The following is a 57,490-nucleotide window of genomic DNA, read 5'->3' as shown; positions in this document are numbered from 1 at the left end:
GGGCTTTTTCAGCCTGAGCAACGGCAAGCTGCCGACCTACATTCTGCCTTGCCTGTTGCCATTGGCACTGCTGCTGGGCAATGCGCTGGCTGATCGTCTGCGTCTGGAACAAGGTCGGGCTCTGGGTATCAACGGCTTGCTGAACCTGCTGCTGGGTGTGGTCACGCTGATCGCACTGGTTTACCTGCAATTGAACAAACCGGTGTACGACCACGAACTGCACAGCATGGTGCTGGTGTTCATCGCCCTGATCGGCTGGATCATCGCCAACCTGGCGCAAGCGTTCCTGCCGTTGCAGTGCTGGGCGGCACCGGCGCTGGGCAGTCTGTTGCTGGCCGGGATCCTACCGGCGGCATTGCCCAAGTCGGTGGTGGCCAACAAAACCCCGGATCAGTTCATCCGGCACCACGTCACCGAACTGTCCGGCGCCACGCATCTGCTGAGCAATGATCTGGGTGCGGCGGCAGCGCTGGCCTGGCGCATGAAACAACCAGAGGTCGCGCTGTACAACACGGTCGGCGAACTCAAGTACGGTCTGTCGTACCCGGAAGGCGCTGAACGCCGACTCACCAAGGACAACGTTCAACAATGGGTACGTGAAGCGCGCCGCAGCGGCTCGGTCGGCGTGCTGATGCGCGTCAAGGGTCAGGACGAGCTCGAAGAGCTGGACCTGCTGCCCAAGGACGGTACCCGTTATGAATCAGGCAATCTGGTGATCATGGTGCTGCCCAAGGATCCGTCATGAGCTGGTTGCTGTTACTGACGGCATGTCTGTTGACCTGCCTGGGGCAAGTCGCACAGAAATTCGCCGTGGAGAGCTGGCGCGGCGTTGATTCGTCGTGGGCCGACAAACTGCGTTCGCCGTGGTTGTGGCTGGCGCTGTTTTCACTCTGCAGCGGGCTGCTGGTCTGGCTGCTGGTGTTGCAACGCCTTGAAGTGGGCATCGCTTACCCGATGCTCAGCCTCAACTTCGTGCTGATCACCCTGATTGCCCGCTTCGTCTTTCGCGAGCCCATCGACCGTCAGCATTGGCTGGGCGTGGCGCTGGTGATCGGCGGCGTGGTTTTGCTGGGGCAACAGTCATGAACCAGGCGCGTGGAATCGGTTTTGCTCTGGGCAGCGTAATGCTGGTCAGTGGCGCCCAACTGGGCATGCGCTGGAGCATGACGCGCCTGCCACAACCGGAACAATGGCTGACGGCGCTGAGCGCCGGCAGTGTCGACCTGTCGGCAATGGCCGTGGTGGTGGCGGCGATTTTCGCCTACGCCCTGTCGATGCTCTGCTGGCTCGCGGCATTGCGCGATCTGCCGTTGGGCCGGGCTTATTCACTATTGAGCATCAGCTACGCGCTGGTGTACCTGCTGGCGGCCAGTCTGCCGCTGTTCAACGAATCGTTCAGTTTCACTAAATCGCTGGGCGTGGCAATGGTCATGCTCGGGGTCATCACTATTAACACTCGTCCGTCTCGTGCGCCCGAATTCAGGAGTGCTCCATGAAAATCACAGTATTTGGTAGCGGTTATGTCGGCCTGGTACAGGCCGCCGTGTTGGCCGAAGTCGGTCACGACGTCGTGTGCATGGACATCGATCAGAAGAAAGTCGAACTGCTGCGCCAGGGGCACGTCAGCATCTTCGAACCGGGCCTGTCGAGCCTGGTGCGCGAAGGCCTGGACTCCGGCCGCCTGCATTTCACCTCGGATGAAAAGCTCGCCGTACAACACGGTCGCGTGGCGTTCATCGCCGTGGGTACACCCTCCAGCGAAGACGGCTCGGCCGATCTGAAATACGTGTTGTCGGTGGGTGACGCCGTGGCGCGCCATCGTGAGCAGCCGCTGATCCTGGTGGAAAAATCCACCGTACCGGTTGGCACCGGCGACACCTTGCGTGCGCACATTCAGGCCGCGCTGGACAAGGCCGGTCGTGAGTTGCAGTTCGATATCGTCTCCAACCCGGAATTCCTCAAGGAAGGTTCGGCGGTGTCCGACTGCCGTCGTCCGGACCGCATCGTCATCGGCTGCGAAGGTGACGAAGTGCAAGATGTGATGCGCGACCTGTACTCGCCGTTCAACCGCAACCATGACCGCATCATGTTCATGGACCTGCGCAGCGCCGAGCTGACCAAATACGCCGCCAACTGCATGCTGGCGACCAAGATCAGCTTCATCAACCAGATCGCCGAACTGGCCGAACACCTGGGCGCCGATATCGAGTCGGTGCGTCAGGGCATCGGCGCCGACACGCGCATCGGTTACCACTTCATCTACCCGGGCTGCGGTTATGGCGGCTCGTGCTTCCCGAAAGACATGCGCGCGCTGATCCACAGCGCCGAGCAGGCACACTGTTCCAGTGACCTGCTGCAAGCGGTCGAGGCGATCAACGAGCGGCAGAAGCACAAGCTATTCGACCGCATCAATGCGTTCTACAAGGGTGACCTGCGCGGCAAGACCTTTGCCCTGTGGGGCCTGGCGTTCAAGCCAAACACCGACGACATGCGCGACGCACCGAGCCGCGTGCTGCTCGATTCGCTGTTCGCCGCCGGCGCCAGCGTGCGCGCGTTCGACCCGGAAGCCATGCAGGAAACCCAGCATCTGTACCCGAACGAAGAAAAACTGATGCTGATGGGCACTCCGGAATCGGTGCTGGCCGGTTCCGATGCGCTGATCATCTGCACCGAATGGCAGCAGTTCAAGGCGCCGGACTTCGACCTGATCGAGCAACGCCTGAAAGCCCCGGTGATCTTCGACGGCCGCAACCTGTACGACGCCGAGCGTCTGGCACGCAACGGCTTCAAGTACTTCCCGATCGGCCGTGGCGACTCGCGCAAACTGCCGATGCCGCTGCAGCAATGGTCTGACAAAGCGGACGTCGCTTGATCACGTTGTCGCCTGTCATCCGCCGGCAGTCCCTGATCGCAGGGCTGCTGGCACTGTTGCTGTTCATCGCCGGGGTTTACGGACAGGCTCCCATTGGCTTCGATTCACGGTTCGTACTGTTTGCCCAGGAAATGTTGCGACACGGGCCAACGGTATTCCCGACCACTTACGGTCAACCTTACGCGGACTATTCGGCGCTCTCGACGCTGTTCATCTGGTTGTTGTCGTTGCCCTTCGGCGCGATCAACACCCTGACGGCATGGCTGCCGAGCGCCATTGCCGGCGGCGTGATCGTGACGTTGATGTATCGCTTGCTGGCGGTGCATTCGCAACGCTGGGCCCTGATCAGCATCGCGCTGTTGATGCTCACCAGCACCTTTGTCACCGAAGTGCGCGCGGTGTCGCAAGACCTGATGCTCGCCGCCGTGGCGCTGTCGGTGTTTTATCTGGGCTATGCGCACGACCACTTCCGCTCACGCCGGCGCTGGCCGCTGATCTTTGTCCTGTTGTTGCTGGGCTTCGGGATTCGCGGGCCTATCGGCCTGGTGGTACCGACCGGCATGCTCTGCAGTTACTACCTGCTCAACCGTGAGTGGAAACGCCTGCTGGTGTTCGGTGTACTGGCGTCGATCCTGCTGGCCGTATGCGTCGGTTTGCTGTTGTGGCTGGCGAAACTCAGCGGTGGCGAAGCCTTCCTGCAGGACGTGATCCGCATGCAGTTCATGGGGCGCATGGACGGCAGTGAAGGCGTCAGCGGCTCGCTGTATTACTTCACCAGCTCCATCGGCAACTACGCACTGGCGTATCCGCTGGCGATCCTGGCGTTGGCCGCGACCTGGCTGAGCAAACCGCATCAGCGCGGGCCGGCCTTGCGTCTGGTGCAATATTGCGCCGCCGCCGGGCTGATCGTCATGGTCGGCCTGTCGATTCCACAGGCGAAGAAGGCGCGTTACCTGCTGCCGATGTTGCCGATGGCGGCGATCATCGCCGCGTACCCGTTTCAGGTGCTGCACGGTCGGGTGTTCCGCGTATTGCGTGGGGTGATTCAAGGTATCTGGCTGGTGACGCCGGGACTGTTGATGGTGGCCCTGCTGGTTGCCAAGCGCCGTTTTCCCGAGCAGCTCGACGGCATCACCCTGGTGCTGGTCGTGCTCGGCGTTCTGCAATTACTCGCGTTGTCGCGTCTGATGATCCCGCGCTGGCGGGCCGAAGTGTTGGCGCTGTGCTCGGTGTTAGCCTTGTGGACGGTGTATGCCGCGGTGTTCGAACCGGTGGAGCGACGTCTGTACGACACGCAGGCGTTCAGTCGTGCTGCCTTCGCGCAGGTGCAGCAGAACCCGGCCCCGCTGGTGCTGCACGGCATGGGCAAAGACGCCAAGGCGATCAAGTTCATGGTCAACGTCGAGCAGGATCTGCAACCGCAGTTCACCGAAACGGTGCAGCAACTCGAAGCCCTCAAAGCCCCGGCCTGGTTGATGATGGACAGCAAGGACCTGCAATCGCTGCAAGGCACCTCGCTGGCCAGCCTGCAACCGGTGCTGACCGGGCGTTTCGACAAGAACGATTACGTGCTGTTGTATCTGAAGCCCTTGTAGGAACTGATTGAGGCTGCGATCTTTTGTGCTTTCAGGAAAAAGATCGCAGCCTGCGGCAGCTTCTACAGGGACTGTTTACCATGAGTTTTGTTGTACGCCGGGCGCGGCAGAATGATGCCGCCGCCCTCCCCGCCATCGAACGCTCGGCCGCCGAGCTGTTTCGCACAGATCCTACCCTCGCCTGGCTTGCCGACACCGACGTGGCAAGCGCCGCGCAACACCGCCAAGCCATCGACAATGCCTACGTCTGGGTCGCCGAAAACACCTCGGCGCAACTGGCAGGGTTTATTCGCGCGCTGGATTTCGACAACCAACTGCACATTGAAGAACTGTCCGTCAGCCTGGCGTTTCAGGGGCAAGGCGTGGGTCGTCGACTGGTGTTGACTGCGATCGAACATGCCCGCCATGAGCAATTGCGCGCGGTGACCCTGACCACGTTTCGCGACCTGCCGTGGAATGCGCCGTTTTATCAGCGGATGGGGTTTGTGGAAGTCGCACCCGGTGAGCACGCAGCGCATTTGCTCGATGCTCTGCAGAAAGAAATCGAGCATGGCTTTGCCGCCGAGCGACGCTGCGCCATGCACCTGAAATTGCCCTGACAGGACAAATCCCTTGTAGGAGCGAGCCTGCTCGCGATAGCGTCCGGTCAGTCAACTGCGTTGGTGCCTGACACTCGGTATTCGCGAGCAGGCTCGCTCCCACACGGTTTCTCATCATGAAAATAAGGACATTTGCACTGCCGTGGCCACCTACTCCCGCCTGATCCGCCGACTGATGATCACTTCGCTGAGCATCGTCATCAGCCGTGCCCTGATCAGTCCGCTGCTGACCCTGTTCCTCAGCAACAAACTGGGTCTCAACCCGCAGGACGTCGGCCTGCTGTTGGGCATCGCGGTGTTCAGTGCCACGCTGTTGTCGCTGTACGGCGGCTACATCATTGATCGCCTCGACAAGCGTCAACTGTTGATCCTTACCATGCTCTCCAGCGGTGTCGGCCTGATGTTGCTGACCTTCGCGCAGAATCTGTACCTGGTCACACTGGTGCTGATCATCAGTGAAACGGCGTCGGCGCTGTTCCTGATCTGTTCCAAAGCGATGCTCAGTGAAAACCTGCCGGTCGGCCAGCGGGTCAAGGCGTTTTCGCTGAACTACACGCTGACGAATATCGGCTACGCCGTCGGCCCGATGATCGGCGTGGTGATTGCCGGGGTTCAGCCTTCAGCGCCATTTATCGTCGCGGGGCTGATTGCCGCTGGCAGCGTTTTTCTGCTGCTGGGCGTGTCCCGTGAGGCCAGTCCGGAGTCGCAGGCCAGCCCCCCACAGAGTTTCCTGAACACCCTGATCATCCTGAAAAACGACCGCACGATGATCCTGTTCACCCTCGGCTGCCTGCTCAGCACCCTGGTTCACGGGCGCTTCACCCTGTACCTGTCGCAGTATCTGCTGGTGACCCACACGCAAGAGCAGACCCTCGACACCATGGCCGCCCTGCTCGCCTGCAACGCGATCACGGTGATCCTGCTGCAATACCAGATCGGGCGCTTTCTCAAGCGTGAGCACCTGCGGTTCTGGATTGCCGGCGGCACCGCGTTGTTCATCGTTGGCCTGATCGGTTTCAGCATGGCCGACAGTCTGGTCGGCTGGTGCGTGGCGATGTTCATCTTCACCCTCGGCGAGATGATCATTTACCCGGCGGATTTCCTCTTCGTCGACACCCTCGCTCCCGAAGAGCTGCGCGGCAGTTACTACGGCGCGCAGAACCTCGCGGCACTGGGCGGTGCGCTGAGTCCGGTGATGTGCGGGTTCCTGCTGATGCACACGCCGGCGCCGAGCATGTTCTACGCCCTGAGCGCTCTGGCGGGGCTGGGTGGGTATCTGTGTTTTGTCAGTGGACGCCGCGTGGCGACAATTCAAAAATAATGCACTGAAGCAGCATTTATATGAATTTGTCAGCATCGACTTTGCACGGCACACTGTGCGCGTTCCTCCCCCAATAGTTGGAACGCTTCGAGGACTTTCCGAAACGGACAAGTCCTTTTTTTTGCCCCGAATTTACTGCAAGGACCCGATTCACATGCTCGCTCGCTGGTTGCCCGCCGCCATCAACACCCGCCCCACCGAATGGAGCCGCGCCGCCATCGGCATGGCGCTGGGCACCTTGTTCAGCGTCTGGGCGTGCAGTCAGGTGTTCGGCATTGAGGTCGCGTATCACCTGATCGGGCCGTTGGGCGCTTCAGCGGTGTTGCTGTTTGCCGTCTCATCGGGCGCCCTCGCGCAACCCTGGTCGATCATCGGCGGCTACCTGTGCGCCAGCGTGGTCGCGCTGCTGGTGGCCCACGTCCTCGGCCGAACCCTCGGCAGCGCCTGCCTGGCGGCGGGCATGGCACTGATCCTGATGTGTTGGCTGCGTTGCCTGCATCCACCGGCCGGCGCCTTGGCGCTGACGCTGGTGCTGGCCGATCCGGCCACCATCGCCATGGACTGGAAAGCCATGGAACCGGTGATGCTCGCCGCCGCCTGCATGCTGCTCAGCGCGCTGGCCTACAACAACCTGACGCGCATCCGCTATCCGAAACGCCCGGCCGAGCCAGCGCCGCCGCAGGCTCCCGTCGACAGCCAATCAATTACCGCCGAGGACTTGAAACTGGCATTGGCCGACATGGAAGCGTTTATCGACGTCACTCCCGAAGACCTCGAACAACTGATCCACGCCAGCGAGCTGCACGCCAAACGCCGCAGCATCGGTGAAGTTTTCACCCGTTAAGCACCTGAATCTCTGTGGCGAGGGAGCTTGCTCCCGCTCGGCTGCGCAGCAGTCGTAAACTCGCCGTGTCGGGCCGCTTCGCAGCCCGGCGGGAGCAAGCTCCCTCGCCACGAAAGCAATCCTCAACCTGCTGCAAAAACGCAAACTCCCCCTGCACATATCCCGGTTGTACACGGCAAATTTGCACTGTTACGATCCGTCAACGCTCGCGCGCGAGCTTCTCGAATAAAGACAATAAAAGCAGGGAGTTAGTGATGACTGCTCAGGCTTCATCCCCGCGGACGCCGTCCATGGATGCCACGCCAGACGAAGTGCTGGCCGAGGTTCGCAATCACATCGGTCACCTGACCCTCAACCGCCCCGCCGGTCTCAACGCCATCACCCTCGACATGGTTCGTCAGTTGCAGCAGCAACTCGATGCCTGGGCGACTGACGCCAGCGTGCACGCCGTAGTGCTGCGCGGTGCCGGTGAAAAGGCGTTCTGTGCCGGTGGCGATATCCGTTCGCTGTACGACAGCTTCAAAAGCGGCGACACGCTGCACGAAGATTTCTTCGTCGAGGAATACGCCCTCGACCTGACGCTACATCACTACCGCAAACCGGTGCTGGCCTTGATGGACGGTTTTGTCCTCGGCGGCGGCATGGGCCTGGTCCAAGGTGCCGATCTGCGGGTGGTCACCGAAAAGAGCCGGCTGGCGATGCCCGAAGTGGCGATCGGTTATTTCCCCGATGTCGGCGGCAGCTATTTCCTCTCACGGATTCCCGGTGAACTGGGGATCTATCTGGGCGTTAGCGGCGTGCAGATTCGCGCGGCCGATGCGCTGTACTGCGGGCTGGCCGACTGGTTTGTCGACAGCAGCAAATTGCCGAGCCTCGACGAACAACTCGATCATCTGGAATGGCGCGACACGCCGCTCAAGGATCTGCAGGGCCTGCTGGCGAAAAACGGCGTGCAAACCCTGGCCGATGCACCGCTGGAGAAACTGCGCCCGGCCATCGACCACTTCTTCGCCCTGCCCGACGTACCGAGCATCGTCGAGCAACTGCGCGCGGTCACCGTCGCCGACAGCCATGAGTGGGCGACGACCACCGCTGACCTGCTGGAGACCCGCTCGCCACTGGCGATGGCCGTGACCCTGGAAATGCTCCGTCGCGGTCGTCAGTTGAGCCTGGAACACTGTTTCGCCCTCGAACTGCATCTGGATCGCCAGTGGTTCGAACGCGGCGACCTGATCGAGGGCGTGCGCGCCCTGCTGATCGACAAAGACAAGACACCACGCTGGAACCCGCCGACCCTTGCTGCGCTGGACGCCGGGCATGTCGCGAGTTTCTTTCACGGTTTTACTGAGAGCGGGAGCTGAGTCATGCACGATCTCGAACTGACTGAAGAACAAGTGATGATCCGCGACATGGCCCGAGACTTCGCCCGTGGCGAAATCGCACCGCATGCGCAAGCCTGGGAAAAGGCCGGCTGGATCGACGACGCGCTGGTGGCAAAGATGGGCGAACTCGGTCTGCTCGGCATGGTGGTGCCCGAGGAATGGGGCGGCACTTACGTCGATTACGTGGCCTACGCCTTGGCGGTGGAAGAAATCTCTGCCGGCGATGGCGCGACCGGCGCGTTCATGAGCATCCACAACTCGGTGGGCTGCGGCCCGGTCATGAACTACGGCAGCGAAGAACAGAAAAAGACCTGGCTGGCGGATCTCGCCAGTGGCCAGACGATTGGCTGCTTCTGCCTCACCGAACCGCAGGCCGGCTCCGAAGCGCACAACCTGCGCACCCGCGCCGAACTGCGCGACGGCCAGTGGGTGATCAACGGCGCCAAGCAATTCGTCAGCAATGGCAAACGGGCGAAACTGGCGATCGTGTTTGCGGTGACCGATCCGGATCTGGGCAAGAAAGGTATTTCCGCGTTCCTCGTACCGACCGATACCCCGGGTTTCATCGTCGATCGCACCGAACACAAGATGGGCATCCGCGCCTCCGACACCTGCGCGGTGACCCTGAACAACTGCAGCATTCCCGAGGCCAACCTGCTCGGTGAGCGCGGCAAGGGTCTGGCGATTGCCCTGTCCAACCTCGAAGGCGGCCGCATCGGCATTGCTGCGCAAGCCTTGGGCATCGCTCGGGCAGCGTTTGAAGCGGCGCTGGTGTATTCCCGCGATCGCATCCAGTTCGGCAAGCCGATCAACGAACACCAGAGCATCGCCAACCTGCTGGCCGACATGCACATGCAAATCAACGCGGCGCGCTTGATGATCCTGCACGCGGCGCGCCTGCGCACGGCGGGCAAACCGTGCCTGTCGGAGGCATCGCAGGCCAAACTGTTCGCCTCGGAAATGGCCGAAAAGGTCTGCTCCTCGGCGATTCAGATTCATGGCGGGTATGGGTATCTGGAGGACTATCCGGTCGAGAAGTACTACCGCGATGCGCGGATTACCCAGATCTACGAGGGATCGAGCGAGATTCAGCGGATGGTAATTGCGCGGGAGCTGAAGAACTACCAACTGTAAAAGCAAAAGATCGCAGCCTTCGGCAGCTCCTACAGGAAACCGGTGTAGGAGCTGCCGAAGGCTGCGATCTTTTGATGTTGCCTCAAAAGCTTCGCGAGCAAGCCCGCTCCCACATGGGATCTGCGTCGTACACAAATCCCATGTGGGAGCGGGCTTGCTCGCGAAGGCGTCAGTCAGCTCAGCGCATTATTTGCCCTGAAACTCCGGCGTCCGCTTGGCCACAAACGCCGCCATGCCTTCCTTCTGATCCTGCGTGGCAAACGCCGCATGGAACACCCGGCGCTCGAAGCGCACGCCTTCGGTCAGGTTGACCTCAAAGGCGCGGTTGACGCTTTCCTTGATCATCATCGCAATCGGCAACGACTTGCTGGCGATCACTGCGGCGACTTTCAGCGCCTCGTCGAGCAGTTCATCACTCGGCACGATCCGCGCAACGATGCCGCAGCGTTCGGCTTCCACCGCATCGATCATCCGCCCGCTGAGGCACATTTCCATGGCCTTGGCTTTGCCCACGGCGCGGGTCAGGCGCTGGGTGCCGCCCATGCCCGGGAGCACGCCGAGGTTGATTTCCGGCTGACCGAATTTGGCGTTGTCACCGGCGAGGATGAAGTCGCACATCAGCGCCAGTTCGCAGCCGCCACCGAGGGCAAAGCCGTTGACCGCAGCAATGATCGGCTTACGGCGGTTGGCCACACGGTCGCTGTCGCTGAACAGATCATCCATGTAGATCTGCGGATAGGTCAGTTCGGCCATTTCCTTGATGTCGGCGCCGGCGGCGAAGGCTTTCTTCGAACCGGTGATGACGATGCAACCGATGTTCGCATCCGCTTCCAGACCATCGAGGGCATGGTTCACTTCGCTGACCAGCTGCGCGTTCAAGGCGTTCAGCGCCTGTGGGCGGTTGAGGGTGATCAGGCCGACGCGGCCGTGGTTTTCCAGCAGAATCGTTTCGTAAGTCATGGGCAAGATTCCTTGTCAGAGATTGCGCGAAATAACCATGCGCTGAATGTCGCTGGTGCCTTCGTAGATCTGGCAGACGCGCACGTCGCGGTAGATGCGTTCCAGCGGGAAGTCGTTGAGATAACCGTAACCGCCCAGCGTCTGCAACGCCATTGAGCAAACCTTCTCGGCCATTTCCGAGGCGAACAGTTTCGCCATCGAAGCCTCGACCAGCGCGGGCTGACCGCTATCGCGCAGGGCCGCGGCGTAATGCACCATTTGCCGGGCGACGGCGATCTGCGTGGCCATGTCGGCGAGACGGAAGGCCACGGCCTGGTGCTCGATGATCGGCTTGCCGAAAGTATCGCGCTCACGTGCATAGTCGCGGGCCGCTTCGAACGCAGCGCGGGCCATGCCCACCGCTTGCGACGCGATACCGACCCGCCCGCCTTCAAGGTTGGCCAGGGCGATCTTGTAGCCTTCGCCCTCCTCACCCAAGCGATTGGCGACCGGCACTTTGACGTCTTCGAAGAGAATCTGGCAGGTGTCGGAGGCGTGCTGGCCGAGCTTGTCTTCGACCCGGGCGACTTTGTAGCCGGGCGAATCGGTGGGCACGATGAACGCCGTGATCCCGCGTTTGCCGGCACTCGGATCGGTCACCGCAAACACGATCACGATCCCGGCGTTCTGCCCGGAAGTGATGAACTGTTTGCAGCCGTTGAGTACGTAGTGATCGCCTTCGAGGCGCGCGCGGGTTTTCAGGCTACTGGCGTCGGAACCTGCCTGCGGTTCGGTCAAGGCGAAGGCGCCGAGCATGGCGCCGCTGGCCAGCGGTTTGAGGAAGCGCTCGCGCTGGTCGTCGTTGCCGAACTTGAGGATCGGCACGCAGCCCACCGAGTTGTGCACGCTCATGATGGTCGAGCAGGCGCCGTCGCCGGCGGCGATTTCTTCCAGGGCCATGGCGTACGCCAGGTAGCCGGTGTCACAGCCGCCCCACTGCTCCGGCACAAGCATGCCGAAGAAGCCCAGTTCGGCCATTTCGCCGATGGCTTCCTTGGGGAAACGATGCTCGCGATCCCACTCGGCGGCGAACGGTTTCAGCCGTTCCTCGGCGAATTGCCGGGCCATGTCGCGGATCTGGGTTTGGTCTTCGTTGGGAATCATGGTGAATCCTTAAATCCGGGTTACCACACAGAACCCCTGTGGGAGCGAGCCTGCTCGCGAAAGCGGTGTGTCAGTTAAGCAAACATTGACTGACACGACGCCTTCGCGAGCAGGCTCGCTCCCACACGGATTGGCGTTTGTTTCAATAAACGCATTCCACGGCCATCGCCGTGGCTTCACCGCCGCCGATGCAGATCGCCGCGATCCCGCGTTTCAGGTTTTTCTGGCGCAGAGCTGAGAGCAAGGTCACCAGAATCCGCGCACCCGAGGCACCGATCGGATGGCCCAGCGCGCAGGCACCGCCGTGCACGTTGAGCTTGTCGTGGGGGATTTCCAGGTGGGTCATCGCCGCCATCGCCACCACGGCGAACGCTTCGTTGATTTCGAACAGATCGACCTCGTTCAACGCCCAACCAGTCTTCTTCACCAGCTTCTTGATCGCGCCAATCGGTGCCACCGGGAACAGGCCCGGTGTGTCGGCAAACGCCGCGTGACCATGAATCACCGCCAGCGGTTTAAGCCCGAGTTTCTGCGCTTGCGACTGGCGCATCAGCACCAGTGCCGCCGCGCCGTCGGAGATCGAGCTGGAGTTGGCCGCCGTCACCGTGCCGCCTTCGCGGAACGCCGGTTTCAGCGAGGCGACTTTGTCCAGTTTGGCTTTCGGCGGCTGCTCGTCGTTGCTGATCAGCACCTGCTCTTTGCCGACGGTCACGGTCAGCGGCACGATCTCGGCCTTGAAGCTGCCGTCCTTGATCGCCTGTTGGGCCCGAGTGGTCGAAGCGATGGCAAACGCATCCTGGGCTTCGCGGCTGAAGTCATTGGTTTCGGCGCAGTCTTCGGCGAAGGTGCCCATCAGCCGGCCCTTGTCGTAGGCGTCTTCGAGGCCGTCGAGGAACATCGAGTCGAGCACCCGGCCATGGCCCATGCGGTAACCGGCGCGGGCACGATCCAGCAGATACGGGGAGTTGGACATGCTTTCCATGCCGCCGGCGATCACCACGTCGGCGCTGCCGGCCAGCAGCATGTCGTGGGCGAGAATGGTGGTCTCCATGCCCGAGCCGCACATCTTATTGACCGTGGTGCAGCGCGTCGACTTATCCAGCCCGGCACCCAAAGCTGCCTGCCGCGCCGGCGCCTGACCGAGGCCGGCCGGCAATACGCAACCGAACAACACTTCGTCGACCGCATCGCTGGCAACCCCGGCGCGCTCAACCGCGGCCTTGATCGCAGCAGCACCGAGTTGCGGCGCGGTGAGGCTTTTCAGTTCGCCCTGAAAACCGCCCATCGGGGTGCGGACGGCGCTGACGATAACAATCGGATCGTTGGCAATAGTCATGACAAATCCTCCTTACTTGGCGGCCATGCGCAAGGCGCCGTCGAGACGGATCACCTCACCGTTGAGCATGCTGTTTTCGATGATATGCCGAACCAGCGCGGCGTACTCGGCAGGTTTGCCAAGACGCGGCGGGAACGGCACGCCAGCGGCCAGCGACTCGCGCACTTCCGGGGTCATGCCGGCCATCATCGGGGTTTCGAAAATGCCCGGGGCGATGGTCATCACGCGGATGCCGAAGCGCGCCAGTTCGCGGGCGGCCGGCAGGGTCAGGCTGGCGATCGCGCCTTTGGAGGCGGAATACGCGGCCTGGCCGATCTGGCCGTCGAACGCAGCGACCGAAGCGGTGTTGATGATTACCCCGCGCTCGCCATCGGCATTCGCCTCGCTCTCGGCGATGGCCGCCGCGGCCAGACGCAGCATGTTGAAACTGCCGATCAGGTTGACGTTGATCACCTGGGCAAAACTCGACAGCGCATGCGGGCCGTTCTTGCCGAGGATCTTTTCGCCACGGACGATACCGGCGCAGTTGACCAGACCGTTGAGGCTGCCAAAGGCTTTCACCGTCGCCTGCACCGCAGCTTCGGCAGCGGCTTCGTTGCTGATGTCGGCCACCACGCTGTGCGCGCCGAGGCGCTGGGCCTGAGCGGCAACGGCTTCGGCGTTCATGTCCACCAGCATCACTTTGGCGCCGGCACTCACCAGCAATTCAGCGCTGGCCGCACCCAGGCCGGAGGCGCCGCCGGTGACGATAAAAACCTTGTTCTCGATCTGCATGACTGACTTCCTGATTCAAGCTGAAACGTTGTGCGCCGCGGCCTCTTGAGCCTTGGCGATTTCCTGGTTGCGCAAGATAAAGCGCTGCAATTTGCCGCTTGGGGTTTTCGGCAATTCGCTGACAAATTCGATTTCACGCGGGTACGAATGCGCGGCCAAGCGTTTGCGCACGTGTTGCCGCAGCTCTTCGGCCAGCGCCGGTTCGGCGCGGTATTGCGGGTTGAGCACGACGAAGGCCTTGACCAGTTCGGTGCGCTCCGGATCCGGCTTGCCGACCACCGCGGCTTCGACCACCGCCGGGTGTTCGATCAGCGCGCTTTCGACGTCGAACGGGCCGACGCGGTAGCCAGAGGTGGTGATCACGTCATCACTACGGCCGACGAAGCTGATGCTGCCGTCCGGGTTCCATTCCACCGTGTCGCCGCTGAGGTAGTAATTGCCGACGAAGGCTTTGGTCGGCACGCCCTCGTAGCCGCCGAACCAGCACATCGGCGACTGGGTGCGGTCGATGGCGAGAATGCCCGGCTGGCCGACACCGAGTTCGTTGTAGTGCTCGTCGAGCACCACGATGCGATGGCCCGGCGAGGCGAAACCAGCGGCGCCGAGGTGGATCGGGTGCTGCAGACCGTGGTGGTTGCACAGGACCATGCCCAGTTCGGTCTGGCCGTAATGATCGTGAATCACCACGTCGAGATTGTCGGCGAACCAGCGGATCACTTCCGGGTTGAGCGGCTCGCCGGCGCTGCTGACGATGCGCAACTTGCCCTTGATCGATTTGGCGAACTCGTTGCCACCGGCAATCAGCAAGCGGTACGCGGTCGGCGAGCCAGTGAGGTTGGTGATGGCGTATTTGTTGATCACCCGGCAGGTGCTTTCGAGGGTGAACGGGCCATCGTAAAAGGTGATCGGATGTCCCATCGCCATCGGCCCGGTGACGCCGAAATAGATGCCGTAGGCCCAGCCCGGATCGGCGACGTTCCAGAACGAATCTTCGGGGCGCAGATCCACCGCGTCGCGGGTGTAACTCAGGAACGCGACGATCGCCTTGAGCGGCACCGACAGTGCTTTCGACGGACCGGTGGTGCCCGAGGTGAACATCAGCAGGAACGGGTCTTCGCCCGTCAGCAATACCGGTTCGCAGACATTGGAATAGTTGGCCAGTTCGGCCCAGAAACTGAAGTCGCCACGCACGATGCCCTGACCTTTGGCGCCGCCGACGGTGACGATGGTCGGGCAATCCGTGACTTCAGCGAGTTTTGGCCGGTTGACCGCGTCGGTGACCACTACTTTGGCGCCGGAGCTGTTCAGGCGATGTTCGATGGCCTTGGGGCCGAATGCGGTGAACAGCGGCTGATACACCGCACCAATGCGCCAGGTGGCGAACACGGTGATGAGCAATTCGATGTTGCGTGGCAGCAGACCGGCGACCTTGTCGCCCTTTTGCACGCCTTGTTCGAGAAGGAAATTGGCGAAACGCGCGGCTTGGTCTTGCAGCTCGCTGAAGGTGTACGTGGCACTCGCACCGTCGCGGCCCTCCCAGAACAACGCAATGCGCCCCGGCAAGGCGTGGCGGTCGCAACATTCGACGCAGGCGTTGAGCGCCTCCAGCGTGCCGCTGAGCGCAGCGTCCACGGTGTGCTGATAGTTGAACTGTTCGGTGGCAGACAAGTAATCGCGCATTGCCAGAATCCCTCGGTGTTTTTATTAGGCTGGGAACCGTAAACAACACAGGGATAGTCGCGCTGCGGCGCTGAAGCGGCAATGGTCAAAGCCATCAAAGTGGCTGACTGGTTTGGCCAAGGTTCGAGAGATGTACAGGCTGGACTGACGCCTTCGGGAGCAAGCCCCCTCCCACAGGGAATTGCATTTCACAATGAGGGATCAGCCACAAAAGCAAGGGAGGCTGCAATCACAGAAGGAATGCATTTCAAATGGAAGGCCACCTGGGTAAGCCAGGCAGGCTGCACATCACAGGAACAATGCATTTCAAATGATGGCCACCTGAGCAATCCAGGCAGGCTGCAAATACCAGGAAAAATGCATTTCAAATGTGGGAGGGGGCTTGCTCCCGAAGAGGCCTGATCAGGCTACAAACAATCCGGATCAGACCGCTTCATTAAGGATCAGCGTGCGGTAATGCCCAGGATTGGACCCCGACCACTTGCGAAACGCCTTGTAGAACGAGCTCGCATCGGCAAACCCCAGCCGCGTCGCGATTTCGACGAAACTGATCGACGGCTCCGCCAGCCAGCTGATTGCCAGTTCCTTGCGCACGCTGTCCTTGAGCCCCTGATAGGTCTGCCCTTCCTCGGACAAACGTCGGCGCAGGGTCGAGGCGGACATGCACAGCTGTTGCGCCAGCGCCTCGGTCTCCGGCCACTGTTCGGCGGGTAGCTGCCGCAGGTCCTGTTTGATCCGGCTGGCGAGGCTTTCCGGGTCGCGGTATTTCACCAGAATGTTCGCCGGCGCATGGGCCAGAAAGCGTTTCAGTTCTTCGGCCGTACGCTTGATCGGCAGGTCGAGGCAGTCAGCAGCAAAGATCATCCGCGTGCGCGGACGCTCGAAGCGCAGGTTTTCCGAGAACATTACCCGGTAGTCGTCGCAGAAATCCGGCTCGGCGCAGCGCAGTTCGATCGCCAGAATCGGAATCCGCCGCCCCGCCAGCCAACAGGCCACGCCGTGGACGATCATCCAGTAGGTGAAATAGGTAAACGCCCGACGCGGCTCGGGATCGTCTTCGAGCAGGACGATTTCCGCCAGGCTCTGCTGATGCGCCAATTGCGCGGGCATTTTTTCCAGCATCAAGGAGAGGAAATTCAGGCCCATGCCCAGGCCGGCGGCCAGCGTCGGTTGCGCCATGGCGCTGCGGCAAAGGAACTCAAGGCTGCCGGACTTTAGCCGACGCGGATCCATGCCGAAGAACTCGTCATCGCCGCGCCGGGCCAGCAAGCGCCAGAGTCTGGCGTATTGCGAGGCAGGCACCCGACCTTGCTCGCTGTGCAGCAGCGCCGGAGCAATCCCGACCTTGTTCAAGACTTCATCCGTGGCCACGCCCGGGGCACAACTTTGCAGCAGCGCTTCACGCACCAGTTGCACGGCGATGGTGTCTTTTTCCGACATGGAGCGAGGCAGACCTTGTTGTTTTCGGGTGAGTGGCATCTTAACGCAGGATGCGAATTCAGCACGAATCCCCTGTGGGAGCGAGCAAGCCCGCTCCCACAGGGATTTGTGCGTGGCAAAAAACAGGTTGTTCAGCTTGCGTTCAGGTTTATGTCAATCATTGTCATGTGAGAATGGTTGTCATTATGTTACAACTTGTAACTTCTTCGAATGACTTAGTGGACACCGAATGCTCGTTCCCTTTCTGATCATGCTGCGCGAAGGCATTGAAGCCGCGCTGATCGTTGGCATCATCGCCAGCTACCTGCAACAGACCGGTCGTGGCCAGTGGATGCCGGCAGTGTGGATCGGCGTCTTCCTCGCCGCCGCGCTGGCGCTGCTGGTCGGCGGTGGCCTGGAACTGGTCAGCGCCGAATTCCCACAGAAACAGCAGGAGTTGTTCGAAGGCATTGTCGGTCTGGTCGCGGTGGGCATTCTCAGTTCGATGGTGTTCTGGATGCGCAAGGTCGCGCGTTCGATCAAGCATTCGCTGCAAGCCTCGCTCGATCACGCCCTGACCTCGTCAAAGCATCAGGTGATCGCGCTGATCGCCATGGTGTTCTTCGCCGTGGCTCGCGAAGGCCTGGAAACCGTGTTCTTCCTGCTCGCCGTGTTCCAGCAGAGCGAAGGCCCGGGCGCGCCGATCGGTGCCCTGCTCGGCCTGGTGCTGGCGATTGTTGTCGGCTTCCTGATCTACAGCGGCAGCATGCGCCTGAACCTGTCGGCGTTCTTCAAGTGGACCGGGTTGTTCATTCTGGTGGTCGCCGCCGGGATCCTCGCCAATTCGGTGCAAGCCCTGCATGAAGCCGGCGTGTGGAATCACCTGCAAACCGTGCTGTTCGACTTCAGCGCGACGCTGCCGATGGACGGCCCGCTGGGTTCGGTGCTGGCCGGCATGTTCGGGTATCAGGATGCGCCGACCGTCAGCACTCTCGGTGCGTACCTGATCTATCTGGTGCTGGCGCTGGTGATGTTTTTCTACCCCGCCGCGCCGGCCTCGAGCGCTGACGCCGCCGGCAAATCGTCTTCCGTTTCCAGCCAATAAGGGCCTCCATGTCAAAGCCTAATACTCCTCAGGCCTCGCCTCCCCGCGCCTTGCGCTGGGCGGTGGCCGGTTCGGTGGTCGTGATGATCGCCGCCGGTGGCCTGTTCTACTACGCCTCGAAAATGGCCGCTGCCAAGCGTCAGCACAACCATGACGAAGTGGTGGTCAACATCAACGCGCACAGCTGTGATCCGAATGAGCTGACGGTTCCTGCTGGCCGCGCCAGTTTCCGCATCGTCAACCGTTCTGACCGGGCGGTGGAGTGGGAAATCCTCGACGGCGTGCTGGTGATCGAAGAGCGCGAAAACATCGCGCCGGGCCTGAGCCAGGTGATCAACGCCAATCTGCAGCCCGGCGACTACGCGATCACTTGCGGTCTGCTGAGCAATCCGCGTGGCGTACTGCACGTGACGCCAACTGCAGCCTCCGATGCTGCCGCCAAGGCCAAGCCATCGATGGTCGCTTTCGTCGGGCCGCTGTCGGAGTTCCGTGTGTATCTGGCGACGCAGGGCAGCGCGCTGATCAAAGCCGTGACCGCACTGAATCAAGCGATTGCCGGTGGCGACCTGGCCCAGGCGCAAGCGCTGTACCTGCCGGCGCGTGCCGCTTACCAGCGTCTGGCGCCTGCCGCGCAACGGCTGGCCGAACTGGACAACAGCATCAATGCCCGCGCCGATTACTTCGAAAAACGCGAACAGGATCCGGCCTTCGTCGGTTTCCACCGGGTCGAATACGCGCTGTTCCAGCAACGCAGCCTCGATGGCTTGAACCCGGTTGCCGAGCGTCTGCTAGCCGACGTCACCACCCTAAAACAGCAACTGCTGGCCCAATCGCTGCCACCGGAGCAACTGGTAAGCATCGTGGTGCGCAATCTCAACACCCTGGCCGACGTGCGTGCTGCCAGCGGTGAAGAGGAACGCTACAGCCACGGCGACCTCAATGGCTTCGCCAGCAACCTGGAAACCGCACACAAAGTGGTCGAGCTGCTGCGGCCGATGCTGACCAGGTCGGCGCCGGATCTGCTGCCGAAAATCGACGCGGCGCTGAGTGATTTCGACAGCGTACTGAACAACTTCAAGGTCAAGGACGGCTACGCCACTTACGACACGGTCAGTGGCGAACAACGCAAACAGATCGCCGACAAGGCTCAGGCTCTGGCTGACGCTCTGGATGGCATCGATCCCGCCCTCGGCCTTTCCGGCCTGTAAGCAGAAGACGAATACCGATGAAAGAATTGCAAAACCTCGATCTGCAACGTCGCCGCCTGCTGATGGGCATGGGTGTCGCCGGCGTCGCCCTGGCCGGTTCGGCCCTGAGCTGCCCGGCCATGGCTGCAGCGCCGGCGCAAGTCACCGAAGCGCCGAGCAGCGACAAGACCGAAGACCGCCACGATTTCCATGGGGTGCACCAGACCGGGATCGTCACCCCGCGGCCGGCGGCCGGCATGTTCGTGTCGTTCGACGTACTGGCTAGCGATCGCGAAGACCTTGAGCGGCTGTTCCGTACCCTCAACGAGCGCATCGCGTTCCTGATGAAGGGCGGCCCGGTGGCGCAGATCGACCCGAAACTGCCGCCGCCGGATTCCGGCATTCTCGGCCCGGTGGTGACTCCGGACAACCTGACCATCACCGTCTCGGTGGGCGAGTCGCTGTTCGACGAGCGCTTCGGCCTGGCCGACGCCAAACCGAAGCGCCTGCAACGCATGGTCGGCTTCCCCAACGATGCGCTGGAGGCCGATTGCTGCCACGGCGACTTGAGCCTGCAGTTCTGCTCGAACACCGCCGACACCAACATTCACGCCCTGCGCGACATCGTCAAGAACCTGCCGGACCTGCTGCTGGTGCGCTGGAAACAGGAAGGCAGCGTGCCGCCGCAAGCTCCGGCGAAACCGGGTGTGCCGGCGCAATCGGCGCGTAACTTTCTCGGTTTCCGCGACGGCTCGGCCAACCCCGATTCCAACGATGCCAAGGCCATGGACAAGATTGTCTGGGTGCAACCGGGCAGCGATGAGCCGGCGTGGGCGGTCCACGGCAGCTATCAAGCGGTGCGGATCATCCGCAATTTTGTCGAGCGCTGGGATCGTACGCCGTTGCAGGAACAGGAAAGCATCATCGGCAGGGTCAAGACCACGGGTGCGCCGATGGGCGCGCAGCATGAGACCGAAGTCCCGGATTACAGCAAAGACCCGGAAGGCAAACTGACCAAGCTCGATGCGCACATTCGCCTGGCCAACCCGCGCACCGCCGCGAGCCAGGCCAACCTGATCCTGCGCCGGCCGTTCAACTACTCCAACGGCGTGAACAAGAACGGCCAGCTCGACATGGGCCTGCTGTTCATCTGCTACCAGGCCGATCTGGAAAAAGGCTTCATCACCGTGCAGACCCGGCTCAACGGCGAGCCGCTTGAGGAATACCTCAAACCGGTCGGCGGCGGTTACTTCTTCACCCTTCCGGGTGTCACCGGCGACAAGGATTTCATCGGTCGCTCGCTGCTCAACGCCACCCAACCCAAAACAGCTGCCTAACCATAAAAAACCTCGGAGCCGCTCCATGAAAAAGTCGCCACTCGCGTTACTGCTGACCCTCGGTTTGCTCAACACCCCGCTGTCGGCGTTCGCCGCGACGGCGCCACTGGATCTGGTCGGCCCGGTGTCGGACTACAAGATCTACGTCACCGAGCAACTGGATGAACTGGGCAGCCACACTAAACAATTCACCGATGCGGTGAAGAAAGGCGATCTGGCCACCGCGCAAAAGCTCTACGCGCCGACCCGCGTCTACTACGAGTCGATCGAGCCGATTGCCGAGCTGTTCAGTGACCTTGATGCGTCCATCGACTCGCGCGTCGACGACCACGAAAAAGGCGTGAAGGCTGAAGACTTCACCGGTTTTCACCGCATTGAATATTCGCTGTTCTCGGAGAAAACCACTGAAGGCCTGACCGCTCTGGCTGACAAGCTGGACAGCGACGTGAAAGACCTGCAGACCCGCGTCGCCGGCCTGACCTTCCCGCCGGAGAAAGTTGTCGGTGGTGCGGCTGCTCTGCTGGAAGAGGTTGCCGCGACCAAGATCTCCGGTGAAGAAGACCGTTACAGCCACACCGACCTGTACGACTTCCAGGGCAACATCGACGGCGCGAAGAAAATCGTCGACCTGTTCCGTCCGCAGATCGAAAAACAGGACAAGGCGTTTGTTGCCAAAGTCGACAAGAACTTCGCCACCGTGGACAAGATCCTTGCCAAGTACAAGACCAAGGACGGTGGTTTCGAGACTTATGACAAGGTGAAGGACAACGATCGCAAGGCGCTGGTTGGCCCGGTCAATACCCTGGCGGAAGACCTGTCCACGTTGCGTGGCAAGCTCGGTCTGAACTGATTGATGTAGAGGCCTTAAGTGCCCCATCGCGAGCAGGCTCACTCCTACAGTTGGAATGCATTCCCCTGTAGGAGTGAGCCTGCTAGCGATAGCGGTTTTAACCGCACCGAATAATCTGAAAGTTTACAAAATCCGGTAGAGCAACCGCTCGATCCGCACCCGGCTCACGCGCTTGAGAAACTTCGCCACCCCCGCCGGGTACTCCGGCAAGGTTTCCAGGTTCTGGAAGCTGGCAATCCGCGTGGTGTTGCGGAAGATCTCTTGCTGCTCCTTCGCCCGTGGCTCAAGCCACTCGCCTTGCGGATCATCGATCAGCAGCGCGTTTTCCAGGTCGAGACGAAATGCCCGTGGATTGAGGTTGTTGCCGGTCAGCAGCGTATAGCGCTGGTCGACCCACATGCCCTTGAGGTGATAGCTGTTGTCGCCGTCACGCCACAGATGCAGGTTCAACTGGCCGCTGTCGATGTTGCGCTGATGCCGCTTGGCAAAACGCCGCAGGCTGATTTCGTACAGATACGGCAGCGCCGCAATCACCTTGAACGGCTCGCTCGGCGGAATGTAGAAATCGTTGGCCGTCTTGTCGCCGACCACGATGTCGATCTTCACCCCACGGGCCAGCGCACGGTTGACCTCGCGGATGATCGGCAGCGGCAGGTTGAAGTACGGCGTGCAGATGGTCAGCTGCTGTTGCGCACTGGCGATCAGCTCGACAATCACCCGGTTCAACGGGTTGTTCTTGCCCACGCCCAGCAGCGGACTTACCGACAGGCCGGTATGCGCGGTGCTGCCGGCGCTGGTGTCGTACGCCGCATATTTGAGACGGCTGCGCAGGTCGCCGATGTCGTTGCGCAGGCTGCGGGTGGTCGGCAGGTTCGGCAGGTCGAGGCGATGCACAGCCTTGGATTCGATCAGACCGTGCTTGACCAGATGATGCATCGAATCCGCCAGTTCGCGGCTGTGCAGCACGTGGTAGCGGTCGAAACGGTACTTGTCGAACTTGTGCAGGTAGACGTTGTTCAGGCTCGCACCGCTGTAAACCACGCAATCGTCGATCACGAAGCCTTTCAGATGCAGGACGCCAAACAGTTCGCGGGTCTGCACCGGCACGCCGTAGACCGGCACTTCACTCTGATGGGTGCGGGTCATTTCCTGGTACCACGCCGAGTTGCCCGGCTGTTTGCCGGCACCGATCAACCCGCGCTGGGCGCGCAGCCAGTCAACCACCACGACGATCTCCAGCTCCGGGCGCTTGAGCTTGGCGGCGTGCAAGGCATCGAGGATTTCCTGACCGGCCTCGTCGTGCTGCAGATACAGCGCAACGATGTAGATGCGCCGGGTCGCCTCAGCGATTTTCTCCAGCAGGCAACGACGGAACTCGGCGGCGCCGGACAGAATGGTCACGGCCTCGGCAGTCAGCGGAAAGCTGCGCAGTTTGGGCAGCAAAGAGCGTTTGAAAAGCAACGGCATAGGGCTCGCAATGGGTCGAATCCGAAGAACCCGAGAGCTTACACCATCAACCGGTTCGGGTCTTGTTACTGTCTGTAATGCCCCCTTCGCGAGCAGGCTCGCTCCCACAATGGATCGCATTTCAAATGTGGGAGCGAGCCTGCTCGCGAAAGCGGTATGGCAGACACAAAAATAACTGCTTGACCAAGGAGAACGATCGTTCTACTGTTGGCCGCATGAACGAAATCACTGACACCTCGACCCGCGACATCATTCTGGATGTCACCGAAAAGTTGATCTACAAAAGTGGCATCGCGGCCACCGGCATGGATCTTCTGGTGAAAACCGCCGGCGTCTCCAGAAAAAGCATCTACCGCTACTTCGCCAACAAGGAGGAGCTGACCGTCGCCGCCCTGCAACGCCGCGATGTGCGCTGGATGCACTGGTACCGCAGCGCCGTCGATCAGGCCGAAACCCCGGCCGACCGCCTGCTCAACCTGTTTACCGTGCTCAAAAGCTGGTTCGCCTCGGAAGGCTTCCGTGGCTGTGCTTTCATCAATACCAGTGGCGAGACCGGTGATCCCGAAGACCCGGTGCGCCAGGTCGCCAAAGACCACAAACAGAAGCTGCTCGACTACCTGTGCGAGCTGTGTACCGAACATGGCGTCGAAGATCCGCAACGTCTGGCCAGACAATTGCTGATCCTGATTGACGGCGCCATTACCGTAGCGCTTGTGATGGGTGATCACAGTGCCGCTGATAATGCGCAATGCATGGCGCGTAAGTTATTGGACCTGTAACGCCTTAAATAAGCCTCAACCGTTGTTTAATCGTTAATTAGATCGGGAGACTGAAAATGTCGACTGCTGCCCAAGTGCGTCCGCCTTTACCGCCGTTCAATCGTGAATCGGCTATCGAAAAAGTACGTCTGGCCGAAGATGGCTGGAACTCCCGCGATCCCGAGAAGGTTTCGCTGGCCTACACCCTCGACACAAAATGGCGCAACCGCGCCGAGTTCGCCAACAACCGCGAAGAAGCCAAGGCCTTCCTGACCCGTAAATGGGCCAAGGAACTCGACTACCGCCTGATCAAGGAACTCTGGGCCTACTCTGACACGCGGATTGCCGTGCGCTACGCCTATGAATGGCGCGACGATTCGGGCAACTGGTTTCGTTCCTACGGCAATGAAAACTGGGAGTTCGATGAGCACGGCCTGATGTTCCAGCGCTATGCCTGCATCAACGACATGCCGATCAAGGAAAGCGAGCGCAAGTTCCATTGGCCGCTGGGTCGGCGTCCGGATGATCATCCGGGGCTGTCGGAACTGGGTCTCTAGTTCACATAGATCGAAAATGTGGGAGCGGGCTTGCTCGCGAAAGCGGTTTGTCAGTTACATGAATATTGACTGACACGACGCCTTCGCGAGCAAGCCCGCTCCCACATTGGTTTTGTGGTGGTCAGGCTACTGCGGCAGTCTTTTCAGCCTCCAGCTCTCGCACCAACGGCAACACCCGCTTGCCGAAATACTCCACCTCCTCCTGAAAGTGCAGAAACCCCGCCAACACCAGATCCACCCCCACCGCTTTCAGCGCCACAATCCGCTCGGCAATCTGCTGTGGCGTGCCGATCAGGTTGGTCTTGAAGCCATCGTTGTATTGCACCAGATCCTCGAACGTCGATTTCGCCCAGTTGCCCTCACCCTCCGGCGACGCCCTGCCCGCCTGCTTCGCTGCGTCACCAAAGGCGTTAACCGCTTCCGGGTCAGCCTGATCGATGATCTGCGCCAGTACAGCACGCGCCTCTTCTTCAGTGTCGCGAGCAATCACGAAGGCGTTGACGCCGATCTTCACCGAATGATTGTTGGCTGCCGCTTTGGCCCGGATGTCATCGACCTGCGCCTTGATCCCTTCGACACTGTTGCCGTTGGTGAAATACCAGTCCGAGACCCGCGCCGCCATGTCTCGTGCCGCACGGGAACTGCCGCCCTGAAAGATTTCCGGGCGGCCCAGCGGTTTCGGTTTGAGGCTGTAATTGTCGAAGCGGTAGAAGTCGCCGCGAAAGCTGAAGTTATCCTGGCTCCAGATCCCGCGCAGCGAGCGGATGAATTCCTCGGAACGCCGGTAGCGCTCGTCGTGTTCCAGCCAATGTTCGCCGATGGCCTGGAATTCGCCCTTGAACCAACCGCTGACGATATTGACCGCAATCCGGCCGTTGGTGAGTTGATCGATGGTCGCCAACTGCTTGGCTGCCAGCGCCGGTTGCCAAGGCCCCGGCAGAATCGCCGCTATCACCTTGAGTTTGCTGGTGGCGGCCAGCAGCGCATGACTGAACGCCACCGACTCATGCTGGAACTCGGCACCGTAACCGGCGGTAAAGCGGATCTGCGTCAGGGCGTACTCGAACCCGGCCGCTTCGGCGAGTTGCGCCAGTTTGCGGTTGTAGTCGATGCCCCAGTCGGTGCGCTGCTCGATCTTGCTGACCACCAGGCCGCCACTGACGTTCGGCACCCAGTAGGCGAATTTCACGGCTTGCTTGCTCATTGGCGTGTCCTCGGGACATTGGGAAGGTCAATGGGACAGAGCAGCAAGCGTGCCAGGCTAGGAATGCCTGGTTTTGTTGGGTTTCGGGGTGGAGTTGATGTTTTGTGGAAGGGAGATTTGTTGCCGGGTTGTTGTGTGGGCAACAGTTGGATTGGTGGCGGCATGAAGAATGTCTTCGCGAGCAGGCTCGCTCCCACAGGGTGGAATGCGTTTCAAAATGTGGGAGCGAGCCTGCTCGCGAAGTCGTCAGACGGGTCGCCGCAACAGTTGGATACAGGTAACATGACCGCCTTCCCCGCAGCCCTTCTGCGCCCTGCCGAATAAGCCGATTCCATGCCTTTCGAACTCAGCGTTGACCTCACCACCCTGGCCGTTCTGGCCCTTGTCGCTTTCATTGCCGGTTTCATCGACGCCATTGCTGGCGGCGGCGGTCTGTTGACCACCCCGGCGCTGCTCACTGCCGGCCTGCCACCGCATCTGGTGCTGGGCACCAACAAACTCAGTTCGACGTTCGGCTCGGCCACCGCCAGTTTCACCTTCTACCGACGCAAACTGTTCCACCCCCGGCAGTGGATGCACGCGATCGTCGGCACCCTGGTCGGCGCGCTCACCGGTGCCATCGTCGCGCACTACCTGCCGGCGGAATGGCTGAACAAGATGCTGCCGGTGATCGTCTTCGCCTGTGGCCTGTATCTGTTGTTCGGCGGCACGCCCAAAGCGCCGCTGGACAGCGACGCGCCGATCAAGAAGAAATGGCAATCGACCCAAGGCTTCAGCCTCGGTTTCTACGACGGCGTGGCCGGCCCCGGCACGGGTGCGTTCTGGACCGTCAGCAGCCTGCTGCTCTACCCGATCGACCTGGTCAAGGCCAGCGGGGTGGCGCGCAGCATGAACTTCGTCAGCAACATCGCGGCGCTGTCGGTGTTCGTGTTTTCCGGGCAAGTGGACTGGATCATCGGCCTGAGCATGGGCCTGTCGGTGATGGTCGGCGCGTTCTTCGGGGCGCGCACCGCGATCAGCGGCGGCGCCAAGTTCATTCGTCCGGTGTTCATCACCGTGGTATTGGGTTTGACCGTGCGCCTAGCCTGGCAACACTGGTTCAGCGTGACCTAAGCGGCGCGCCACGTAGACGTCGATCAGGTACCGGGCAATCGATTTTGACGCCGGCAACGGCGGCAGATCGTGCACGTTGAACCACTGTGCGTCCTCGATCTCGTCCTCCTGACAGACGATCTCGCCCCCGGCGTATTCGGCATGGAAGCCGAGCATCATCGAATGCGGGAACGGCCAGCACTGGCTGCCCATGTACTGGATGTTCTTCACTTCGATGCTGACTTCCTCGCGTACTTCGCGAATCAGGCAATCCTCCGCCGACTCGCCCGGCTCGGCGAACCCGGCCAGCGTGCTGTAGACCCCGGTGACGAAACGCGGTGAACGCGCCAGCAGGATCTCGTCGCCACGGGTCACCAGCACGATCATGCTCGGCGAAATCCGCGGGTAACTGCGCAGGTCGCACGGCTGGCAATACATCGCTCGCTCGCGCGGCACCTGGGTCATCGCCTGCCCACAGTTGCCGCAGAAGCGATGTTCACGCGCCCAGGTGCCGATCTGCGCGGCATAGCCCAGCACCTTATAGACGGTGTGATCGCCTTCGAGCATGAACGCCCGCAGACCTTTCCAGTTGCAGCCCGGCATGTCGCTGGAGCTGTGCAATTCCAGCAGATACACCGGCTCGCCATCGAGATGGCCGATGCCGTGTTCGGTGAGGACTGACAGGTCTTGACGCTTGAGCCATTCCCGCGGAAACAGTGCGCCGTTGTCATCGAACAGAAAGCCTTCGGGGCTGCGCGCCACGGCCCAGCCGCCGGGTTGATCGGTGTCCAGTACTGCAGTGGTCCAGCGAGCTGTCATGGTTTCTCAATCCAGAAATTCGGGTTTCTGTTTACTCATATGGGCGGCCATGGCCACGCGCAAGTCGGTGGATTGCAACATGGCGGCGTTCCAGGTGGCAACGTATTCGAGGCCGTCGTCGATGCGATGATCGCGCATGTAGCTGATCATTTCCTTGGTGCCGGTGACCGCAATTGGCGATTTGCTGGCGATCTCGCGAGCAATGTCCATCACGCCTTCGAGCAACAGCTCCTTGTCAGCGTAAACGCGATTGACCAGACCGATGCTGCGCGCTTCATCTGCGCCGAAAGTGCGCCCGGTGTAAGCCAGTTCACGCAGCATGCCGTCCCCGATGATCCGTGGCAACCGTTGCAAAGTGCCAACATCGGCGGCCATGCCGATATCGATTTCCTTGATCGAGAATTGCGCGTCTTCGGCGGCGTAGCGCATGTCGCACGCGGCGATCAGGTCGATCGCACCGCCGAGGCAGTAGCCCTGAATCGCCGCCAGTACCGGTTTGCGGCAGTTGTCGACGGCGTTGAACGAGGCTTGCAGGGTGAGGATCTTGCGCCGCAGCAGGCGTGCGTTACGGCCGACGTCCTTGCCCAGTTCATTGGCGACGCCGGCGAGCATCATCAGGTCGATGCCGGAGGAAAAGTGTTTGCCGTTGCCGCTCAACACCACCACCCGCACTTCATCGGTGTCATCGATCCACTGGAAAATCTCGACGATCTCGCTCCAGAACGCGGCGTTCATCGAGTTGATCTTTTCCGGGCGATTGATCTGCACATGCGCGATGTTGTCGGCCAGTTCGACGCTGAAGGCGGTGTATTGAGTCATGGCAGTGATCCTTTACCGGGCTGAAAATGAGGCCCGAACTATAACAAGGCATCACGATGGCGGTTCGGCCAAATGCGGGACTGGGTCGAGAGATGCAGTGTCAGGGCTGGCCTCTTCGCGAGCAGGCTCGCTCCCACATTGATATTCGGTGAACGCAGTTCTGCATTCACCACCGATCCTTGTGGGAGCGAGCCTGCTCGCGAAGGGCTGCACCGCCGATCTAACCGCCCTTCACCGCCACATAAGCCGCCGTCTCATAAGGCACCGTCAGCACATGCCGCCCACGCAACGCCGGCTCCGAGGCAATCAACGCGCGAATCTGCTCATCAACCCTGTCGCGCTGCGCCTGCGGCAAGGCCGCAATGAAACTGGTGGAGCGCACCCGATTGAAGATCACGTCCTCGGGCGAGCCGGTGTGTCCATGATGAAACTGCTGCAACTGCAACGGCCCGAACGCCGGATGCGGAAACACCTCGCGCCATAGACCGGTGTAATAACGTGGCGTATCACCTTCCAGAGCATTGACGATCGCGTCGAGTTTCGGCACCCAGCTGACTTGCGTATCGCGCAGGTTCCAGATCAACCCAAGCTTGCCGCCAGGCTTGAGCACGCGGGCGATTTCCGTCAGGGCTTCCGGGGTCGCGAACCAATGGAACGCCTGCGCGCAGACCACTGCATCCACCGACGCGTCAGGCAGTGGCAGATCGGTCGCGGTACCGCTCACCGCCAACGCCTGCGGCCAGGCCGCGGAAAGTTTTTCCAGCATCTGCGCCACCGGTTCCACGGCGATCACCTGCGCGTCGGTGGCCGCCAGCCGTCCGGTGAACTTGCCGGTGCCGGCGCCCAGATCGATGACGGTCTTGTGACTGTCCAGACCCAACGTCTGGGTCAGCCACTGACTGACCTGCGGCGGGTAGTCCGGGCGGCCCTTGATGTAGGTGTCAGCGGCAGTCTTGTAGCCGGCAGCAGCGGAGTGATGGACCTGATCTTTCATGGCAGTTCCTCGTGTGTCAGCGCCGGGGCATGGCAAAGCGCTGGATGGACGGCGGGCGTAGCCGAGCATAACGCCGCGATTTGCGCGTACCTTGAACAGAGCCTGACAAAGCAATGAATAAAATGCCGGGCTGTGGTGTTCAAAGTGAAACATAACCCTCTGTGGAGCCTTGCCCATGACTATCCGTTCCGTTATGTTCGCCGCCCCGCTGCTGCTGGTCACCGTGTTGTCCGCATCGATGGCGTTTGCCAACGGTGATGAAAGCGCGCCCGTGCAGAAGCCCAACTGCCCCAAAGGCCAGGTCTGGGACAGCAAATCACAGAAATGTGTGCTGCAGACCAGCAGCGCCGTACGGGATGTCGATCGCACCGACTATGCCTACCGATTGGCCAAGGACGGTCGCTACGAAGAGGCCCTGGCCCTGCTCGACACCCTGCAACAACCGAACACCGCCAAAGCCCTCAACTATCGCGGTTACGCCACGCGAAAACTGGGGCGTACCGATGAAGGCATCGGCTATTACCTGCAATCGGTGAAACTCGATCCGCAGTACGCGCAAGTGCGTGAATACCTCGGCGAAGCCTATGTGATCAAAGGTCGCGTCGACCTGGCGCAGGAGCAATTGCAGCAGATCAAATCGATTTGCGGCACCGCCTGCGAGGAATACCAGGACCTGGCTGAAGCCATCAACGATTCATCGAAAACCTGACATAGATAAAGGAACGCCATCATCGTCAGCGATCAGGCATTCAGAGCGGAACTCGGACAGCATCTGGCGCGTTTATGGCGCTACGGCCTGTTGCTGTCGCGTAATCGGCACGTGGCCGAGGATCTGGTGCAGGCCACGTGTGTGCGGGCGCTGGAACGTGTCGGCCAATATGTGGCCGGCACGCGCATGGATCGCTGGCTGCTGAGCATCTTGCATTCAATCTGGCTCAACGAAGTGCGCGCCCGCCGGGTGCGTCAGGGCGCCGGTCAGGTCGATGCCGACGCGCAACTGGCCTTCGATGGCGAATACGCCGCGCAGACTCATGTGATGGCGGCGCAGGTGATCCGCCGGGTCGATGCGTTGCCGGAGACCCAACGCGAAACCGTGTACCTGGCCTATGTCGAAGGCCTGTCCTACCGCGAAGTCGCCGAGATCCTGCAAGTGCCGATCGGCACGGTGATGAGCCGTCTGGCCACCGCGCGACTGAAACTGGCTGAATATCCGCCCCTGCAAGCCGTGCCGAAAACCACCGGAGGTGACCACCCATGAACAGGCCCTCCGACGAACAACTGGTGGCCTACCTCGATGACGAGCTGGACCCCGCGTATCGCAGCCAGCTCGACAGCGCGATTGCCGACGACCCGTTGCTCAGCCTGCGCGTGCAATGGTTCGAACGCAGCAGCCTGCCGTACAAGGATGCCTATGACGAACTGGCGCAACAGGCACCGCTGGAACGTTTGCAGGCGCGCCTCGATGCCATCCCCGCCCCTCAGCAGCCAGGCCTGAGCAGACGCTGGTTCATCGGTGCGGCCGCCGCGAGTCTGCTGGCGGGCGGCGTGTTGGCCGATCGCCTGTTTCTCGCCTGGCAAACGCAGCAAACGCATAACTGGCGCGCCCTGGTGGGCGACTACATGGCACTGTATGTGCCGCAAACCCTCGATCACCTGCCCAGTGACGAAGCCAGCCAGCGATCGCAACTGCGTGCGGTAGATGCACGCTTGGGGCTGAGTCTGTCGCCGGCACTGGTGAAGTTGCCGGGCGCCGAACTCAAGCGTGCACAAATGCTCGAGTACGACGGTGTGCCGATTGCGCAACTGACCTATCTCGATGCGAAACACGGGCCGCTGGCCTTGTGCGTGACTCGCTCCAACAGTGGCAGCCAGCCTTTGGCGCACGAACGGCGCCACGAAATGAACGTGGTGTACTGGACCGAAGGTGAGCATGCGTGGATGTTGATCGGGCACAACCCGGCGCCGGCGCTGGAAGACCTGGCAAAACACCTGGTCGACAAGCTGGGCGCGTGAGTGCCGCTCCACTATGCTGAGCGGGTGATTATCCAAGGAGGAAGCCCCGATGCAGATTTCACCCCGCACCGCCCTGCTGGTCATTGACGTGCAGAACGACTTCATCCCCGGCGGCCAGTTGGCCGTGCCCGAAGGCGATCAGATCGTGCCGCTGATCAATCGCCTCGGTGGCCTGTTCAAACAGGTGGTGATTGCCCAGGACTGGCACCCAAGCGGCCACGCGTCCTTTGCCTCAAGCCACCCCGGATACCAGCCTTACGAGGTAATTCAGTTGCCCTACGGCGAGCAGGTACTCTGGCCGGAGCATTGTGTGCAAGGCACTGCCGGCGCCGAGTTTCACCCCGAGCTGAACCTGCCGCACGCGCAACTGATCATCCGCAAGGGCTGTAATCCGGACATCGACAGCTATTCGGCGTTTCTCGAAGCGGACCGGCGCACCACCACCGGTCTGGCCGGTTATCTGAAGGAGCGCGGTATCGACACGGTGTACATGGTCGGTCTGGCGTTGGATTTCTGCGTGATGTTTTCTGCGCTGGATGCACGGGCGGCGGGGTTCAACGCGTTCGTGGTGCTGGATGCCTGTCGTGCCATTGACAGGGATGGGTCACTGGCAGCGGCGATGGAGCGGATGCAGACGGCCGGGGTTGGCTTGATTCAGTCGAACCAACTGATCTGACCAACACAACCCCCCTGTGGGAGCGGGCTTGCTCGCGAAAGCGGTGTGTCAGATTAATTTATGTCGACTGACACTCCGCCTTCGCGAGCAAGCCCGCTCCCACGGGTTTCGGGTCAAGTCATGTCAGGCAACCACAACCTGAACCGCGCCCCCCCCAGCGGCGAACTTTCAACCGTCAAGGTCCCGCCCTGCGCCTCCAGCGCCCGACGGCTGATGGCCAGGCCCAGACCAAAGCCGCCGGTAGCCCGATCACGACTGCGATCAAGGCGATAGAACGGTTCGAAAATCCGCTCACGCTCATCATCCGGGATGCCAATGCCATCGTCGTCGACCCAGATCTCGCAACCATCGGGGCTGACCTGCACGCCAATCTGAATGCGTTTTTCGCAATAGCGCATGGCATTGCGCAGCAGGTTCTGGATCGCTCGGGCGGTCAGGCGCGGATCCAGCGTGAAGCGTTCGAGCTGACCGTGCAGCAGCACGTCGATAACGATGTCCGGTGAGTCCAGCTCTTCATCGACACTGCCCAGAATGCTGTCGATGAACTCATCCAGCGAAACCTCGACCTGCTCGGGCAACTGCGCCGGGTTCTGCAGGCGGCTGTAAGACAGCAGTTCCAGCACCAGCTCATCCAGTTCCCGAATGTGTGCGACCAGTCCTTGCAGGCGCTCGCGACTGGTCGCCGGCAAATCATCGGACAGCGCCAGGGCCAGACCGAAGTCCAGACGGGTCAGCGGCGTGCGCAATTCGTGGGACACCGCATTCAGCAGGTCGCGCTGCTGGTTGAGCAGATTTTCGATATCGCCGGCCATGGTGTCGAACACGTTGGCCAGGCTGCCGATGTTGGAACTGGCGGGGATCTGCGTGCGCTCGTTCAGGTGGCCCTTGCCGAAGCGTTCCGCAGCACCCTTGAGGCGTTCCAGATCGCGCCAGTGCGGGCGAATCCACAGCAGCAGGCAGGCGAGCATGCTCGCACCGATCAGCACGTTGATGCTCCAGTACAACAGATTGACGTCCAGCGGATCCGGCGGTACCACCATTTGCACGGCGACGTCATCGTTCAGCGGCGTGACCGCCAAGGTGCGCCATCCCCAATCGCCGATACGCACCACGTTTTCCCCGGCGCGCAAGCGCACTTGCTCGGGGGCGGTGAACCCGGCGTCGTCGATGCGCGCCAGTGCGATGTGCAGCGGCTGGAAGTCCTTGTCCATCGATTGCGCCAGTGCCGGCCACTGATCCTGCGGCACCGCGTGGAACTGCCGGGTGATCAGCGATTGCAAGCCGCGCGAGTAGTCGAGGTTGTAGGTGATGAAGCGCTCGCGGAACGCCATGATCACCAGATCCGGCACCAGATAGATCGCCGCGCTGTAGGAGACGATCGTCACCAGATACAGGCGAAACAGGATTCTGAACATCAGCTCAGCATTCCCACTCGGAGCGGCTGAACAGGTAGCCCTTGCCCCATACCGTCTTGATCTTGCGCGCCTCGCCGGCGTGGTCGTCGAACTTGCGCCGCAGCTTGGAAATCGCCACGTCTACCGAACGGTCGGTGCCGTTGAACTCGATGCCGCGCAGGCGTTGCAGGATTTGATCGCGGCTCAGCACTTCCCCGGCATGCCGGGCCAGCACCACCAGCAAATTGTATTCGCCGCTGGACAGTTCCACCGGTTGCTCGCGCCAGGTCACGGTGCGCTCGGACAGGTCGATGCACAGATTGCCCATGACGATGCGGTCATTGACCGTCATCGGCTCACCAAGGCTGCTGCGCCGCAGCAACGTACGCACCCGGGCCAGCAAAACCCGGGGCTCGCAGGGTTTGGTGACGTAATCGTCGGCGCCCATTTCCAGGCCCAGCACCTGATCGTGACTGTCGTCGCGAGCGGTCAACATCAGGATCGGCAGCGTCGCCGAATCGGCCCGCAGCAAGCGGCAGACCTGCAGGCCGTCGAGACCGGGCAGCATCAGGTCGAGGATCACCAGATCCGGCGGATTGATCCGTGCCCGCTCGCGCACGTGGTCACCACGGCCGATCACGCTGACGGAATAGCCGTTGCGCTCCAGGTAGCTGGAAATCAGTTCGGCGAGGGCGGTGTCGTCTTCGACCAGGAGGATGTTGGGCATGGGGTGTTCCAGGAAAGTGCAGTGGCGACTGTTTGGGCCTCATCGCGAGCAGGCTCACTCCTACAAGGTTCGTGTCTGGCACAGTTCCAATGTAGGAGTGAGCCTGCTCGAGATGACGGTTTATCTGTCGCAATAAATTTCAAGGCGTAAAGGATATACGCCCTCACCCGTCCCTGAGTAAAACCCTTACACAATTTCACACAGCGCCTACAAAGCTTCACCGCTACCCTCGGCGTCTGGCCTTAGGATGCGGGCTTCAATATTGGGGGTGGTACATGTCGAAAAATCTGCTGGCCGGGCTCGGCCTGATCGCCGCTGCGCTGTTGCTGAGCGCCTGTGATTCGTCCTCGAAGGCCGAAGAAGAAGCGCCGCCAGCCACCGTGCGCATCGAGACCATCGAGGCCCGCCCCCTGTCGATCAGCAGTGAACTGAGCGGGCGTATCGCCGCCCCGCGCATCGCTGAAGTGCGTGCCCGAGTGGCCGGGGTGGTGCTGCAACGGACCTTCCGTGAAGGCAGCGACGTGAAAAAGGGTGACGTGCTGTTTCGCATCGACCCGGCACCGTTCAAGGCTGATCTCGATAGCGCCGAAGCCGCGTTGCGCAAGGCCGAGGCCAATGCCTTCCAGGCCAGGCTGCAGGAACAACGCTACGCGCAGTTGATCGACGACAAGGCCATCAGCGCTCAGGATTACGACAACGCCCGCGCCAATGCCCGGCAAACCGCCGCCGATGTGGCGGCCAATAAAGCTGCAGTGGAACGCGCGAAGCTGAACCTCGGCTACGCCACCGTCACCGCGCCGATTTCCGGGCGGGTCGGCCGTGCATTGGTCACTGAAGGTGCGTTGGTCGGGCAGAACGAAACCACGCCGCTGGCGCTGATTCAGCAGCTCAACCCGATCTACGCCGACCTTACCCAGTCGACCCGTGAACTCAACGAACTGCGTCGCGCGTTCCGTTCCGGGCAGTTGCAGGCAGTCGGTCAGGATCAGGTCAAGGCCACGCTGATTCAGGATGACGGCAGCCTCTACCCGTTACCGGGCAAATTGCTGTTCAGCGACATCAGCGTCGATCCGGGCACCGGCCAGATCATTCTGCGCAGCGAGTTCCCCAATCCCGATCTCGACCTGCTGCCGGGCAGCTTCATCCGTGTACGTCTGCAACAAGCCACCGTACAGAACGGCATCACCGTGCCGCAACGTGCGGTGCAGCGTGACAGCGCGGGTATCGCCCAGGTGCTGACCGTCGACGAACAGATGCGCGTCGCCCAGCAGCCGGTGCAATTGGGCGCGGTGCAGAACGACCGCTGGATCGTCACCGGCGGCCTCAAGCCCGGCGACCGCATTGTCATCGAAGGCCTGCAACACGCCCGTCCAGGCGAAAAAGTGCAGATCGACGACACCCCTCTTCCACTTGCCCAGACCTCTGGTCAGTAAGCAGGACGCTTTCATATGCCGCAGTTCTTTATCGATCGCCCGGTGTTCGCCTGGGTTGTCGCCCTGTTCATCCTGTTGGCCGGTGCGCTGGCCATTCCGCAATTGCCGGTGGCGCAGTACCCCGATGTCGCGCCGCCACAGATCGAAATCTACGCGGTGTACCCTGGCGCCTCGGCGCAGACCGTCGATGAAAGCGTGGTCAGCCTGATCGAAGAAGAGCTCAACGGCGCCGATCACCTGCTGTACTTCGAATCGCAGAGCAGCCTCGGCAGCGCGACGATCAAGGCCACCTTCCAGCCGGGCACTAACCCGGAGCTGGCGCAGGTGGATGTGCAGAACCGCCTCAAAGTGGTCGAGTCGCGCCTGCCGCAGGCAGTCAATCAGCAAGGCCTGCAGGTGGAGAAAGTCTCTGCCGGTTTCCTGCTGCTGATCACCCTGACCTCCAGCGACGGCAAGCTCGATGACGTGGCGCTCAGTGATTATCTGGCGCGCAACGTGATGAACGAGATCAAACGCATCGACGGCGTCGGCAAGGCGCAGTTATATGGTGCCGAGCGGGCGATGCGGATCTGGATCGATCCGCAGAAGCTGATCGGTTTCAACCTGACCCCGGCTGACGTCAACGCCGCCATCGTCGCGCAGAACGCCCAGGTGTCGGCGGGTAGTATTGGCGACTTGCCCAATCCGTCCTCGCAGGAAATCACCGCGACCATTCTGGTCAAGGGGCAGTTGTCGACGCCGGAAGAGTTCGCCGACATCGTGCTCAAGGCCAATCCTGACGGCTCCACCGTGCGCATCGGCGATGTGGCACGGGTCGAAGTCGGCAGTCAGGAATACCAGTTCGGCACGCGCCTGAACGGCAAGCCGTCCACCGCCGTCGGCGTGCAACTGGCCCCGGGGGCCAATGCCTTGGCGACCGCCACTTTGATCCGGGCGAAGATGGACGAGCTGTCGCGCTACTTCCCCGCGGGCGTCGAATACAAGATTCCGTACGACACCTCGCCGTTCGTCAAAGTCTCGATCACCAAAGTGGTTTACACCTTGGGCGAAGCGATGCTGCTGGTGTTTGCGGTGATGTTCCTGTTCCTGCAGAACATCCGCTACACGCTGATTCCGACGCTGGTGGTGCCGGTGGCCCTGATGGGCACCTTCGCCACCATGCTCGCGCTGGGTTTCTCGATCAACGTGCTGACCATGTTCGGCATGGTGCTGGCGATCGGCATTCTGGTGGACGACGCCATCGTCGTGGTGGAGAACGTCGAGCGCATCATGGCCACTGAAGGCCTGTCGCCGAAAGAAGCGACGCGCAAGGCGATGAAGCAGATTACCGGGGCGATCATCGGTATTACCCTGGTGCTGGTGGCGGTGTTCATCCCGATGGCGTTCATGCAGGGCTCGGTGGGGGTGATTTACCGGCAGTTCTCGCTGTCGATGGCGACCTCGATCCTGTTCTCGGCGTTTCTGGCCCTGACGCTGACGCCTGCACTGTGCGCCACGCTGCTCAAGCCAATTGCCAAGGGCGAGCACCACGAGAAAAGCGGATTCTTCGGCTGGTTCAACCGCCGCTTCGAGCAACTGACCGATCGTTATCAAGGCTGGGTCGGTTACGCGCTGAAGCGCAGCGGGCGTTATCTGCTGATCTACGGCGTGCTGCTGATCGGCATGGGCCTGTGCTTTGCGCGTCTGCCCTCCTCGTTCCTGCCGGTTGAGGATCAGGGTTACACCATCACCGACATTCAGTTGCCGCCGGGTGCGAGCAAAAACCGTACGGTGCAGGTGGTCGAGCAGATCGAAGCGCACAACGCCAGTGAACCGGGGGTTGGCGACAGCACGGTGATTCTCGGCTTCAGCTTCTCCGGCAGCGGGCAGAATGCGGCGCTGGCGTTTACCACCCTCAAGGACTGGTCGGAGCGCGGCAGCGACGATTCGGCTACGTCGATTGCCGATCGCGCCAATATCGCCCTGAGCCAGATCAAGGATGCCATCGCGTTCGCTGTGTTGCCGCCGCCGGTTGACGGCCTCGGCACGTCGAGCGGCTTCGAATTCCGTCTGCAGGATCGCGGCGGTCTCGGTCACGCGACATTGATGCAGGCGCGCAGCGAACTGCTCGCCGCCGCCGAGAAAAGCCCGGTGCTGATGAACGTGCGCGAAAGCGCGCTGGCCGAAGCGCCGCAGGTGCAACTGGAGGTAGACCGCAAGCAGGCCAATGCGCTGGGCGTGTCGTTCGCTGACATCGGCAGCGTGTTGTCCACCGCCGTGGGTTCCTCCTACATCAATGACTTCCCCAATCAGGGGCGCATGCAGCGGGTGGTGGTACAGGCCGAAGGCGATCAGCGCAGTCAGGTCGATGACCTGCTGAAAATGCATGTGCGCAACAACGCCGGGCACATGGTGCCGCTGTCGGCGTTCGTTCAGGCGAAATGGACGCAAGGCCCGGCACAACTGACCCGATACAACGGTTACCCGGCGATTGCGATTTCCGGCGAACCGTCGCCGGGGCACAGCACCGGTGAAGCGATGGCGGAGATTGAACGTCTGGTCGCCCAAGGGCCGAAGGGTCTGGGTCAGGAATGGACCGGGCTGTCGTTGCAGGAACGGTTGTCCGGCAGTCAAGCGCCGATCTTGCTCGGTCTGTCGTTGCTGATCGTGTTCCTGTGTCTGGCGGCGCTGTACGAGAGCTGGTCGATTCCGACTTCGGTTCTGCTGGTGGTGCCGCTGGGTGTGCTCGGCGCAGTGCTGGCGGTGACCTTGCGCGGCATGCCCAACGATGTGTTCTTCAAGGTCGGGCTGATTACCATCATCGGTCTGTCGGCGAAAAACGCGATCCTGATCATCGAATTCGCCAAGAGCCTGTACGACGAAGGTCACGACCTGATCGACGCGACGTTGCAAGCCGCGCGCCTGCGTCTGCGCCCGATCGTCATGACTTCGCTGGCGTTCATCCTCGGCGTGGTGCCGTTGGCCATCGCCACTGGCGCCAGTTCGGCAAGCCAGCAGGCCATCGGTACCGGGGTTATCGGCGGGATGATCACGGCGACGCTGGCGGTGATCTTCGTGCCGTTGTTCTTCGTGGTAGTGATGAAGCTCGTACGACGCTTCAGCAAACACCACTGATCCCTGTGGGAGCGGGCTTGCTCGCGAAGGCATCGTATCAGTCAGCATTCATGTAGCTGACACAGCGCTTTCGCGAGCAAGCCCGCTCCCACAAGGTCATTCGAACAGTCAAGTCAGTGGTCATCCGAGACGTCGCTGGGCTAAGGTGTAAAAACATCCTGGCCCATCGAGTCCCCATGCGCTTTCTCGCCCGCACCCACCCTCGCCTGTCCGCCGCCGCTTTGGTCGGCCTTGCCACCGGCCTGCTGGTCCCTGCCGACTCCGTCGTCAGCAAAATCCTCATCGGCTGGAACGCCGGCGTCTGGACTTACCTGATCCTGATGTTCTGGCTCGCCACCCGAGCCAAGGCACCGGACGTCAAACGCATCGCCGTCGTCGAAGACGAGAATGCCGGACTGGTGCTGTTCGTGGTGTGCATCGCCGCATTGGCCAGCCTGGCCGCCATCACCCTGGAACTGGCCGGCACCAAGGATCTGGATACCCATCACAAACTTCTGCATTACGCGTTCACCGCCGTCACCGTGGTAGGTTCGTGGCTGGTGATCGGGGTGATCTTCTGTGTGCACTACGCGCGCCTGTTTTACACCTGGGACGGCAAGGAACCGGCCTTGCGTTTTGCCGAAGGTCTGACCACGCCCAATTACTGGGACTTCCTGTATTTCTCCTTCACCATCGGCGTGGCGGTGCAGACTGCCGATGTCGGCGTGGCTACCCGCGACATTCGCAAGATCGTCTTGGCGCAATCATTGATCGGTTTTGTGTTCAACACCGCGATTCTGGGCTTTTCGATCAATATTGCTGCCGGCCTGTTTGGCTGAGCATTGCGCAGATACTTCAATAACGCTGAGCACCGCCCGTCGGCGCCAAGTTGAAGTACCACGCGCATTCACTTGACGGAGTGTCAGCTTCTGGTGTTTCCTGAAACCGGTTTCAGCGCCATCGCGGCGCATGAAACGAATAAATCCAATAATAGGTTTCAGACCGTGAACGACTTCTCCGCCGCCCAGCGCAGCCGCGTGACCATGCTTGATGTTGCCGAACGCGCCGGCGTATCCAAGGCCAGCGTCTCGCGCTTCATCGGCGACGACCGCGCCCTGCTCTCCGATGCCATCGCCTTGCGTATCGAGCAGGCGATCAGCGAGCTGGGTTACCGCCCGAACCAGATGGCCCGTGGCCTGAAACGCGGGCGCACGCGCCTGATCGGCATGCTGGTGGCCGATATCCGCAACCCTTATTCGATTGCCGTGATGCACGGGGTGGAAACCGCCTGCCGTGCGCACGGCTACAGCCTGGTGGTGTGCAACACCGACCGCGACGACGAGCAGGAGCGCCAGCATCTGGCGCTGTTGCGCTCGTACAACATCGAGGGGCTGATCGTGAACACCCTAGGCCATCACCGTGACGAACTCCACGAGTTGCACCGGGAAATGCCCTTGGTGCTGGTGGACCGCAAGGTCGATGGCCTCGACAGCGACATGGTCGGGCTGAACAATCCGCAAGCTGTTGAGATGGCCCTGACGCACCTGGAACAGCGCGGCTATCGCGATGTGTTGCTGGTGACTGAGCCTTATGACGGCACCAGTTCGCGGATCGAGCGGGTCAGCAGTTTTCAGACGCAGATCGCCCAGCGCTCCGGGTTGACCGGGGCGGTGCTGGAAACCGGCGCAGAACTCGCCACTCAACTTCAGCACTTTTTGAAACAACCGGCGAATGGGCCGAAAGCGCTGTTCTGCGCCAATGGCGTGGCAGCGTTGGCCTGCACCCTGGCCTTGCGCGAAATCGGTTGCCGATTGTTCGAGGATGTCGGGCTGATTGCCCTGGATGATCTGGATTGGTACCCGTTGGTCGGCAGCGGGATTACCGCCCTCGCCCAGCCCACAGCCGAGATTGGCGCGCGGGCGTTTGAGTGTTTGCTCAAGCGTTTGCGGGGGGATGTCGAGATAGCGCGCAGAGTGGATTTTGCGCCGGTGCTGGTTGAGCGCGGGTCTACCCGAGGATCTTTGCGGTGACTGTTATGGCGCCATCGCGAGCAGGCTCACTCCTACAGGGGGAGCGCATTCCAAATGTAGGAGTGAGCCTGCTCGCGATGGCGCCCGAACGCCCGACGAAGATCAATCAGATTTTTTTGAACAAAAATGAAACCGGTTTCAGAGGTAGATAACAATGAATAAACCTGCCGTTTCCATCAGCCTGTCCAGTTACGGCGCCGAGCTTGTGCGCCAACGCGGGCAGGACTTCTTCATCGATGTGCTGGCCGCCGCTGGCGCTGATCGCATCGAGTGGCGCGAAGAGTTGCTGACTCGCGAAGTGCCCGAGCAACTGCAAGCCGCCACTCGGGCGCAGGGACTGCAAAGCATCTATTCGTCGCCGAGCGAACTGTGGCTCGCCGGTCAGGCGCGGCCCAATCCCGAGCTGATCAACGCCCTGCAACACGCAGAGGCATTCGGCTCGAAATGGCTGAAAGTCTCGCTCGGTTACTTCACCGACAACTGTGATTTGCAGGCGCTGAAACAGCTGCTCGACGCCAGCCCGGTGCAACTGCTGGTGGAAAACGACCAGACCTTGCAGGGCGGCCGCATCGAGCCGTTCCAGCGTTTTTTCGCGGCGGTGGAGCAGCATGATTTGCCGATCAAGATGACCTTCGATATCGGCAACTGGCAGTGGCAAGACCAGTCCGCCGCCAACGCCGCACGCCTGCTCGGACGCCACGTCGGCTACGTGCACTGCAAAGCCGTGGCCCGCCGCGCCGACGGCAAATTGGTGGCGGTGCCGCCCGCCGTCAGCGACCTGCATTTGTGGGAACAACTGCTGCGGCACATGGCCCAAGGCGTTATGCGTGCCGCCGAATACCCGTTGCAGGGCGATGATCTGGTGGCGTTGACCACGGAACACGTCGCCGCCCTCGCCCGCCTTGGTCAATCGCGCCTGGAGCCTGCCCATGTCTGACATCGATATTCTGTCGTTCGGCGAAACAATGGCGATGCTGGTCGCCGAGCAGACCGGTGATCTGGCTGCAGTCGAGCATTTTCACAAACGCATTGCCGGCGCCGACAGCAATGTGGCGATCGGCCTGTCGCGGCTGGGTTTCAATGTGGCGTGGCTGAGCCGGGTCGGCGCCGATTCCCTCGGACGTTTCGTGGTCGAGACCTTGATCAAGGAAGGTCTGGATTGCAGCCATGTCGCGGTCGATCACCAGCACCCGACCGGTTTCCAGTTCAAGTCGCGTAACGACGACGGCAGCGATCCGCAGGTCGAGTATTTCCGCCGTGGCTCGGCGGCCAGTCATCTGTCATCGCCGTCGATCACTGACAGCCTGCTAAGCGCTCGCCACCTGCACGCCACCGGGATTCCACCGGCGCTGTCAGCGAGCGCCCGGGAAATGTCGTTCGAGCTGATGACACGCATGCGTCATGCCGGGCGCAGCGTGTCGTTCGACCCCAATCTGCGCCCAAGTCTGTGGGCCTCTGAGCAAGAGATGATCCGCGAGATCAACCGCCTCGCCGCCCTCGCCCATTGGGTCTTGCCGGGCTTGAGCGAAGGTCGCTTGCTGACCGGCTTCGAAGACCCGGCGGACATCGCGGCGTTTTATCTCGATCAGGGCGCCGAAGCCGTGGCGATCAAGCTTGGGCCGCAAGGTGCCTATTACCGCACGCATCTGGATCAGGGTTTTGTCGCCGGGGTGCCGGTGGCCAACGTGGTCGACACCGTGGGTGCGGGTGATGGCTTTGCGGTCGGCATGATCAGTGCCCTGCTGGAGCATCAGAGTTTTGCCGAGGCGGTGCAACGCGCGAACTGGATTGGCAGTCGGGCGGTGCAGAGTCGCGGGGATATGGAGGGGTTGCCGACCCGATCCGAGCTTATCGCTGAATTCGAGGCCGCTGATCGCGAGCAGGCTCACTCCTACATTGGATCTCCGCCAGTCACAGCTGCAGCGGCAAACACATAACCCTTGTAGGAGTGAGCCTGCTCGCGATGAGGCCCGCTCAGACAACCCATTAATTGAACCTGCTGCGACAAAAACAACAAGCTCAGGAGCAACACCATGAAAACCGCAACCCTCGCCGCCCGCCGCTGGTGGTACATCATGCCGATCGTGTTCATCACCTACAGCCTGGCGTATCTCGACCGCGCCAACTACGGCTTTGCCGCCGCCTCCGGCATGGCTGCCGACCTGATGATCACCCCGGGCCTGTCTTCATTGCTCGGCGCGCTGTTCTTCCTCGGTTACTTTTTCTTCCAGGTACCGGGAGCGATCTACGCGCAGAAGCACAGCGTGAAAAAGCTGATCTTCTTCAGCCTGATTTTCTGGGGCGGCCTCGCCACCCTGACCGGCGTGGTGTCCAACGCCTACTGGCTGATCGTGATCCGCTTCATGCTCGGCGTGGTCGAAGCCGCAGTGATGCCGGCGATGCTGGTCTACCTGTGCCACTGGTTCACCCGTGCCGAACGCTCGCGGGCCAACACCTTTCTGATCCTCGGCAACCCGGTAACGATGCTGTGGATGTCGGTGGTTTCGGGCTATCTGGTGCAGCACTTCAGCTGGCGCTGGATGTTCATCATCGAAGGTTTGCCGGCGGTGATCTGGGCGTTTATCTGGTGGAAGCTGGCCGATGATCGTCCTGCTCAGGCCAAGTGGCTGAGCGAACAGGAAAAGCACGACCTGGAAAGCGCTCTCGCCGCCGAACAGGTCGGGATCAAAGCGGTGAAGAACTACGCCGAAGCGTTCCGCTCGCCGAAGGTGATCATTCTGGCGCTGCAGTTTTTCTGCTGGAGCATCGGCGTCTACGGCTTTGTGCTGTGGTTGCCGTCGATCCTCAAGGCCGGCGCACAAATGGACATGATCGAGGCCGGCTGGCTGTCGGCGCTGCCGTATCTGGCGGCGGTGATCGGCATGCTCGCGGTGTCGTGGGGCTCGGACAAACTGCAGAAGCGCAAACGCTTCGTCTGGCCGCCGCTGCTGATCGCCTCCATTGCGTTCTACGGTTCCTACGCCTTGGGCGCGGAACATTTCTGGTGGTCGTACACACTGCTGGTGATCGCCGGTGCCTGCATGTACGCACCTTACGGGCCGTTCTTCGCCATCGTTCCGGAGATCCTGCCGGCCAACGTCGCCGGCGGTGCCATGGCGCTGATCAACAGCATGGGCGCGCTGGGTTCGTTCGGCGGCTCGTACCTGGTCGGCTACCTGAACAGCTCCACCGGTTCGCCCGGTGCTTCGTACCTGCTGATGAGCGGCGCGTTGCTGCTGTCGGTGGTGCTGACGATTTTTCTCAAGCCTGGCGCCAGTGACCGCGTCGTGGCCAAAGCCGTAGTCACGCGTCCCGTGCCGGCGCATTCCTGAAGAGATTTTTGTTCATGAAAAAACATGTCGTGCTGTACAAAAAACTGTCGCCAGCGCTGATGACGCGTCTGCAGCAACAGTGTGAAGTGACGTTGATCGAAAGCCTCGACGCCGACGGCCTGATGAAGCTGCGTGACGCCCTGCCCGGCGCCCACGGTTTGCTCGGCGCCAGCCTGAAACTCGACGCCGCGCTGCTCGATCTGGCGCCACAACTTGAGGCGATTGCCAGCGTCTCGGTGGGTGTCGACAACTATGACATCGACTACCTGACTCAGCGCAAGATCCTCCTCAGCAACACCCCGGACGTGCTCACCGAAACCACCGCCGACACCGGTTTCGCGCTGATCCTCGCCACCGCCCGGCGCGTAGTGGAACTGGCGAACATGGTGCGCAGCGGCCAGTGGCATCGCAACATCGGCCCGGCGCATTTCGGCACCGATGTACACGGCAAGACCCTGGGCATCATCGGCATGGGCCGCATCGGCGAAGCGCTCGCGCAGCGCGGGCATTTCGGTTTTGGCATGCCGGTGCTTTATCACAGCCAGTCGCGCAAACCGGCGGTTGAGGAACGTTTTGCGGCGCAGTACCGCAGCCTGGAAGCGCTGCTGCAAGAGGCCGATTTCATCTGCCTGACCCTGCCGCTGACTGCGCAGACCGAAGGCCTGATCGGCGCCGAGCAGTTTGCGCTGATGCGCCCCGAGAGTATCTTCATCAATATCTCGCGCGGCAAAGTGGTGGATGAAGCGGCGCTGATCGACGCGTTGCGCCATCAGCGGATTCGCGCAGCGGGGCTGGATGTGTTCGAGCGTGAACCGCTGAATCATGATTCGCCGTTGTTGCAGCTGAATAATGTGGTGGCAACCCCGCACATGGGTTCGGCAACGCATGAGACGCGGGAGGCGATGGCGCGGTGTGCGGTGGACAATCTGCTGGCGGCTTTGGCTGGGGAGAAGCCGGTGAATCTGGTGAATCCGGTGGCTTGGCAGGGCTGAAACAATCGCCGGCTGAGAGTCCGTCTTCGCGAGCAAGCTCGCTCCCACAGGGTTCAGGTTGCACATAAAACTTTGTGCCCCCCCCAACTCACTGTGGGAGCGAGCTTGCTCGCGAAGGGGCCAGCCTCGACAACACAAACCATCAGGCACTACGCGCCTGCAGCAACCGCACCGCACACAATGCAATCCGCGCACAGGCATCCGCCAGTTGCACCCGATCCAGCACCAGCCCGATACGAATATGCCCCGCCGCACTCGGCCCGAACGCTTCGCCAGCCAGCACAGAGACCCCATAACCTTCCAGCAAGCGCTCGGCAAACGCCTGCGCGCCAAACCCGGTCTGGCGCACATCGACCATCACGAACATCCCGCCATCGGGCCGGATCGGCTGCAATCCCGGACAACCGCGCAACCGTTCGCACACCAGGTCGCGGCGCAAACGATATTCCTCGCGCATCTGCGTCACTTCCGGCAAATCACTTTCCAGCGCCACTTGCGCGGCCTTCTGCACGAAATCCGGCAGGCCGAAAAGCATGCTCAACGACAGGTTCACCAGATGCTCGGCCAGCACCTTCGGCCCGATCGACCAGCCAATGCGCCAACCGGTCATGGCATGGGATTTCGACAGGCTGTTGATGGTTGCCGTGCGTTCGGCCATGCCCGGCAGGCTCGCCGGGCTGATGTGTTCGCCCTCGTAGAGCAGATCGCTGTAGACCTCGTCACTGATCAGCCACAAATCGTGGCGCACGCACAGCGCCGCCAGCTCTTGCCAGATCAGCAGCGACAGGCTCGCGCCGGAAGGATTGTTGGGACTGTTGAGCAACATCGCGCGGGTCTTCGGCGTGATCCGTGCAGCGACATCAGCGGGATCAACACGAAAGCCGTTTTCCGGTCGAACCGGCACCGGCACCACCGTCGCACCGCACGCGCCGAACACGCCCTCGTAGGTCACGTACATCGGCTCGGCGACGATCACTTCATCGCCCGGATCCAGCAGGCATTGCGCGACCGAATACACCGCGCATTGCGCGCCGGGCAGCACGATCACGTGTTCGGCATCCACCACCTGACCGCTGCGCCGCTGGTGGCGAGCGGCGATCAGCTTGCGCAGCGCCAAACGGCCACGCACCTCGGAATAATGCGTATCGCCGGCCAGCAGACTGTCGATGGCGCCATGAATGATCGGCAGCGGCGTGTCGAAATCCGGATCCCCTACACTCAGCAGCAGGATATCGACCCCCTCGGCGCGCAGCTCCAGCGCTCGGTCATGAATCTGCCAGGCTGCGGCGCCCTCCCCGGCGATGCGTTGGGTCAAGGCTGAATAGCGCATGCACGTCTCCTGATTGCGCGGTTTCCAGCCTTCACCCTAGGTCAAATCACAAACCGCGCCAGCCGCTTTGTCCTTTGGATGAATTTAAAGAAGAACTTCGTACTGTGGTCGATTAGCGGTCGACTGACTACCTGTCAGAGTTGACAGTAGACCCACTTCACAAACGCTCGCTTAATCAACATGAGGAAACAACTGCGGCCCCCTCTAATCGAAACGACGGAGTGTTGAAACGATGACGAATCTGAATGAAAAAACCCTCTTATTGGACGCACCGGAAATCCCCGATGCGCTACCCAATTTCCCTGGCAGTCAGGTTAACCTGTTGCCATTGAGTGCATTGGTATCTCCACTAAAGGTGTTAATTCCAGACTGGCAGTGTTCACCTCCTGATCCAGGCGTGCCCGTACTGTTAAGGCTGTTGTTAAACGGGAATAGGGTGGCGGACTATCGTTTTACGACACCCATCGACCCGGAGCTTTTCCCATTTGAGGCCCATATCCCTGAGACACACCTGGTACAAGACGGCGTATATGAGGTTTCATACATCCTCGATATTGGCGGGAATGAAGACATGGCCGCGAGCACGCCGATCACGGTTGATCTAACGGCTCCCAACTTCGGCAATCCGGGAGAGCCTCCGCAATTTCCACCAGAAATCGACAGTGAGGGGATCACACGGCAGTATCTCGCCACCCACAATGATGAAGTTCTGGTAACCATTGGCATCTATATGCAGCAGCGAGTCTGCGACAGCATCGAATTTCACTTTGGCTCACTTGCGTCGGAGCCGGTCATCATTGAAACGGTGCGTGACGCAACTTCACGTACCGTTATCAAACTGAGTGGCGCGATTATCCGTGGGATAGGCTCCGGCACCATGTTCGCGTTTTACAGGCTGCGCGATCGTGCAGGAAACCTTGGGCAACAATCTTTGTTTAAGCAAGTCAAAGTGGACCTGTCTTGAAACGCTGACTCTTCGAGGTGGGCCGAACACTCATCTGGTTCGGCCCACTTCAGGCAACTGCGTATTTCTCAAATCACAAAGCGCGCCACCATCGCATTCAAATCCACCGCCAGACGCGACAGCTCATGGGTCGCGGCGCTGGTTTGATTCGCGCCGGCAGCGGACTGCGTGGCCAGATCACGGATGTTGACCAGGTTGCGATCAACTTCACGGGAGACCTGCGCCTGTTCTTCCGAGGCGCTGGCGATCACCAGGTTGCGCTCGTTGATCTGGTGGATCGACTGGGTGATTTGCTCCAGCGCCACACCCGCAGCGCGGGCCATTTCCAGAGTGGTCTGGGTACGCTGGTTGCTTTGCTGCATCGACGACACCGCTTCGCCGGTGCCGTTCTGGATGCCGGCGACCATTTTTTCGATTTCCTGGGTCGATTGCGCGGTGCGATGGGCCAATGCGCGAACTTCGTCCGCCACCACCGCAAAACCGCGTCCGGCCTCACCGGCACGCGCTGCTTCGATCGCCGCGTTGAGGGCCAGCAGGTTGGTCTGTTCGGCGATGGCGCGGATCACATCCAGCACCTTGCCGATGTCGCGGCCCTGTGCAGCGAGGCCTTCGATCATTTGCGCGGTGCTCTGCACGTCATGGGTCATGGTCTGGATCGCGTCAACGGTTTTCACCACTTGATCGCGACCTTCGCGGGCGGCCTGGGTCGACTGGTTCGAGGCTTCGGAGGTCGAGACCGCGTTACGTGCGACTTCTTCCACAGCGGCGGTCATTTCGTTGACGGCGGTGGCGGCCTGTTCGATCTCGTTGTTCTGCTGTTGCAGGCCACGGGAGGCTTCTTCGGTGACCGCGCTCAGCTCTTCGGCCGCCGCGCCCAACTGAGTCGCGGAACCGGCGATCTGTTCGATGGTTTTGCGCAGGTTGATCTGCATCGTGGACAGGGCTTGCAGCAGTTGGGTGGCTTCGTCCTTGCCATCGACTTCGATGGACTGGGTCAAGTTGCCGCCAGCGATGGTTTGTGCCGCCTGCACGGCACGATTCAATGGGGTGACGATGCTGCGAGTCAGCAACAGGGCCAGCAGTACCGTGGCGAGCGCGGCGACCACGGCAACAACGATGATGCCGGTAATGGCGCTGTCGTAATGTTCACCGGCCTGGGTGGAGGCGACTTTCGCACCCGCCGCGTTGATCGCGATCAGCTTGTTGAGTTGCTCGCCCATCTGGTCGGTGCCGTCCTTGATTCGCGTGTTGATCAAGGTGCGCATCTCGTCGACCTTGTCCTGACGCGACAGCTCCATCATCTGGTTTTGCGCTTGCAGGTAGTTGTCGAGCGTGGTCGCGAACGTCTGATACAACGCACGCTCTTCGCTCTCTGCCGGCAACGCGGCGTAACTGGCCTGAGCGCTGCGAACCTTGTCCACCAGCACGCCGATGCGTGTTTGCGCTTCTTGCAGACCTGCCGGGTCGCGGTTGACCAGAATCCGGAACGACAGAATCCGCAGGCGCAAAACGTTTTCCGTGACCACGCCAAGGTAAGTGACGCTGGGCAGTTGGTTGGTATCCATGTCGATGGAAGCCTGGCGGATGGTCGACATGCGGTTGACGGCGAACACGCCAAGGACAATCACCAACAAGGCGATAAAGGCAAAACCGAGGAAGGCGCGGGGTGCGATATTCAGGTTACGCAAGGACATGGTTGGACTCTCGGATAGAGGTAGCTGCGAGCGTCCGTGCCGTCATCACTGGCCCTTGGGGGCGGGACCAGTCAGGCGTCACTGTTCGAGGGAATCTGTGTGCGCCTGATCTCTGTATCGGCGGGGCTTTAGGAAGATTTGGTGAAAAGCGAAAATATTTTTCAAGGTGTTTCACCACTGAAACACCCTGACACCAACCCTCTGTGGCGAGGGGATTTATCCCCGATCGGCTGCGCAGCAGTCGCAAAATCTCAAAACTGGTTTTTTGCGAAAAACGCGGGGGGCTGCTTAGCAACCCATCGGGGATGAATCCCCTCGCCACAACATCTTCACGCAGTCAGTTATTGAGTTTGGCCATCTGCCAGACCCGGGCGATGTCCGTCGCGCGTTCGCGCAACAAGCGTGGAGCTTCGGCACAGGCCTGCTCCAGGGTCATCGGGCCGCTGGTGACGGCGAATGCGGCGTCGATGCCGTGCTCGTAGAGTTCCTGATAACCCTCACCCAAGGTGCCGGCGATGACGATCACCGGCACGCCGTGCTGCTTGGCAATTCGCGCCACGCCGAACGGGGTCTTGCCGCGCAAGGTTTGCGCGTCGAACCGCCCTTCTCCCGTGATCACCAGATCGGCGCCGTTGACCGCTTCGGCCAGCCCCACCAACTCGGCCACCACTTCCACGCCGGCCTGAAATTGCGCGCCAAGAAACGCCTTGGCCGCAAAACCCAATCCCCCCGCCGCACCACTGCCCGGCTCATCGCGAACGTCCTTGCCCAACGCTTGCGCGCAGAGCTCGGCGAAGTGCCCCAGCGCCTGATCCAGTTGCTGCACTTGCGCCGGCGACGCGCCCTTTTGCGGGCCGAAAATCGCCGAGGCGCCGTGCGGGCCGCACAGCGGATTGTTAACGTCGGCGGCGATGTCGAAGCGCACGTGGGCCAGACGCGGATCAAGCTCGCTCAAGTCCAGTCGCGCCAGTTGTGCCAGCGCCAAGCCGCCCGGCACCAATGGCTGACCCTGCGCATCGAGCAATTTCACCCCGAGCGCCTGCATCGCGCCGGCGCCGCCGTCGTTGGTGGCGCTGCCGCCAATCGCCAGAATCACCCGTTGCGCGCCGGCATCCAGCGCGGCGCGAATCAGTTCGCCGGTGCCGAAAGTGCTGGTGATGCAGGCATCGCGTTGCCCCGTAGGCACTAATTGCAAACCACTGGCCTCGGCCATTTCGATGATCGCGGTGTGATTGTGTGGCAACCAGCCCCACGCGGCGTCGACCGGCGCACCCAGCGGCCCGCGTACTCGGGTGCGGCGCAGTTCACCCTCGCAAGCGGCGAGAATCGATTCCACCGTGCCCTCGCCGCCGTCGGCCATCGGGCATTTGACCAGTGTTGCTTGCGGCCAGACTTGCGCCAACCCCAGCGCAATGGCCTCGGCAACGCCTTGGGCACTCAGGCTGTCCTTGAACGAATCGGGGGCGATGACGATCTTCATGCGAATTCTCCAGTTCCAATGCTCCTCATGCTGCCAGTCGGCCTGCGCATTGACGCCGGTCCGCTGCACAAGGGCGGTGGGCGTTTATTGTTCATTTCTACAAAGACCTTGTATGGAATGTGCCGACGCCTTCGCGAGCAGGCTCGCTCCCACATTTGAAATGCATTCCCCCTGTGGGAGCGAGCCTGCTCGCGAAGGTGTCGGTGAAAACACCCGATCAGTCCGGCTCAGTCTGAGGAAGCAACTGCACCCCGAGGTACAACGCCAGCATCCCGTCGAGTTTCAGCGGATCAACCCCGCTCAACTCAGCAATCCGCTCCATCCGATAACGCAGACTGTTGCGATGAATGCCCAGCGCATCGGCGCAGGCCTGACTCTGCCCGTCGTGTTCACACCAACTGCGCAGGGTTGCGAGCAACTGGCCGTTGCTGTCTTTGGCGATGACTTTGCGCAACGGTTTGAGCAGTTCATCCAGCGCGTCGTCATTGCGATGGCGCCAGAGCATCACCGGCAAGCGATAGCGATTGAGCGTCAGCAGTCGCGACTGCGGCAGCACCTCACGCCCATACGCCAGCAGATCGCCGACCCGTCGATAACAGCGGCGCAAACCGGCCAGCCCATCCGCCTGCCCACCCACAGCGATGCGCAGAATATTCCAGCCGAGGCCATCGAGTTTTTCCAGCAGGCGATCATGCTCAACCGTTTGACTTGCCGGTCGGCACCACAGCAGCGACGACTTGGCCGAACTCACGCACCAGCTGTCCGGGTAGCGCGAGGCCAGCCAGGCGCTCAAGGCCTCGACGGTTTGCCCCGGCCCGTGCTCCAGACCCAGTTCGAACAGATATGGCACCCGGGTCAACTGCGGCTTGAGCCCCAATTGCTGCGCCTCATCGACCAGCCGCGGCGAATCCCCGGCTTCGCTCAACAGCAACGCCAACAGGTCATCGCAACGCTGGCGCCGCCATTGCTGCTCGGCCTGCTGGTTGCGCTGACCGACGAGCATTTCGGCGGTCATGCGCACCAGTTCGGCGTAGGTGCGCAGTTGCTCCGGTTCGCCGGTAATGCCGAGCACGCCGATCAGGCGTTGATCGAGCATCAGCGGCAGGTTGATCCCCGGCTGCACACCCTTCAAGTGCACAGCGGTTTGTGCGTCGATCTCCACTACCCGCCCGTTGGCCAGCACCAGTTGCGCGCCTTCGTGACGGGTGTTGATGCGCTCCGGCTCGCCACTGCCGAGGATCAGGCCCTGGCTGTCCATGACGTTGACGTTGTAGGGCAAAATGGCCATGGCCCGGTCGACGATATCCTGAGCGAGGTCGTGATCGAGTTCGAACATGATCGGCAAAATCCTTAAGCAGCGGCGGCGGACGGTTGTTCACCCGCACAGGGTCTGGCGGCAAACCCTGTGCTCAGGCACAAAGACAATCCGGCCACAGGTGGCCGAGACTCTCGGGGCGATCAACGTTAACCTGTGCATCGCAAAAAATCATAATAAAGAGAGAGCCGCTATGTCGCAGAGCGCCGCAGCTACCCAGACCATCGACGACGGTAAAAACGCCGTCTACAAACGCATCACCCTGCGCTTGATCCCCTTCATCTTCATCTGCTACCTGTTCAACTACCTCGACCGGGTCAACGTTGGCTTCGCCAAACTGCAGATGCTCGACGCATTGAAGTTCAGTGAAACCGTATACGGCCTCGGTGCCGGGATCTTCTTCATCGGCTACGTGCTGTGCGGCGTGCCGAGCAACCTGGCGCTGACCCGATTCGGCCCGCGCCGCTGGATCGCACTGATGATGATCGCCTGGGGCACGCTGTCGACCTGTCTGTTGTTCGTCACCACCCCGACCCAGTTCTACACCCTGCGCCTGTTCACCGGTGCGGCCGAAGCCGGGTTCTTCCCGGGTGTGGTGCTGTACCTCTCGCAGTGGTTCCCGACGTTCCGCCGTGGACGGATCATGGCGCTGTTCATGTCGGCAATTCCGGTCTCGGGCCTGCTTGGCAGCCCGTTCTCCGGCTGGATTCTCAATCACTTCGCCGCCGGGCAAGGTGGACTGGCCGGCTGGCAGTGGATGTTCCTGCTGCAAGGTATTCCGACCGTGATTCTCGGCGCCCTCGCCTATTTCCTGCTCAGCGACAGCTTCGCCAATGCCAAGTGGCTGAGCCCGCACGAGCGCGCGGTGCTTGAGGCGGATCAGGCCGAAGACTTGGCGAACAAGCCGAAAACCACCTCCGACTCGCTGCTCGCGGTGTTCAAGAACCCGGCGATCTGGGCCTTTGGCCTGATCTACTTCTGCATCCAGAGCGGCGTGTACGCGATCAACTTCTGGCTGCCGTCGATCATCAAGAACCTCGGCTTCAGCGACAACCTGGTGATCGGCTGGCTGAGTGCGATCCCCTATCTGCTGGCGGCGGTTTTCATGTTGCTGGTCGGGCGTTCGGCGGACTTGCGCAAAGAACGGCGTTGGCACTTGGTCGTACCGATGCTGATGGGCGCGCTCGGTCTGCTGATCGCCGTGAACTTCGCCGCCAACCCGGCCATCGCCATCCTCGGCCTGACCCTTGCAACCATGGGCGCGCTGACCGGCCTGCCGATGTTCTGGCCAGTGCCGACTGCCCTGTTGAGCGCGGGCGCGGCGGCCGGTGGTCTGGCGTTGATCAACTCGATGGGGCAGATGGCCGGTTTCCTCAGCCCGTACCTGGTGGGTTGGGTCAAGGACAGCACCGGTTCGACCGATGCGGCGTTGTATCTGCTGGCGGGTGTGATTGTCGGCGGCAGTTTGCTGGCATTGCGCATGACGCGGACGCTGCGCGCGTAATCACGCTTCCAGATCAAAAGATCGCAGCCTGCGGCAGCTCCTGCATGGAAATACGCGTTTCCCTGTAGGAGCTGCCGCAGGCTGCGATCTTTTTTGCTTAATGATTACAACGCCCCGACTTGCCAATCACGGAAAAATCCCGCAAAAACGCACAGATCTTTAAAGGATTTTTACCAATGAGCTCGATTCTCGATCTGGAGATCTTCGTACGCGTGGCCGACTCCGGCAGCATCTCCGCCGCTGCCCGCGCGCTGGAACTGACGCCGGCCGCCGCAAGCATCGCGCTGAAGCGTCTGGAAACCCGCCTCGGCATCCGCCTGCTCGCGCGCTCTACCCGCAGCATGCGCCTGACCGAAGAAGGTCGGCGTTATCTCGACAGCGTACGCATTGCCCTGTCCGCCCTGGCCGAAGGTGAGCAGGCACTGAAGCAACACGGCGAAGGCCTCAGTGGAGTGCTGCAACTGGCTGCTCCGTCGGATTTCGGACGCAACGTGTTGTTGCCGTGGCTGGACGACTTCAAACGTGCACACCCGAATATTCAACTGCAATTGTTGCTCAACGATCGGCACGCCGATCTGTTCCGCGAAACCGTGGATGTCGCGCTGCGCTTTGGTGTGCCCAGTGATTCGACCCTGGTCGCGTTGCCGATTCTGCCGGCGCATCGCCGTGTTGCCTGCGCCAGCCCGGACTATCTCGCCCGCCATGGCACACCGCAACATCCCGGCGAACTGTGCGAACACAGCGCCCTGCTCTACCTGCGCAATGGTCGGCCCTACAACACCTGGCGCTTCAGTCGCGAGGACGAAACGCTGGAGGTTGAAGTACACGGCGATTACTTCAGCGATGACGGCGAAGTCGCGCGGCGCTGGGCCCTGGCCGGGCATGGCATTGCCTACAAAGCCTGGCTGGACGTCGCCGAGGATGTGCGCGGCGGACGCCTGCTGACGCTGTTCGATGACTGGCATGGCGAGAGCGTACCGTTCAATCTGCTGTGTCCGCATCGGGTGCAGGTGTCCGAACGCGTTCGGGTGTTGCAGGCGTTTTTGCAGACGCGTTGCACAGCGCTCAGCCGATAATTCACTTTGCCCCGTCGGATGCTTCTGGTATTTGATTGGAGTTTTCCCACCCGATAAAAGGATTTCGGCATGAGCTACCGCACACTGGGGCACTCGGGGTTGCAGGTGTCCACCCTCACCCTCGGCACGATGATGTTTGGCGAGCAGACCAGCGCCGAGGACTCGCTGCGCATCATCGACAAGGCCTGGGATCAGGGCATCAATTTCATCGACACTGCCGACGTCTATACCAATGGCCGCTCGGAAGAAATCGTCGGCGAGGCGATCGCCCGCCATCGGCACGAATGGGTGTTGGCGACCAAGGTCGGTTTCGGCCCGGCGGACGGCGTGCCAAACCGCAGCGGCTTGAGCCGCAAGCACATCTTCAATGGTCTGGAGGCCAGCCTGACGCGCCTCGGCACCGACTATCTCGACATCTATTACCTGCACCGCGAAGACCACAACACCCCTCTGGAAGTCACGGTGTCGGCGATTGGCGATCTGATTCGCCAGGGCAAGATTCGCTATTGGGGCCTGTCGAACTATCGCGGTTGGCGCATTGCCGAAGTGATCCGTATCGCTGACAAGCTCGGTATCGACCGCCCGGTGATCAGCCAGCCGCTGTACAACATCGTCAACCGTCAGGCCGAGACCGAGCAGATCAGCGCCGCGCAAACCTATGGCCTCGGCGTGGTGCCTTACAGCCCGCTGGCCCGCGGCGTGCTCAGCGGCAAGTACGCACCCGACGCCACTCCCGACGCCAACAGCCGCGCCGGGCGTCAGGACAAACGCATTCTGGAAACCGAATGGCGCGTGGAATCGCTGCGCATCGCCCAGCAGATTCAGCAGTACACCCAGGGCCGTGGCGTCGGGATTGTCGAATTCGCGATTGCCTGGGTGTTGAACAACAGCGCGGTGACCTCGGCGATTGTCGGACCGCGTACCGAACAGCAGTGGGATGCTTACACCAAGGCGCAGGCGGTGCAGATCACGGCGGAGGATGAAGCGTTTATCGACTCGCTGGTGACGCCGGGGCATGCTTCGACGCCGGGGTTTAACGATGTGAGCCATTTTGTGTCAGGCCGTAAACCGCGTCAGGCCTGAAAGCCTCACAAGCCGGGCATCAGCGGCGTCAGCAGATTACGAGGGCAACACAAATCCATTGTGGGAGCGAGCCTGCTCGCGAAGAGGCCGGCACATTCAACATCTGCGTTGTCTGGCACACCGCTTTCGCGAGCAGGCTCGCTCCCACAGGTTTTGTGCTTATCTTCAGGATGTGGGAAACATTGATCACTCGGCCAATATTCAGCACAAAAACCACGTATCCTGCGCGCCCTGTTTGATCACCCATCCGCGAGGACAGTTTGTCTAAAGGTATCGCTCTATCGGTTTCAGCTTCGGTGCTGTTTGCCGTCATGTATTACTACACCTCGCTGCTCACCCCGTTGAGCGGCGTGGAAATCTTTGGCTGGCGGATGCTGCTCACCGTGCCGTGCATGACCGTGTTCATGCTGGTGTCGGGTGAATGGCGGCGGGTGCTGGAGTTGCTGCGCAAGGTGGCGGGCTATCCAAAGCTGATTGGCGGTCTGATTGTTTCGTCGGGTTTGCTCGGCGTGCAGTTGTGGCTGTTCATGTGGGCGCCGCTCAACGGCTACAGCCTCGATGTGTCGCTGGGTTATTTCCTGTTGCCGCTGGCGATGGTACTGACCGGGCGCATTGTGTACGGCGACAGCCTGTCGTACCTGCAGAAAATCGCGGTGTTCTTTGCCGTTCTCGGCGTGGCGAACGAGCTGTATCGGGTCCGCGGATTTTCCTGGGCGACCCTGGTGGTCGTGGTCGGTTACCCGCTGTATTTCGTCCTGCGCAAACGCCTGAAGACCGACAACCTGGGCGGTCTGTGGGTCGACATGACCTTGATGCTGCCGGTGGCGTACTGGTTCGTGCGCGGTGGTGAGCAAGGTTTCGCCGTGTTCGATCAGTATCCGGGCTTGCTCTGGCTGATTCCGCTGCTCGGTCTGATCAGTGCTTCGGCGCTGGTGGTGTACATCATTGCCAGCCGCTTGCTGCCGTTCAGCCTGTTTGGTTTGCTCAGTTACGTCGAGCCGGTGTTGCTGCTCGGCGTGGCGCTGTTGCTCGGTGAAAGCATCAAGGCCGGCGAGTGGCTGACCTACATTCCGATCTGGCTGGCGGTGGTGGTGTTGGTCTTCGAAGGCTTCAAGCACCTGATGCGGCAACGCCGCCCTTAATCGCACCACAAAACAACTGTGGGAGCGGGCTTGCTCGCAAAAGCGTCAGTTCAGTCAACAAAGACCTTGAACCAAAGACCGAATTCGCGAGCAAGCCCGCTCCCACAGTTTTTGCGGACGCAAAAAAATCCCGGCTGTGCATGACTGCAAGCCGGGATTTTTTCATTCTGGTGGAGGATTACTCGGTTGCGAGCACACCACGACGCACCTGATCACGCTCGATCGATTCGAACAGGGCCTTGAAGTTGCCCTCGCCGAAACCATCATCGCCTTTACGCTGGATGAATTCGAAGAACACCGGGCCCATCAGGGTTTCCGAGAAGATCTGCAGCAGCAGGCGCTTGTCGTCCGGGTTCGACGAGCCGTCGAGCAGGATGCCGCGCGATTGCAGCTGGTCAACCGGCTCACCGTGGTTCGGCAGGCGGCCTTCGAGCATTTCGTAGTAGGTGTCCGGCGGCGCGGTCATGAAGCGCATGCCGATCTTCTTCAACTGATCCCAGGTCTTGATCAGGTCGTCGGTGAGGAACGCCACGTGCTGAATGCCCTCGCCATTGAACTGCATCAGGAACTCTTCGATCTGCCCGGCGCCCTTGGACGACTCTTCGTTCAGCGGGATGCGGATCATGCCGTCCGGTGCGGTCATCGCTTTCGAGGTCAGGCCGGTGTATTCGCCCTTGATGTCGAAATAGCGGATCTCGCGGAAGTTGAACAGCTTCTCGTAGAAGTTGGCCCAGTAGGCCATGCGGCCGCGGTACACGTTGTGGGTCAGGTGGTCGATGATCTTCAGACCGGCACCGACCGGGTTGCGATCAACGCCCTCGATGAACACGAAGTCGATGTCATAGATCGAACTGCCTTCACCAAAACGGTCGATCAGGTACAGCGGCGCGCCGCCGATGCCCTTTATCGCTGGCAGGTTCAGCTCCATCGGGCCGGTTTCGATGTGGATCGGCTGAGCACCGAG

51 protein-coding genes and 1 pseudogene (2 of these 52 cut by a window edge) are annotated in these 57,490 nt (G+C 61.3%); 34 read left to right on the top strand and 18 right to left on the bottom strand.

The annotated features are described in order from the left end of the window. The 10 genes from arnT to ACOYXG_RS12895 all read left to right on the top strand — a co-directional run. Positions 1–745, top strand: partial view of a lipid IV(A) 4-amino-4-deoxy-L-arabinosyltransferase gene (arnT, locus tag ACOYXG_RS12940; RefSeq protein ID WP_460358200.1) — the 3' portion only. 905 nt of this gene lie to the left of the window's left edge; only the last 745 of its 1,650 coding nucleotides appear in the window; its start codon lies off the left edge, out of view; the stop codon is at positions 743–745. Next, on the top strand, positions 742–1,086 hold the full coding sequence (arnE, locus tag ACOYXG_RS12935) for a 4-amino-4-deoxy-L-arabinose-phosphoundecaprenol flippase subunit ArnE (protein ID WP_115989814.1): 345 nt from the start codon (positions 742–744) through the stop codon (positions 1,084–1,086). Before arnT ends, arnE begins: the two co-directional genes overlap by 4 nt. Continuing rightward, a complete protein-coding gene (gene arnF / locus ACOYXG_RS12930; RefSeq protein ID WP_097089727.1) occupies positions 1,083–1,496 on the top strand; it encodes a 4-amino-4-deoxy-L-arabinose-phosphoundecaprenol flippase subunit ArnF in 414 nt (137 codons plus the stop codon). The genes arnE and arnF overlap by 4 nt, the downstream gene beginning before the upstream one ends. Next, a complete protein-coding gene (locus tag ACOYXG_RS12925) occupies positions 1,493–2,872 on the top strand; it encodes a UDP-glucose dehydrogenase family protein (RefSeq protein WP_097089726.1) in 1,380 nt (459 codons plus the stop codon). The genes arnF and ACOYXG_RS12925 overlap by 4 nt, the downstream gene beginning before the upstream one ends. Beyond that, a complete protein-coding gene (locus tag ACOYXG_RS12920) occupies positions 2,869–4,467 on the top strand; it encodes an ArnT family glycosyltransferase (protein ID WP_460358195.1) in 1,599 nt (532 codons plus the stop codon). Before ACOYXG_RS12925 ends, ACOYXG_RS12920 begins: the two co-directional genes overlap by 4 nt. 80 nt (positions 4,468–4,547) lie before the next feature. Then, positions 4,548–5,066: a GNAT family N-acetyltransferase gene (locus tag ACOYXG_RS12915; protein ID WP_027611957.1), complete on the top strand. Its 519-nt coding sequence runs from the start codon at positions 4,548–4,550 to the stop codon at positions 5,064–5,066. Positions 5,067–5,208: 142 nt separating this feature from the next. Next, positions 5,209–6,387, top strand: a complete 1,179-nt coding sequence (locus tag ACOYXG_RS12910; RefSeq protein ID WP_027611958.1) for an MFS transporter — start codon at positions 5,209–5,211, stop codon at positions 6,385–6,387. Between the two features lie 154 nt (positions 6,388–6,541). Then, on the top strand, positions 6,542–7,231 hold the full coding sequence (locus tag ACOYXG_RS12905) for an HPP family protein (protein ID WP_150370541.1): 690 nt from the start codon (positions 6,542–6,544) through the stop codon (positions 7,229–7,231). A gap of 254 nt (positions 7,232–7,485) precedes the next feature. After that, entirely contained in the window at positions 7,486–8,592 is a 1,107-nt protein-coding gene (locus ACOYXG_RS12900; RefSeq protein WP_096796062.1) for an enoyl-CoA hydratase/isomerase family protein, read from the top strand. Between the two features lie 3 nt (positions 8,593–8,595). Then, positions 8,596–9,747 carry an acyl-CoA dehydrogenase family protein gene (locus ACOYXG_RS12895; RefSeq protein ID WP_096796063.1) on the top strand — a complete coding sequence of 384 codons (1,152 nt, stop codon included), beginning with the start codon at positions 8,596–8,598 and terminating at the stop codon, positions 9,745–9,747. A 186-nt stretch (positions 9,748–9,933) separates the two neighbouring features. Here the strand turns inward: ACOYXG_RS12895 and ACOYXG_RS12890 are convergent, their stop codons facing one another. From ACOYXG_RS12890 to ACOYXG_RS12865, 6 genes are all read right to left on the bottom strand, one after another. Beyond that, positions 9,934–10,707, bottom strand: coding sequence for an enoyl-CoA hydratase (locus tag ACOYXG_RS12890; protein ID WP_098963986.1), 774 nt, complete (start codon positions 10,705–10,707; stop codon positions 9,934–9,936). A 15-nt stretch (positions 10,708–10,722) separates the two neighbouring features. Next, entirely contained in the window at positions 10,723–11,850 is a 1,128-nt protein-coding gene (locus ACOYXG_RS12885; RefSeq protein WP_027611962.1) for an acyl-CoA dehydrogenase, read from the bottom strand. 142 nt (positions 11,851–11,992) lie between these two features. Beyond that, complete coding sequence (locus tag ACOYXG_RS12880; RefSeq protein WP_115989821.1) at positions 11,993–13,186, bottom strand: acetyl-CoA C-acyltransferase; 1,194 nt, start codon at positions 13,184–13,186, stop codon at positions 11,993–11,995. Positions 13,187–13,198: 12 nt separating this feature from the next. Further along, positions 13,199–13,960 (bottom strand): SDR family NAD(P)-dependent oxidoreductase, encoded by a 762-nt coding sequence (locus ACOYXG_RS12875; protein WP_139054020.1) that lies wholly within the window; start codon positions 13,958–13,960, stop codon positions 13,199–13,201. Between the two features lie 15 nt (positions 13,961–13,975). Next, entirely contained in the window at positions 13,976–15,640 is a 1,665-nt protein-coding gene (locus tag ACOYXG_RS12870) for an AMP-binding protein (RefSeq protein ID WP_103367191.1), read from the bottom strand. A gap of 423 nt (positions 15,641–16,063) precedes the next feature. Then, a complete protein-coding gene (locus tag ACOYXG_RS12865; RefSeq protein WP_460358185.1) occupies positions 16,064–17,080 on the bottom strand; it encodes an AraC family transcriptional regulator in 1,017 nt (338 codons plus the stop codon). Between the two features lie 229 nt (positions 17,081–17,309). Between ACOYXG_RS12865 and efeU the strand changes: the two genes are divergently transcribed. Genes efeU through efeO (ACOYXG_RS12845) form a run of 4 tightly spaced genes read left to right on the top strand, consistent with a single transcriptional unit; the run spans position 17,310 to position 21,538 of the window. Next, complete coding sequence (gene efeU / locus ACOYXG_RS12860) at positions 17,310–18,164, top strand: iron uptake transporter permease EfeU (protein ID WP_027611967.1); 855 nt, start codon at positions 17,310–17,312, stop codon at positions 18,162–18,164. An 8-nt stretch (positions 18,165–18,172) separates the two neighbouring features. Continuing rightward, entirely contained in the window at positions 18,173–19,372 is a 1,200-nt protein-coding gene (gene efeO / locus ACOYXG_RS12855; RefSeq protein WP_460358181.1) for an iron uptake system protein EfeO, read from the top strand. Between the two features lie 17 nt (positions 19,373–19,389). Next, entirely contained in the window at positions 19,390–20,688 is a 1,299-nt protein-coding gene (gene efeB / locus ACOYXG_RS12850) for an iron uptake transporter deferrochelatase/peroxidase subunit (RefSeq protein ID WP_460358179.1), read from the top strand. Between the two features lie 25 nt (positions 20,689–20,713). Continuing rightward, the gene (gene efeO, locus ACOYXG_RS12845; protein WP_027611970.1) at positions 20,714–21,538 is read left to right on the top strand and encodes an iron uptake system protein EfeO; all 825 of its coding nucleotides are present in this window, start codon (positions 20,714–20,716) and stop codon (positions 21,536–21,538) included. A 123-nt stretch (positions 21,539–21,661) separates the two neighbouring features. On the opposite strand, the gene pssA is transcribed toward efeO (ACOYXG_RS12845), so the two are convergent. Further along, positions 21,662–23,005 (bottom strand): CDP-diacylglycerol--serine O-phosphatidyltransferase, encoded by a 1,344-nt coding sequence (pssA, locus tag ACOYXG_RS12840; protein WP_115989828.1) that lies wholly within the window; start codon positions 23,003–23,005, stop codon positions 21,662–21,664. Positions 23,006–23,220: 215 nt separating this feature from the next. Here pssA and ACOYXG_RS12835 point away from each other — a divergent pair, with 215 nt between their 5' ends. Together ACOYXG_RS12835 and ACOYXG_RS12830 are read left to right on the top strand one after the other, a co-directional pair. Continuing rightward, positions 23,221–23,784 carry a TetR/AcrR family transcriptional regulator gene (locus ACOYXG_RS12835; protein WP_096796073.1) on the top strand — a complete coding sequence of 188 codons (564 nt, stop codon included), beginning with the start codon at positions 23,221–23,223 and terminating at the stop codon, positions 23,782–23,784. A 56-nt stretch (positions 23,785–23,840) separates the two neighbouring features. Beyond that, positions 23,841–24,320, top strand: coding sequence for a nuclear transport factor 2 family protein (locus ACOYXG_RS12830; protein ID WP_115989829.1), 480 nt, complete (start codon positions 23,841–23,843; stop codon positions 24,318–24,320). Positions 24,321–24,441: 121 nt separating this feature from the next. Here the strand turns inward: ACOYXG_RS12830 and sfnG are convergent, their stop codons facing one another. Further along, positions 24,442–25,524, bottom strand: coding sequence for a dimethylsulfone monooxygenase SfnG (sfnG, locus tag ACOYXG_RS12825; protein WP_460358172.1), 1,083 nt, complete (start codon positions 25,522–25,524; stop codon positions 24,442–24,444). A gap of 333 nt (positions 25,525–25,857) precedes the next feature. Between sfnG and ACOYXG_RS12820 the strand changes: the two genes are divergently transcribed. After that, positions 25,858–26,637: a TSUP family transporter gene (locus tag ACOYXG_RS12820; protein WP_460358169.1), complete on the top strand. Its 780-nt coding sequence runs from the start codon at positions 25,858–25,860 to the stop codon at positions 26,635–26,637. Here the strand turns inward: ACOYXG_RS12820 and nudC are convergent. From nudC to ACOYXG_RS12805, 3 genes are all read right to left on the bottom strand, one after another. After that, entirely contained in the window at positions 26,605–27,435 is an 831-nt protein-coding gene (gene nudC, locus ACOYXG_RS12815) for an NAD(+) diphosphatase (protein WP_414889171.1), read from the bottom strand. The two genes, ACOYXG_RS12820 and nudC, sit on opposite strands and share 33 nt — an antisense overlap. A gap of 6 nt (positions 27,436–27,441) precedes the next feature. Continuing rightward, positions 27,442–28,254: a crotonase/enoyl-CoA hydratase family protein gene (locus ACOYXG_RS12810; RefSeq protein WP_027611976.1), complete on the bottom strand. Its 813-nt coding sequence runs from the start codon at positions 28,252–28,254 to the stop codon at positions 27,442–27,444. Between the two features lie 220 nt (positions 28,255–28,474). Continuing rightward, entirely contained in the window at positions 28,475–29,248 is a 774-nt protein-coding gene (locus ACOYXG_RS12805) for a class I SAM-dependent methyltransferase (RefSeq protein ID WP_414889172.1), read from the bottom strand. A gap of 175 nt (positions 29,249–29,423) precedes the next feature. Between ACOYXG_RS12805 and ACOYXG_RS12800 the strand changes: the two genes are divergently transcribed. The 4 genes from ACOYXG_RS12800 to pncA all read left to right on the top strand — a co-directional run bounded on the left by ACOYXG_RS12800 (position 29,424) and on the right by pncA (position 31,937). Next, positions 29,424–29,957 (top strand): tetratricopeptide repeat protein, encoded by a 534-nt coding sequence (locus ACOYXG_RS12800; RefSeq protein ID WP_097089691.1) that lies wholly within the window; start codon positions 29,424–29,426, stop codon positions 29,955–29,957. Between the two features lie 63 nt (positions 29,958–30,020). After that, positions 30,021–30,506: an RNA polymerase sigma factor gene (locus tag ACOYXG_RS12795; RefSeq protein WP_221303486.1), complete on the top strand. Its 486-nt coding sequence runs from the start codon at positions 30,021–30,023 to the stop codon at positions 30,504–30,506. Further along, a complete protein-coding gene (locus ACOYXG_RS12790) occupies positions 30,503–31,261 on the top strand; it encodes an anti-sigma factor family protein (protein ID WP_097089690.1) in 759 nt (252 codons plus the stop codon). Before ACOYXG_RS12795 ends, ACOYXG_RS12790 begins: the two co-directional genes overlap by 4 nt. Positions 31,262–31,310: 49 nt before the next feature. Next, positions 31,311–31,937, top strand: a complete 627-nt coding sequence (gene pncA / locus ACOYXG_RS12785) for a bifunctional nicotinamidase/pyrazinamidase (protein WP_097089688.1) — start codon at positions 31,311–31,313, stop codon at positions 31,935–31,937. A 113-nt stretch (positions 31,938–32,050) separates the two neighbouring features. Here the strand turns inward: pncA and ACOYXG_RS12780 are convergent, their stop codons facing one another. Next, entirely contained in the window at positions 32,051–33,352 is a 1,302-nt protein-coding gene (locus ACOYXG_RS12780) for an ATP-binding protein (protein WP_027611982.1), read from the bottom strand. Between the two features lie 4 nt (positions 33,353–33,356). Further along, positions 33,357–34,058: a response regulator gene (locus tag ACOYXG_RS12775; RefSeq protein WP_003224662.1), complete on the bottom strand. Its 702-nt coding sequence runs from the start codon at positions 34,056–34,058 to the stop codon at positions 33,357–33,359. A gap of 275 nt (positions 34,059–34,333) precedes the next feature. On the opposite strand from ACOYXG_RS12775, the gene ACOYXG_RS12770 reads away from it, so the two are divergent. The 8 genes and pseudogenes from ACOYXG_RS12770 (at position 34,334) to ACOYXG_RS12735 (ending at position 44,938) form a co-directional block, all read left to right on the top strand. After that, complete coding sequence (locus ACOYXG_RS12770; protein ID WP_096797435.1) at positions 34,334–35,491, top strand: efflux RND transporter periplasmic adaptor subunit; 1,158 nt, start codon at positions 34,334–34,336, stop codon at positions 35,489–35,491. A 15-nt stretch (positions 35,492–35,506) separates the two neighbouring features. Further along, positions 35,507–38,605, top strand: a complete 3,099-nt coding sequence (locus ACOYXG_RS12765; RefSeq protein WP_098963968.1) for an efflux RND transporter permease subunit — start codon at positions 35,507–35,509, stop codon at positions 38,603–38,605. A 176-nt stretch (positions 38,606–38,781) separates the two neighbouring features. Continuing rightward, a complete protein-coding gene (locus tag ACOYXG_RS12760) occupies positions 38,782–39,423 on the top strand; it encodes a DUF1345 domain-containing protein (RefSeq protein WP_027611985.1) in 642 nt (213 codons plus the stop codon). A 165-nt stretch (positions 39,424–39,588) separates the two neighbouring features. Next, entirely contained in the window at positions 39,589–40,614 is a 1,026-nt protein-coding gene (locus ACOYXG_RS12755) for a LacI family DNA-binding transcriptional regulator (RefSeq protein WP_460358162.1), read from the top strand. 154 nt (positions 40,615–40,768) lie between these two features. Further along, entirely contained in the window at positions 40,769–41,551 is a 783-nt protein-coding gene (locus ACOYXG_RS12750; protein WP_460358159.1) for a sugar phosphate isomerase/epimerase family protein, read from the top strand. Beyond that, positions 41,544–42,551, top strand: a complete 1,008-nt coding sequence (locus tag ACOYXG_RS12745) for a sugar kinase (RefSeq protein WP_460358156.1) — start codon at positions 41,544–41,546, stop codon at positions 42,549–42,551. The genes ACOYXG_RS12750 and ACOYXG_RS12745 overlap by 8 nt, the downstream gene beginning before the upstream one ends. 96 nt (positions 42,552–42,647) lie before the next feature. Next, positions 42,648–43,939 (top strand): annotated as a pseudogene (locus ACOYXG_RS12740) (MFS transporter); the annotation flags it as partial. Positions 43,940–43,960: 21 nt separating this feature from the next. Next, positions 43,961–44,938, top strand: coding sequence for a 2-hydroxyacid dehydrogenase (locus ACOYXG_RS12735; protein ID WP_460358442.1), 978 nt, complete (start codon positions 43,961–43,963; stop codon positions 44,936–44,938). 142 nt (positions 44,939–45,080) lie between these two features. Here ACOYXG_RS12735 and ACOYXG_RS12730 read toward each other — a convergent pair whose 3' ends face one another. Further along, complete coding sequence (locus tag ACOYXG_RS12730; protein ID WP_460358154.1) at positions 45,081–46,268, bottom strand: pyridoxal phosphate-dependent aminotransferase; 1,188 nt, start codon at positions 46,266–46,268, stop codon at positions 45,081–45,083. 232 nt (positions 46,269–46,500) lie between these two features. Here ACOYXG_RS12730 and ACOYXG_RS12725 point away from each other — a divergent pair, with 232 nt between their 5' ends. After that, positions 46,501–47,232, top strand: coding sequence for a hypothetical protein (locus ACOYXG_RS12725; protein WP_414889176.1), 732 nt, complete (start codon positions 46,501–46,503; stop codon positions 47,230–47,232). Between the two features lie 68 nt (positions 47,233–47,300). Here ACOYXG_RS12725 and ACOYXG_RS12720 read toward each other — a convergent pair whose 3' ends face one another. From ACOYXG_RS12720 to ACOYXG_RS12710, 3 genes are all read right to left on the bottom strand, one after another. Beyond that, a complete protein-coding gene (locus tag ACOYXG_RS12720) occupies positions 47,301–48,926 on the bottom strand; it encodes a methyl-accepting chemotaxis protein (RefSeq protein ID WP_096797428.1) in 1,626 nt (541 codons plus the stop codon). A 337-nt stretch (positions 48,927–49,263) separates the two neighbouring features. Beyond that, positions 49,264–50,406, bottom strand: coding sequence for a glycerate kinase (locus ACOYXG_RS12715; RefSeq protein ID WP_210557051.1), 1,143 nt, complete (start codon positions 50,404–50,406; stop codon positions 49,264–49,266). Between the two features lie 217 nt (positions 50,407–50,623). Further along, positions 50,624–51,742, bottom strand: a complete 1,119-nt coding sequence (locus ACOYXG_RS12710; protein WP_115989841.1) for a sugar diacid recognition domain-containing protein — start codon at positions 51,740–51,742, stop codon at positions 50,624–50,626. 172 nt (positions 51,743–51,914) lie between these two features. On the opposite strand from ACOYXG_RS12710, the gene ACOYXG_RS12705 reads away from it, so the two are divergent. The 4 genes from ACOYXG_RS12705 to rarD all read left to right on the top strand — a co-directional run bounded on the left by ACOYXG_RS12705 (position 51,915) and on the right by rarD (position 56,526). Beyond that, complete coding sequence (locus tag ACOYXG_RS12705; protein WP_460358150.1) at positions 51,915–53,225, top strand: MFS transporter; 1,311 nt, start codon at positions 51,915–51,917, stop codon at positions 53,223–53,225. A gap of 176 nt (positions 53,226–53,401) precedes the next feature. Next, positions 53,402–54,301 carry a LysR family transcriptional regulator gene (locus ACOYXG_RS12700; protein WP_460358147.1) on the top strand — a complete coding sequence of 300 codons (900 nt, stop codon included), beginning with the start codon at positions 53,402–53,404 and terminating at the stop codon, positions 54,299–54,301. Positions 54,302–54,370: 69 nt separating this feature from the next. Then, a complete protein-coding gene (locus ACOYXG_RS12695) occupies positions 54,371–55,384 on the top strand; it encodes an aldo/keto reductase (protein ID WP_414889179.1) in 1,014 nt (337 codons plus the stop codon). A 260-nt stretch (positions 55,385–55,644) separates the two neighbouring features. Continuing rightward, positions 55,645–56,526, top strand: a complete 882-nt coding sequence (gene rarD, locus ACOYXG_RS12690) for an EamA family transporter RarD (RefSeq protein ID WP_460358143.1) — start codon at positions 55,645–55,647, stop codon at positions 56,524–56,526. Between the two features lie 178 nt (positions 56,527–56,704). Here rarD and hppD read toward each other — a convergent pair whose 3' ends face one another. After that, positions 56,705–57,490 carry the 3' portion of a 4-hydroxyphenylpyruvate dioxygenase gene (gene hppD, locus ACOYXG_RS12685; protein WP_115989844.1) on the bottom strand. Its footprint extends 291 nt past the window's final position, so only the last 786 of its 1,077 coding nucleotides appear in the window; the start codon falls outside the window, past its right edge; the stop codon is at positions 56,705–56,707.

This window comes from Pseudomonas sp. G3-39 (assembly GCF_054790485.1).
This window is presented reverse-complemented; position numbering and strand designations above follow the sequence as displayed.

Coding starts and splice junctions, on each gene's coding strand:
- ACOYXG_RS12780 (WP_027611982.1), bottom strand. CDS start 33,352: ATGTTCAGAATCCTGTTTCGCCTGTATCTGGTGACGATCGTCTCCTAC.
- ACOYXG_RS12725 (WP_414889176.1), top strand. CDS start 46,501: ATGACGAATCTGAATGAAAAAACCCTCTTATTGGACGCACCGGAAATC.
- ACOYXG_RS12775 (WP_003224662.1), bottom strand. CDS start 34,058: ATGCCCAACATCCTCCTGGTCGAAGACGACACCGCCCTCGCCGAACTG.
- ACOYXG_RS12695 (WP_414889179.1), top strand. CDS start 54,371: ATGAGCTACCGCACACTGGGGCACTCGGGGTTGCAGGTGTCCACCCTC.
- ACOYXG_RS12835 (WP_096796073.1), top strand. CDS start 23,221: ATGAACGAAATCACTGACACCTCGACCCGCGACATCATTCTGGATGTC.
- ACOYXG_RS12745 (WP_460358156.1), top strand. CDS start 41,544: ATGTCTGACATCGATATTCTGTCGTTCGGCGAAACAATGGCGATGCTG.
- ACOYXG_RS12790 (WP_097089690.1), top strand. CDS start 30,503: ATGAACAGGCCCTCCGACGAACAACTGGTGGCCTACCTCGATGACGAG.
- efeO (WP_027611970.1), top strand. CDS start 20,714: ATGAAAAAGTCGCCACTCGCGTTACTGCTGACCCTCGGTTTGCTCAAC.
- ACOYXG_RS12875 (WP_139054020.1), bottom strand. CDS start 13,960: ATGCAGATCGAGAACAAGGTTTTTATCGTCACCGGCGGCGCCTCCGGC.
- ACOYXG_RS12720 (WP_096797428.1), bottom strand. CDS start 48,926: ATGTCCTTGCGTAACCTGAATATCGCACCCCGCGCCTTCCTCGGTTTT.
- arnF (WP_097089727.1), top strand. CDS start 1,083: ATGAACCAGGCGCGTGGAATCGGTTTTGCTCTGGGCAGCGTAATGCTG.
- ACOYXG_RS12730 (WP_460358154.1), bottom strand. CDS start 46,268: ATGCGCTATTCAGCCTTGACCCAACGCATCGCCGGGGAGGGCGCCGCA.
- efeU (WP_027611967.1), top strand. CDS start 17,310: ATGCTCGTTCCCTTTCTGATCATGCTGCGCGAAGGCATTGAAGCCGCG.
- ACOYXG_RS12810 (WP_027611976.1), bottom strand. CDS start 28,254: ATGACTCAATACACCGCCTTCAGCGTCGAACTGGCCGACAACATCGCG.
- pssA (WP_115989828.1), bottom strand. CDS start 23,005: ATGCCGTTGCTTTTCAAACGCTCTTTGCTGCCCAAACTGCGCAGCTTT.
- ACOYXG_RS12705 (WP_460358150.1), top strand. CDS start 51,915: ATGTCGCAGAGCGCCGCAGCTACCCAGACCATCGACGACGGTAAAAAC.
- ACOYXG_RS12820 (WP_460358169.1), top strand. CDS start 25,858: ATGCCTTTCGAACTCAGCGTTGACCTCACCACCCTGGCCGTTCTGGCC.
- ACOYXG_RS12870 (WP_103367191.1), bottom strand. CDS start 15,640: ATGCGCGATTACTTGTCTGCCACCGAACAGTTCAACTATCAGCACACC.
- ACOYXG_RS12905 (WP_150370541.1), top strand. CDS start 6,542: ATGCTCGCTCGCTGGTTGCCCGCCGCCATCAACACCCGCCCCACCGAA.
- ACOYXG_RS12915 (WP_027611957.1), top strand. CDS start 4,548: ATGAGTTTTGTTGTACGCCGGGCGCGGCAGAATGATGCCGCCGCCCTC.
- ACOYXG_RS12770 (WP_096797435.1), top strand. CDS start 34,334: ATGTCGAAAAATCTGCTGGCCGGGCTCGGCCTGATCGCCGCTGCGCTG.
- ACOYXG_RS12750 (WP_460358159.1), top strand. CDS start 40,769: ATGAATAAACCTGCCGTTTCCATCAGCCTGTCCAGTTACGGCGCCGAG.
- ACOYXG_RS12890 (WP_098963986.1), bottom strand. CDS start 10,707: ATGACTTACGAAACGATTCTGCTGGAAAACCACGGCCGCGTCGGCCTG.
- efeB (WP_460358179.1), top strand. CDS start 19,390: ATGAAAGAATTGCAAAACCTCGATCTGCAACGTCGCCGCCTGCTGATG.
- ACOYXG_RS12925 (WP_097089726.1), top strand. CDS start 1,493: ATGAAAATCACAGTATTTGGTAGCGGTTATGTCGGCCTGGTACAGGCC.
- ACOYXG_RS12865 (WP_460358185.1), bottom strand. CDS start 17,080: ATGTCGGAAAAAGACACCATCGCCGTGCAACTGGTGCGTGAAGCGCTG.
- ACOYXG_RS12805 (WP_414889172.1), bottom strand. CDS start 29,248: ATGAAAGATCAGGTCCATCACTCCGCTGCTGCCGGCTACAAGACTGCC.
- pncA (WP_097089688.1), top strand. CDS start 31,311: ATGCAGATTTCACCCCGCACCGCCCTGCTGGTCATTGACGTGCAGAAC.
- ACOYXG_RS12700 (WP_460358147.1), top strand. CDS start 53,402: ATGAGCTCGATTCTCGATCTGGAGATCTTCGTACGCGTGGCCGACTCC.
- ACOYXG_RS12715 (WP_210557051.1), bottom strand. CDS start 50,406: ATGAAGATCGTCATCGCCCCCGATTCGTTCAAGGACAGCCTGAGTGCC.
- nudC (WP_414889171.1), bottom strand. CDS start 27,435: ATGACAGCTCGCTGGACCACTGCAGTACTGGACACCGATCAACCCGGC.
- ACOYXG_RS12885 (WP_027611962.1), bottom strand. CDS start 11,850: ATGATTCCCAACGAAGACCAAACCCAGATCCGCGACATGGCCCGGCAA.
- ACOYXG_RS12895 (WP_096796063.1), top strand. CDS start 8,596: ATGCACGATCTCGAACTGACTGAAGAACAAGTGATGATCCGCGACATG.
- ACOYXG_RS12880 (WP_115989821.1), bottom strand. CDS start 13,186: ATGACTATTGCCAACGATCCGATTGTTATCGTCAGCGCCGTCCGCACC.
- ACOYXG_RS12800 (WP_097089691.1), top strand. CDS start 29,424: ATGACTATCCGTTCCGTTATGTTCGCCGCCCCGCTGCTGCTGGTCACC.
- ACOYXG_RS12765 (WP_098963968.1), top strand. CDS start 35,507: ATGCCGCAGTTCTTTATCGATCGCCCGGTGTTCGCCTGGGTTGTCGCC.
- sfnG (WP_460358172.1), bottom strand. CDS start 25,524: ATGAGCAAGCAAGCCGTGAAATTCGCCTACTGGGTGCCGAACGTCAGT.
- ACOYXG_RS12830 (WP_115989829.1), top strand. CDS start 23,841: ATGTCGACTGCTGCCCAAGTGCGTCCGCCTTTACCGCCGTTCAATCGT.
- ACOYXG_RS12900 (WP_096796062.1), top strand. CDS start 7,486: ATGACTGCTCAGGCTTCATCCCCGCGGACGCCGTCCATGGATGCCACG.
- arnE (WP_115989814.1), top strand. CDS start 742: ATGAGCTGGTTGCTGTTACTGACGGCATGTCTGTTGACCTGCCTGGGG.
- ACOYXG_RS12760 (WP_027611985.1), top strand. CDS start 38,782: ATGCGCTTTCTCGCCCGCACCCACCCTCGCCTGTCCGCCGCCGCTTTG.
- ACOYXG_RS12710 (WP_115989841.1), bottom strand. CDS start 51,742: ATGTTCGAACTCGATCACGACCTCGCTCAGGATATCGTCGACCGGGCC.
- efeO (WP_460358181.1), top strand. CDS start 18,173: ATGTCAAAGCCTAATACTCCTCAGGCCTCGCCTCCCCGCGCCTTGCGC.
- ACOYXG_RS12735 (WP_460358442.1), top strand. CDS start 43,961: ATGAAAAAACATGTCGTGCTGTACAAAAAACTGTCGCCAGCGCTGATG.